This is a genomic window from Streptomyces sp. H27-C3, assembly GCF_030063415.1.
Lineage (GTDB): Bacteria > Actinomycetota > Actinomycetes > Streptomycetales > Streptomycetaceae > Streptomyces.
The window spans coordinates 1-43,461 of sequence record NZ_JASITA010000052.1 but is presented as its reverse complement, the minus strand read 5'-3'; the positions used below and the strand labels follow the sequence as shown (position 1 = coordinate 43,461).

Below are 43,461 nucleotides of genomic sequence, written 5' to 3'. Positions count from 1 at the left end.
GGGGCGTGCTCCGCGGAGCACGCCCCCCTCGTTTCCCCCGGCCGCGCCAGGACCTCCCCGGCTTCGGTGGCGAGTTCAGCTCCGGCGCGGCGTCGGCAGCCCCAGCAGCACCGGCCCGGACGCGGCATCCCCCTTGCGGCACGCGTCCCCGCACTCCGCGTCGAGCGAGCAGCACAGTGAGCAGATCGGGCCCGCCTGGACGGGGCAGTCCGCGATGTCCGGCAGTTCGTACGCCGTGTCGCAGACGGCGCAGCTGTGGGTGGCGGTGATGTCGTCCACCAGGACGTGCGGACCGTTCACCGGGTTCGGGCGGGCCAGGTAGTACTTGCCCTTGGTCAGCCAGGCGATCAGCGGGCACAGGACAAGCGCGAGGCCCGCCGCGATGAAGGTGGAGAAGGCCTGGGCGTACTCGCCGAACAGTCCGAAGAAGGCGAGGATCGAGACGGTCGACGCGACGACCATCGCGCCGAACCCGGCCGGGTTGACCGCGTACAGGTAGGCCCGCTTGAACTCGATGTACGGCGGGCTCAGCCCGATCCGCTTGTTGATCACCAGGTCGGCGGCGACCGCCGTGATCCACGCGATGCCCACGTTCGAGTAGAAGCCCAGCAGCTTGTTGAGGGCCGCGAACATGTTCATCTCCATCAGCGTCAGCGCGATGGCGAGGTTGAGGAAGATGTACCAGACCCGGCCGGGGTGCTTGTGCGTGAGGCGCGAGAAGAAGTTGGACCAGGACAGCGAGCCGCTGTACGCGTTGGTCACATTGATCTTGATCTGCGAGACGATCACGAAGAGCGCGGCGGCGGGCAGCGCGACCGAGCCGAGCCAGGGCTTGAGCGCCTCGATCTGTGGCGCGATCGGCTCCAAGGCGCGCGTCTTGCCCACGGCCTCCAGCGCGACGAAGGCCAGGAAGGCGCCGCCGAGCTGCTTGGCCGCGCCGATGATCACCCAGCCGGGCCCGGCGGCAAGTACGGCGATGTTCCAACGGTGCTTGTTGTGCTCGGTCTTGGCAGGCATGAAGCGCAGATAGTCGGCCTGCTCGCCGATCTGGGCGATGAGGGAGAGCGCGACGCCGGTCCCGAGCCCGAAGGCCAGCCAGGAGAAGCCAGGACCCGCCCCTTCCGTGCCGCCGAAGGACGTGAACTGGCCCCAGGCGTCCGGCGCCTCGAAGGCGAGCACGACGAACGGCAGCACCAGGCCGATCAGCCAGATGGGCTGCGTCCAGGCCTGCACCTTCGCGAGCGCGCCCATACCGCGGAAGACGATGGGGATGACGATCAGCGTGGTGATCAAGTACCCGAACTCCACCGGGAGTCCGATCGCCTGATGCATGGCCTGCGCCATGATCGAGCCTTCGAGCGCGAAGAAGATGAAGGTGAAGGACGCGTAGATGAGCGAGGTGAGGGTCGAGCCGAAGTACCCGAAGCCGGCGCCGCGCGTGATCAGGTCCATGTCCAGGCCGTACTTGGCGCAGGCGCGGGCGATCGGTATGCCGGTGAGGAAGATGATCGCGGCGGCGCACAGGATCGAGGCGAGCCCGCTGGTGAAACCGTAGGTGAAGACGATCGACGCACCGATCGCGAAGTCCGCGAGATAGGCGATCCCGCCGAGTGCGGTGCCCGCGACCATCGACGGCGACCAGCGGCGGAACGAGTGCGGCGCGTACCGCAGGGAGTAGTCCTCGCGGCTCTCGTCGGCCGCGAGCTTGGCGTAACTCCGCTTGGCGGGCCGCCCCTCGGGCGCACTGGTCACAGGCGTGGCGGTGTCCGTCATCGGCGGTTTCCCGTTCGTCGGTCCGGAGTGCGGGTACGAACGGGAACCTAGGAGCCGGACATGACAATGCGCCGCGGCCGTCGATTGCCCGGTTGTTACGGGAACGGTCCGCGTGTTAATTCGCGATCACGGCGGGCGGAGGGATGGGCGGATGGATGGCTGGGCGGCTGGACGACGCGTCCGCGTACCGGTCACTCGGCCGTCCGGTATACGCGATCCGGTGGGGTCACTCGGCCGACCACTCCAGCGGCAACTGGCACGCGACCGGCCACCGGCCACTCCACCCGCCACTCATCACTCCAGCGGTCACTTCACCGGCAAGTGGTACGCGACCCGGTAGCGGTCCGCGGGGACCACCACGTCGGCCGTCTCGACCGCCCGGCCCGACGCGTAGTACGTCCGCTCGATGACCAGCACCGCATGCCCCGGCACCCCGCCGAGCTGCAGCAGTTCCTCCGCGAGACCCGGCCGCGCGCCGACCTCCTCCACCACGTTGTCCACGACGATGCCGATCGCCGCCATCCGCTCCACGACGCCGCAGCCGCCCAGCGGACCTTCCTCGGGGAGCATCACCGGGGTGCGCCCCGTGATGGCAAGCGGCTCCCAGGAGGTCGAGAGCATCATCGACTCCCCCGCGTCCCTGAAGACGTACCGGGTCCGCATCACCCGATCGCCCTCCTCGACACCGAGCCGCTCCGCGATGGGCTGCGGCGCCATTTCCTGCTCGCTGCTCGACTCCCAGGTGCCACGCGCACCGCTCTCCGACTGCTCCTGCCGGAACGGCGTCGAAGGACCCTTGGTGCGATGGCCGGAGCGCGACACGCGGCGCGGGACGGGCTGTTCGCGCACATACGTACCGGACCCCGAGCGGCCCTCGACAAGACCCTCCGCCATCAGGACCTTGCGGGCCTCCAGCGCGACGGTGTCGGAGACCCCGTACTCCTCGCGGATGCGCGCCTGCGAGGGAAGTCGGGTGTGCGGTGGCAGGGAACCGTCGACGATCTTCTGTCGTAGATCGCCCGCGACGCGCAGATAGGCCGGCTGCTCACCGAATGTCACTGGCCACTCCCATCAGGTTGACACACAGCAACAGCCTGGCAACCGTGGGTTGTTGACCGCAAGTGAAGGCCAACGTTTCACTCGAAGTGATGACCTGCCTTTACGCAGGGCTTTGGCGCAGGTATGGGGGTCCGTGCGGCCCCCGCGTGGACCAGGAGACCGCGGACCCGACGCCGCTGCTCGAACCCCCGTCCGTGGGAGCGCCCGTGGGGGCGTCGGTCGGAGCCTCCGCGGGCCCGTCCGAGGATCCGCGCAGCGACCCCTCGATCGGCTCACCGGCCGTACCGAAGACACAGACGACACCTCGGTCACCCAGTCCCCAGCCCCGCTCCTCGGGCAGGTAGTAGTACATGTCCACCCCGTCGGGCGCCGCCCAGCCCGGCCCGGTGTACGCCGCCTGGAGGTCCGTGCAGCGCTCGTCGGCGATGTCGGTCACCACGTCGTCGCCGGGGAAGGCGCCGGACCTGTCGATGTCGAAGGTCGCGTACACCTCGCCCTGGTGGCCCTCCGCGCACGGCACGACCTCGACGTCGGTCGTCACGCCCTCCAGCGACCCCTTCGGCGAGTCGAAGCACTCGCCCTTGCCGAGCTTGAGGATGCTGCTCGACCGGGCCGCCTCTTCCATGCCGTCCTTGAAGCTGCCCCAGCCGTTGCCCAGGGCACCGGTGACGAGGGTGATCAGGACGAGCGCGGTGCTGATCGAGGAGAGTGCGATTCCGGTGATCGCCATGGCCTTGCCCGTCCCGCCCTTCCGCTTGATCTGGCCGAGGGCGAGAACGCCCAGGACCAGGCCGAGCGGTGGGACGCAGCACACGATGCCGGTGATGAGCGACGCGATGGACAGGCCGTTGGCGCCCTGGATCGGTGGGTATTGCTGCTGCGGCGGCGGGAAGGGGCCCTGCGGAAACTGCGGCTGCGAGAACTGCTGCTGCGGGTACTGCGCCGGCGGGCCCTGCTGCGGGGGCGGCTGCTGCGGGGGCGGCCACCCCGGCCCCTGGGAAGGCTGACCGGGCATGGGCGGCGGTATGTCCACAGGTACGGAGCTCCTCGTCGGGGGCGGGCGACTGCCGCGCGCATGTTACGCGAAGAGGGGGCGACCGCCGATGGCGGTCGCCCCCTCCCTCACGTACTCACGAAGCACTCACCAGCGGCTCAGCACTGGCCAGAACTGATCAGGACCGATCAGAACTGCAGCGCCCAGGAGTCGATCTTCCCGACGTCCTGCGCCGCGTTGTCGCTCACCCGCAGCTTCCAGATGCCGTTGGCCACCTCCGAGGAGGCGTTCACGGTGTACGTGGTGTTCAGGTTGTCGCTGCTGCCTCCGGTGCCGTAGCCCTTGAGGGTGTAGGCGGTGCCGTCGGGGGCGATCAGGTCGACCTTGAGGTCACCGACGTACGTGTGCTTGATGTCGACCGGCACGCTCAGGCTCGCCGGAGCGTTCCCGGCGACGCCGCTGACGGTGACCGGGGACTCGACGGTCGCGTTGTCGTTGATGGTGAAGTCGGTCAGGTTCTCGAACCGCTTGCCGGGCGGCGGGGTGTCACCGGTACCGACGTACAGCAGACGGTTGGGCGAGCCGGTGCCCGGACTGCCCACCACATTGGGCGTGGCGGCGGCGACCAGCGCGGCCGACACCTGCGCCGGCGTGGCGGTGGGGTTGCCGGCCAGGTACAGCGCCGCGGCGCCCGCTGCGTGCGGAGACGCCATCGAGGTGCCGGAGATGCTGTTCGTCGCGGTGTCGCTGGTGTTCCAGGACGACGTGATGCCCGAGCCGGGCGCGAACAGGTCCAGCACGTCACCGTAGTTCGAGTAGCTCGCCCTGGCGTCCGTGTTGGTGGTGGCGCCGACCGTGATCGCCTCGGTCACCCGGGCGGGAGACTTGGTGTTGGCGTTGGTCGACTCGTTGCCCGCGGCCACCGCGTAAGTGACGCCGGAGGCTATGGAGTTGCGTACGGCGGTGTCCAGCGCCGGGTCGGCGCCGCCGCCGAGGCTCATGTTGGCGACCGCGGGCTTGACCGCGTTGCGGGTCACCCAGTCGATGCCGGCGACGACCTGCGCCGTGGTGCCGGAGCCCTGGTTGTTGAGCACGCGGACGCCGACGATCTTGGCCTTCTTGGCGACGCCGTACGCGCCACCGCCGACCGTGCCCGCGACGTGTGTGCCGTGGCCGTGGCCGTCCTGCGCGGTGTTGTCGTTGTCGATGGCGTCGTAGCCGTAGGAGGCCCGGCCGCCGAAGTCGCTGTGGGTGATGCGCACACCGGTGTCGATGACGTACGCCGTGACGCCCTCGCCCGCCTTGTCGGGGTAGGTGTAGCTCTGGTTCAGCGGGAGGGCCCGCTGGTCGATGCGGTCCAGTCCCCAGGAGGGCGGGTTCGGCTGGGTCGCGGAGGCCGTGAAGGTCCGGTTCTGCACGACCGAGTCGACGGCCGGGTCCGCCGCGAACTTCTTGGCCTGCGCAGCGGACAGCTCGACGGCGTAGCCGTTCAGGGCCGCGCTGTACGTCTGCTTGATCTTGGCGCCGTACGCCTTGGCGAGCGCCTTGCCCTCCGCGGAGCCCGCGTCGGCGGCCGCTTCGTCAAGGGTGACGATGTAGCTGCCCGCGATCGTTCCGGGGGCTCCTGCGTTCAGAATCTGCCCCTCGGCGGCGGTGGCCGGGAGAGCGGTGACCGCGCCGAGCGCGAGGGCTGCGACGGCGGTGGCACTTGCTGCGGCGAGTCTTCGCCTGGAAATACGCATCACGGACATGTGAGGGGTCCTCCTCATAGCGGTGCGCTGGTGGGGGGTGGTACGGCATGGGCATGACAACCCACCGCTTCGATGTCCGCGGCGGGTTCCGTGCCCTGCTGCCAGCGATAGATTTGCGCATCCACAGAAAACCCACAAGAGTACCGACGCGCCCGCAATCCGCTCGCCACACTGCCGTCATCACCGTCTGTCATGACGATCCGTCAGGTTGTGTCATGCATACGCTTCCGGCATGACGACCACGACACCCACCACGACCTACCGCTGCCCCACGGACGGCGCCCGGGCGTCCATCGATTCCCTCGCCTGGCGGTGCCCGGCCTGCGGCGGACCCTGGGACCTCGAATTCACGGCCGCCCCCGTGGACCTCAAGTCCCTTGCCGGGAGAGTGAATTCACTGTGGCGTTACGAAGAAGCGCTCCCGTTGCCCGGCGGCGCGCCCACCGTCACGCTGGGCGAGGGCCGGACCCCGCTCGTGCCCCTCACCGACGCGGTATCGGCCAAACTCGACTTCCTGATGCCGACGCTCTCCTTCAAGGACCGCGGCGCGGTGCTCCTCGTCGAGCTCGCCCGGCGCCTGGGGCCCGACAGGGTGGCCCGGGTGATCGCCGACAGCAGCGGCAACGCGGGCACGGCGGTCGCGGCGTACAGCACGCGCGCCGGACTGCCCTGCACGGTCTACGCCCCCGAGGCCACCTCGCCCAAGAAGATCGAGCAGATCGGGGCGCACGGCGCGCACATCGAGCTCGTCCCCGGCGACCGCCAGGCCGCCGCGCGGGCGGCCCGCGAGGCGGCGGACACCCCCGGCACGTTCTACGCGAGCCATGTTCACAACCCGTACTTCCTGCACGGCACGAAGACCTATGTCTACGAGATCTGGGAGGAACTCGGCGGCCGGCTCCCGGACGCGATCGTCGTCCCGGTCGGCAACGGGACGTTGCTGCTCGGCGCGTCCCTCGCCATCGCCGAACTGCACGCCCACGGACTCATCGACCGGCGCCCCGAACTGATCGCCGTACAGGCCGAGGCGGTGTCACCGCTGGCTGCGGCGTTCCACGCGGGGGCCGACGACCTCATCGGCGCGGAGAGCGCCCGCCCCACCCTCGCCGAGGGCATCGCGATCCCGCAGCCGCCGCGCGCCCGGCAGATCCTGCGCGCGGTGCGGGACTCCGGCGGCACGTTCCTGACGGTGACCGAGGACCAGCTCCGCGCGGCCCAGCTCGACCTGGCGTCCCGCGGCCTCTTCGTCGAGTCGACGGGGGTCGCGTGCTGGGCGGCGGTGAGCGCGCACCCACTGGAGGGCCGCAGCGCGGTGGTCCCGCTGTGCGGCGCGGGGGCGAAGACGGGACTGGCGGCGCCGGAGGTGGTGGGCGGCTGAGCCGCCCCGCCGCGGGGCGGTGCCGGTCGACGCGGAGGTCGCCCGCGGCCTATGAATTCGCCGATTCGGCCGCACGGCGGTACTCGGCGTTGACGCGCTGGGCTTCTTCGAGCTGGTCTTCAAGGATGACGATGCGGCAAGCGTTTTCGATCTTGGTGCCCTGGTCGACGAGTTCGCGGGCGCGGCCCGCGATGCGTGGCTGGTAGCGGGAGTACCGGCGGTGGCCGCCTTCGGAGCGCAGTGGGGTGATCAGGCGCATCTCGCCGAGGGTGCGGAGGAAGGCGGGGGTGGTTCCGAGCATTTCGGCGGCCCGGCCCATGGTGTAGGCGGGGTAGTCGTCATCGTCAAGAGTGTCGGCGGGGCGGGTACTTCGAGGGGGCATAGCACCTCTTCTTTCGGGACGCGTCGAGGGGCCCGGGTGCCGTACGGCACCCGGGCCCCGAGCTTTCAACACCATCTACCGGCTGACTGCGCCGGCCTTCTTGTTCCGCGTATCCGCCTGGGAGGGCGGAGGTGCGGGGATCGCGTATGCGTGACCGGGGACCACCTTCCGTTCTGGGGCCTGCGGTACCCGAGCGGCGCTTCTTCTCGCCCGGGCAATCCTGATGGCGTCTGCTCCTTACCTCGTTCGGCATATCGGTCGTTACTGCGAATCCTGCGGCAATACTTGCGGCCCCTGGGGCCGCTCGGCCCGGCAGCCAGTGAGGGAACCCACCGTTTCCGGCTCCGCCACTCCACCGCCGTTCCGCATCCTGCTCTGACTCCTGCACGCACGGCAGTTCATGTCTGCCGTGCCCTCTTTGCTGTCCTGGCTACGAGGGAAACACTACTCACACCGCTAGCCAGATGTCTACTCTGACCAGGACAGGTTTTCTTCGAGGTGGAAGGCAGGGCTTCCTGCCGTACCCATGTGAGGGAAACTGCTCCACCGCGAGTGTGAGGACCGATGGGCCGGGCACAAGCACCCCTCAGCGGTACAACCGACACAGGTGGGGTGATCGCGCATGAACAGCACGACGACGACCAGCACGGCAGCGCCCGCGGCGCTCGTCATCGAGGACGACAGCCCGGCCGGCGTGCCTCGCGCCCGCGATGTCGCCCGCGCCTTCGCGCGCAGTCTTGACCCGGCCCTGGAAGCCGAAACGGCGGAGACTCTCGCCCTGGTGGTGTCCGAACTCGCCACCAACGCACTGCGCCACGGTGGCGGCCGTTACACCCTCCAGCTCGGCGCCACCACTGAAGCGGTGCACGTGGCTGTCAGCGACCCCAGCTCCTCAGCCCCGCGTGAACGGACCCCGGACCTGAACGGCGGCGCCGGGGGCTTCGGCTGGCACATGATCCGCCACCTCACCAGCGACGTGACCACCGTCCCGGGCCCCGGGCAGGGGAAAACCGTCCACGCCCGCCTCACGCGGTGCCCCGCCGAAATGGAGAGCACCGCCACCGCATCGCTGACAGCAACTGTGCGCAGCCACTGACATCTACTCTCTGCGCCCGACACCTGGCTCGGCGGCCCCCACCAGGACGGTGACGGTGACCGGCCCGGCTCTGGCACGTCAAGCGTGAACCGGTGACTGACGGTGGGGGCACGTGGCGTACAGGACTCGGCGGCGGAGGATGTCCAGCTTCGCGCGGCCGTACATCTGGCGTTTCAGCATCTTGACGCGGTCCACGGTGCCTTCCGTTGGACCGTTGCTCCACGGCACCGGGGTGGTTGCCTGCGGATCTTCCAGGGCACAGAGCTGCTGGATGTACTGGCTCACCGTGCGAACTGCCACGCCAGCCCCAAGGTGAACGCCGTGGCCGCCACCCTCAATGGACGCCCCCGCAAGACACTCGCCTGACGCACACCCGCCGAAGCCCTGAACGGTCATCTTCTCCGTTACGGAGAAGCGGTGTTGCCACGACTCCTTGAAGCCAAGGCGTACGCCTTGATCTCTACGCGGCCGCGCGGTCCGGCGCTGTCATTGAGCGCTGAGTTCGGCCCGTGCGGGCTCGGGTTCGTCCCCACCCCGAGGTGAGCACCTGCCGGCCGGCGATCTGTGCGTGTCTTGCCGTTGACCGAATTGCTTCCCATAATCGCGCGATCCGCTTTCCGCCCGTTCCGTCCCCATCGGAGGACTCCGTGCGCAAGAGAACATACGGCCCGCTGCTCGCCGCCGCCCTGCTTGTCCTCTCGGTCGCGGCCTCCGCCCCCGCCGCCGAGCCCGCCCTCGCGAGGGCCGCTGCCCAGGCCCCGGTCCAGGCGCCCGGGGCCCCGCATGGCAAGGACGGCCGCAAGGTCATCCTGGACGCCGACATGGGTGAGCTGAACGACGACGCGGTCACCATGTTCATGCTGGCCAAGGCCAAGAACGTGGACTTCCTCGGCGTCACGGTCGTCAGCGGCAACACCTGGGTCGAGGAGGGCACCGCGTACGCCCTGCGCCAGTTGGAGCTGATCGGCCACACCGACATCCCCGTCGTCGTGGGCGCGGGCGAGCCACTGATGCCCGGCCGGCAGGAGCGGCTCGCCGCCGAGGGTGCGCTGTACGGCAAGGCGCCGTGGGCCGGAGCCTTCGACTCGCCGCGCCCGCCGTCGTACGACAAGCTCGCCAAGCCCCCGTACGGCGGCTACTCGAGGACCAGGCCCAAGAAGGACACCACCGCGGCCGACTTCATCGTCGAGCAGGTCAAGCGCTACCCGAACCAGGTGACCGTCTTCGCCGACGGCCCGGCCACCAACCTCGCACTCGCCGTGCGTACCCACCCCGAGATCGTGCCGCTGATCAAGGAAGTGATCTACATGGGCGGCGCCTTCGACAAACCGGGGAACATCACCCCGGCCGCCGAGTTCAACTGGTGGTTCGACCCGGAGTCGGCGCGCATCGCGGTGCGAACCCCCTTCCGAAAGCAGACGATCGTGCCGGACGACGCCGCCCAGCACGTGGTCTACGGCAAGAAGGAGTACGACCGGATCGTCGCCGGGAAGCAGACCCCGATCAAGAAGATCTTCAAGGATCTGCAGGGCCCCGAGTTCGCGAAGAACCCCAAGGCCACCCACTTCCTCTGGGACGCGATCACCGCTGCGGTCTTCCTCGACCCGACTGTCGCCAGGCGGACCGACGTGCGCTACGTCGACGTGGACGCCACCTTCGGTGACAACTACGGGCGTTCCCTCGGCTACAACCTCGACGAGTTCGACGCGCCGAACAACCCGAAGGGCACCCGCAAGGCCGGGATCGTCCTCGACGTGGACGCCAAGCGGTTCTGGAACCTCTACACCGGGCTCCTGCGCAGCGAGTAACCGCCGCGAGCCCCTGGGCGAACGAGCGAACATCACCAGGCGCGCACCTCTTGCGGTTGCGCGGGTTGCTTCTCATAATCCTGCCGCAACACGAGTTGCCAACTCGTGTTGCGGCAGGCGGGGATTCCGTACTGCGGAAAGCGTGTGCATACGGAAGCTCCGGGGGTCGGCATGGCTACACGGCAGGACGTGGCGCAGCTCGCGGGTACCTCACCCTCGGTCGTCAGCTACGTGCTCAACAACGGCCCGCGCTCCGTCGCCCCGGCCACCCGCGAGCGCGTCCTGGCCGCGGTGCAGCAGCTCGGCTACCGGCCCAACGCTGTCGCCCGCTCACTGCGGATGAGTCAGACGATGACGCTGGGACTCGTGGTGCCGGACGCGGCGAACCCCTTCTTCGCCGAACTGGCCCGGTCGCTGGAGGACCACGCCTGGGCCGCCGGCTACACCCTGCTCGTCGGCAACAGCGTCGACGACCCGGACCGCGAGGCCGGCTACATCCGCACCTTCGTGGACCGCCAGGTCGACGGTCTGGTCCTGATCCCCTCCCGGAGCGACCTGCCCTGGCGGGCCGAACTCGCCCGCTCGGGCGTCCCCAGCCTGGTCTTCGACCGCGAACTCGACGGGGTGGCCACCAGCTACGTTCTGGTCGACAACGCGCGCGGTGCCCGCACCGCCACCGAACACCTCCTCGCGCACGGCCGCCGCCGGGTCGGCTGCATCGCGGGCCCGCTCGGCATCCACCCCACCGTCGACCGCGTCGTCGGCTGGCGCACCGCGCTGGAGCAGGCGGGGCTGCGGGCCGGCAGCGGGTCGGGCGGACGCACCGGCTGGGAGGCATGCCCCGACGCCGCACCCCTGCTGCACGGCTCCTTCGGACGGCTCGACGGCTACCGGTCCGGGCTCGCGCTGCTCTCCCGGGACCGCTCGGTCGACGCCCTGTTCGTCACCTCCGACGAGCAGGCGGCCGGAGTCCTGCGGGCGGCCACCGAGCTCGGCATCCGGGTGCCGGACGACCTCGCGCTGGTGTCCTTCGACGGCATCGCGGCCGGTGCTTACACGTGTCCGGCGCTGTCCACCATGCGCCAGCCCTACGACGACCTCGGACGCACGGCGGTAAGGCGGCTGCTCGACCGGATGACCGAGCCCGACCTGCCCCCGACCCGGGACATCCTGCCGGTGACCCTGCTGGCCCGGGGTTCCTGCGGCTGCCCCGACCCGGCGGGCGGCGAACACACAGACCCTCGTGCAGCACCTCGTGGAGAGAACGGTGATACCCAGTGAGCAGTGAGCGGCTGGTCGTGGTCGGCAGCCTCAACATGGACCTGTCGGTCACCGTGCCCAGACTGCCGCAGCCCGGCGAGACCGTCTCCGGGTCCGACGTCGTGCGCGGCGCGGGCGGCAAGGGCGCCAACCAGGCCGTCGCCGCCGCCCGGCTCGGCGCCGAGGTGCGGATGGTCGGCCTGCTCGGCGACGACACCCTCGGCAGCGAACTGCGCGAACGGCTCGCGGTGGAAGGCGTCGACGACGGGGGAGTGGCCCAGCTGCCCGGTGTGGCGAGCGGACTGGCGCTCATCGTCGTCCAGCAGGGCGGCGAGAACACCATCACCCTCTCCCCGGGGGCCAACCGGCACCTGGACGTGCCTGCCCTCGACACCCTCACCGGCGGCACCGTCGCCCACCACGGGGACACCCTCCTCCTCCAGCTCGAAGTGCCATTGCCCACCGTGCTCGCCGCCGCCCGTGCGGCGCGCGCGGCCGGTGCGCTCACCGTCCTGAACGCGGCGCCGCTGCCCGTCTCCCCGCACGAGGCGCTGGGCGAACTCCTTGGCGCGGTCGACGTGCTGGTGGTCAACGAGACCGAGGCGGCGGGACTGCTCCCGCACGCGCGCGCCGACTGGGCGGAGCACGCCGAGGCGCTGCGCGCGCTGGGGCCGGACACCGTCGTCATCACGCTCGGGGCGGAGGGCGCGGTCGCCGCCGGTCCTCCAGGAGCTTGCGCGGAGAGCGGGTTCAGCGTGCGAGCCGTTGACGCGGTCGGCGCGGGCGACGCCTTCTGCGCCCAACTCGCCCTCTCCCTCGGCTCCGGTACGCCGCTGCCGGAGGCGGTGCGCCGGGCCTGCGCGGCCGGGGCGCTGGCCACCACCCGACCCGGCGCGCAGAGCTCCCTGCCGACCACGGCGGAGGTGGACGCACTGCTGGGCGACGGGAGCGAGGGGCCCCGCGCGGCCGGCGTACCCCCGCAAGCGTCCGAGACGAACGAGGTGCACCATGCGTAACGACGGCCTCTGGCACCCCCGGCTGCTGGAGATCATCACCTCCCTCGGCCACGGCGACCTGCTCGTCGTCGCGGACCCCGGGCTGCCGGTGCCGCCCGGCGTGGAGGTAGTCGACCTGGTCTGGCGGCGCGGTGAACCGGCGTTCCCGCTCGTACTGGAAGCCGTCCTCGACGAACTCGTGGTGGAACAGGCCACCGTGGCCCACGAGGCCGCGGACCCCGGCCTGCTCGCAGTCTTCGACCACCAGTTCGCGGACACCACCCTGGAGCGGGTCCCGCACACACGGCTCAAGAAGCTGACCCGGCGGGCCCGGGCAATCGTGCGGACCGGTGAGATCACCCCGTACGCCAACGTCGTACTGCGCGCCGGCGTCCCCTTCTGACCCGCGGTCCCGCACACCCGCGCCGCAGTCCCGCGGCCCTCGCACACCCGAGAGCCGCGCCCGCCGAACGCCGGGCCCCCGGCCCGCCCCTCGCGCACGTTCCCAACCCACACTCATGGAAGGCAGTTCAACGATGAACCGCAAGCTTTCCCTCGCCACCGCGACCACCGCCTCCCTCCTCCTCGCCACCGCCCTCACCGGCTGCGGCCAGGAGGGCGGCTCCGACGGCGGCAGCACGGCCAAGTCCGAGGGCGGCAAGCCCACCGTCTGCCTGGTGATGAAGTCGCTCGGCAACGAGTTCTTCCAGACCATGCAGAAGGGCGCCGAGGAGCACGCCAAGAAGCTCGGCACCCTGGAGCTGAAGTCCAGCGGCATCCAGAACGAGACCGACATCGACGGCCAGGTCGCCGCCATCAACCGCTGCATCACCGAGCAGGCCGACGCCATCGTCCTGGCTCCCGCCGACTCCCGGGCGCTGGTCGCCCCGCTCGGCCGGGCCGCCAAGGCGGGCATAAAGCTCGTCAACATCGACGTCAAGCTGGACGACGGCGCGCTGAAGTCGGCCGGCCTGGAAGTGCCCTTCGTGGGCCCCGACAACGCCCAGGGCTCCCGGCTCTCCGGCGAAGTCCTCGCCAAGAAGCTCGGCAAGGGCGGCAAGGTCGTCATCCTGGAGGGCAACCCGGGCGCGGCCAACGCCACCCAGCGCAAGGAGGGCTTCCAGAAGGCCGCTGCCGACGGCGGGCTCAAGGTGCTGGAGTCCAGGACCGCGCACTGGGAGACCGACGAGGCATACACCGTTCTGTCCAACATGCTCACCGCGCACCCCGACATCCAGGGCGTCATGTCCTCCAACGACTCGATGACCCTGGGCGCCGTCAAGGCCATCAGCGCCGCCGGCAAGAAGGGCAAGGTGTCGATCGCGTCCTTCGACAACATCGAGGCCGTCAAGCCGTACCTGAAGGACGGCAGTGTCGTCGCGACTGTCGACCAGTTCGCCGCCAAGCAGGCCGCCGACGGCATCGACGTGGCGCTGAAGGCGGTCAAGGGGGAGAAGTCCGAGACCTGGGTGAAGACCGACGTCAAGGTCGTCACCGCGGCAGACGCGGGCTGATGACGATGGATGACCTGAACACCACGCGCCCCGCAGCGGACGAGTATGTCCTGAAGGCCGCCGGGATCAGCAAGGCCTTCCCCGGCGTCAAGGCACTGGACGACGTACAGCTCCAGCTGCGCCCGGGCGAAGTGCACGCACTGCTCGGCGAGAACGGCGCCGGCAAGTCCACGCTCGTACGCATCCTGGCCGGCATCCAGCCGCCCGACGCGGGGGAGATGACGCTCGGAGGCCAGGTGTACGCACCCAGAGACGCTTCCGCCGCGATGCGCGCCGGTGTCCAGGTCGTCCACCAGGAACTCAACCTGCTGCCCAATCTGACCGTCGCCGAGAACCTCTTCTTCCAGCACCTCCCGCGCCGCTTCGGCCTGGTCGACCGCCGCACCCTCAACCGGCGAGCGGCCGAACTGCTCGCCGAGGTCGGCCTTGAGGTCCACCCCGGCACCAAGGTCGAGGGGCTCGGAATCGCCCAGATGCAACTCCTGGAGATCGCCAGGACGCTGTGGCAGGACTGCCGGGTCCTGGTGATGGACGAGCCGACCGCGACCCTCACCGCCCGGGAGACCGAGCGGCTCTTCGAGGTGATGCGCCGGCTCACCGCGCGCGGTACCGCCATTCTCTACATCTCGCACCACCTGGCGGAGGTGTTCGAGATCGGCGACCGCATGACCGTCTTCCGCAACGGCGGCCATGTCGTCACCAAGGACCTCGCCGACACCGACACCGCCGAGGTGATCCGCCTGATGGTCGGCCGGGACCTCTCCCAGGAGTACCCGCCGCACGTCGAGCGGCCCATCGGACCCGAACTCATCCGCGCGCGGCAGCTCCACCCGCGTGGGGGCAGCCCGGTCTCCTTCACGCTGCACGGGGGTGAGGTCGTCGGCGTCGCGGGACTGGTCGGCTCCGGTCGCACCGAGACCGTCCGCGCGCTGTTCGGCGCGGACCACCACGACGGCGGGCAGGTGTACGTCAAGGGGAAGCCGGTCCGTATCCGCACCCCCAGGGACGCGGTGCGCCACGGCATCAGCCTGCTCACCGAGGACCGCAAGGGGCAGGGGCTCGTCCTCGACATGCCCGTGGCCGCGAACATCACCCTCGCCGCCACTCGCAAGATCTCGCGCGGCGGACTGCTCAGGCGCGCCGAGGAGGACCGGCACGCCCACGAGGCGGTGAAGGGCCTCGGAGTACGAACTCCCGGTATCCGTACGGCGGTCCGTACCCTCTCCGGCGGAAACCAGCAGAAGGTCGTGCTCGGTCGCTGGCTGCTCGCGGGGACCGACGTTCTGGTCGTCGACGAACCCACCCGGGGCATCGATGTCGGCGCCCGCTACGAGATCCACCAGCAGCTGACCGACCTCGCCGGCGACGGCAAGGCACTCCTCGTCGTCTCCTCCGACCTGCCCGAGCTCATGGGCATCTGCGACCGGATCCTGGTCTTCTCGCGCGGCCGGATAGCCGGAGAAGTGGCCCGGGACGGCTTCGACAGCTCGCGGATCCTCGCCCTGGCCTACTCGGGGTACGTCACCGACGCACCCGTCACGAAGAACGGTGAGACCACCTCATGACCACGCCCATTGCGGCCAAGAGTCCCGCCGCCGAAATCTCCGCACCACGCCGCACCGCACGCTCGCTCACCCGGCAGGTGATGGGCGAGGCGGGCATCGGCATCGCGCTGCTGGCCCTCGTGCTGATCTTCACGCTGGCCGCGCCCAAGTTCGCGACCTCCGACAACCTCACCAACATCGCGACCGAGATCACCCTCAACACGATGCTCGCGGTGGGCATGACCTTCGTCATTCTGGTCGGCGGCATCGACCTCTCCGTCGGCTCGGTGATGGCGCTCTCGGCGGTCGTCTCCGGCGAGATCCTCACCACCACCAATCTCTCCACCCCCGTCGCGGTGCTGGTCGCGGTCGTCGTCGCCACTCTGGTCGGTATGGCCTGCGGCTTCGTCAACGGCTTCGTGTCGGAGAAGTGGCGGGTGCCGTCCTTCATCATCACCCTCGGCATGCTGAACGTGGCGCGCGGCGCGGCCCTGGAATACACCAACGCCCAGACGCTGTACGACTTCCCGCCCGGCTTCAGCCGCTTCGGCACCTCCACCCTCCTGGGCATCCCCTCGCTCTTCTGGATCGCCCTGATCATGGTGGTCGTGGGCCACTTGGTGCTCACCCGTACGGTCTTCGGCCGACTCGTCTTCGCGATCGGTTCCAACGAGGAGGCGGTACGGCTCTCCGGGCACCGTACGGGCATCGTCAAGGTCGCGGTGTTCGTGATCGCCGGGTTCGCGGTCGGCATCGCCGCCGTCACCTACATGGCCCGCCTGAACATCGCCAGCCCGATCCTCGGCAGCGGCTATGAGCTGTCCGCCATCGCGGCCGTGGTCATCGGCGGCGCCTCGCTCTCCGGCGGGAAGGGCTCGATGATCGGCACCCTGCTCGGCGCCTGTCTGCTCGGCGTCCTCACCAACGGGCTTCTGCTGCTCGGAGTTTCCGACTTCCAGCGGCAGATGATCACCGGCGCGGTCATCATGATCGCGGTCGTCATCGACCACTACCGCGGCAAGCTGGCGGCCCGGATGCCGCAGAAGGCAGTGGCCGGCTGAGCAGGGCGTCCGCAGCCACACGATTGCGGCCGCGGGTTCGCAGAGCGGATCCGCGGCCCGGTCCTGACGCGACCGGTTGAACCGTTCCGGGTGTGATGGAGGCTCGACGTTTCGGAAGGATCGAGTCCGTTACGGCGAAGCAATATCCGAGGGAGCTCAAGGAGCGGGCTGCGCGCCTGGTCCTGGTGACGCGTGATCAGTACAAGAAACCTGGCGCGCCTCGGCCGAGCAACGGGCGACGGGGCCGCCTTGAGATCGTGCAGCAGCGCGGCCGTCGCCGCCGACGGCCCGTCATCGAAGGCCGGCGCAACACAGCGCGGGCATGCGCAGTCCGGTTCCGGGCGGGCAGCTGCGCTCGGACCCGCCGCGCCCGACGGCAGCGCCACACTCAGGCCGGCCGCCGGCCACCGCATCACCCTACGCATCCCGCACCGTAGACGGCGGCCGTCCGCGGCCCGGGGAGCGGCAGCCCTCAGGGCGTGGCGAAGCGGTAGCCGGCGGCGAGGAGCTGCGGCAGGAAGCGGTCGGCGGCCTGGACCGTCTGGGTCCGATCGGCCCGACCCTGGTGTGCCGGGACCGGCCCGTAGCTGAGGAAGCCGTCGTGCTGGAGGACGATCGCTCCGGTGGCGGCCTGCTCCAGGACCGTGGCGGCGATCCGGCCTGCGCCCGGGTTGGTCCAGTCCACGGTGTCCACGGACCAGCCGACCGCCCGCAGCCCCCGTTCGGCGCAGACGGCCAAGGCGGCGGGGGCGAAGTGGCCGCCGGGCGCGCGGAACAGGGTGGGCGGCCGGCCCGTCGTACGGGTGACGACTTCCTGCGTACGGAGGATCTGCTCACGGACCTGCGAGCCGGGCAGCCGATCCAGGCGGGGGTGGTCCCAGGTGTGGTTGCCCACCACGTGCCCGTGCGCGGCGATCAGCCGTATGACGCCGGGGTAGCGGGCGGCATTGGCCCCGAGGACGAAGAAGGTCGCGGTGATGCCGTGGCGGGCGAGGACGGCCAGGAGCTGGGGGGTGTAGAGCGGGCTGGGACCGTCGTCGAAGGTCAGGGCAATCGTCCTCGGCGGGGCGTTGACAAGCCGCTCCTCCACCGGCACCGGTTCCCGTCCCGGCGCGGCAGCAGCCGAGGGCCCGGTGAGCAGTGTCGCCGCTCCCGTGGCAGCCGCCAGCAGCAGGAGCCGTCGGCGGGGCAGGAGCCGGGGCAGGGCGCTGCTGTCGGAGTTCATCCCGGCAGCATCCGCTTCCCTCCGCGCGTCACCGGGCTCGGCACGCCGGGACCGGGCTAGGTTCTCGGGCCATGATCCCTTCCGTGCGCGTCGCCACGCTGCTGTCCGCCCTGGCCACCGGGGCCGCTCTGCTCACCGCGGCCGCCGCACCCGCGACCGGGGACCCGCGACCCGCGCACGCTGCCACAGCCGCTCCGGCTCCGGTGGAGAAGCTGTACGGGTCCGCGATCCGCGCGCTGCCGGGGCAGGCGAAGGTCGTGGCGCTGACCTTCAACGCCGCCTGGGACGTAGAGGGCCTCGCCACCGTCCTGAAGGTGCTGCGGGAGCAGAAGGCCCCGGCCACCTTCTTCCTGACCGGTCACTTCGCCGAACGCCACCCGGAAGCGGTCCGCACGATCGCGGCGGCCGGGCACGGGATCGGCAACCACTCCCACACGCACGCGCCGTTCGGCGAACTCACCCGAGAGGAACGGGCCGAGGAGGTCACCCTGGCCGACCGGGCCATCCGGCAGGCCGGCGGGTCCGCGCCGCTGCCTTTCTTCCGCTTCCCGTACGGCGCCACCACCGCGCGGCAGATCGCCGAGGTCAACGCCCTGGGGTACGCCGACATCGAGTGGACCACCGACACCACCGGCTACAAGGGCACCGCGGCCGGGATGACCGTGCAGAAGGCCGTCAAGAAGGCCCTCGACGCACTCACCCCGGGCGAGATCATCCAGATGCATATCGGTTCGCTCGACGGGCAGGGCCCGGTACTCGACGCCCAGGCCCTGCCTCAGATCATCGACGCGATCCGGTCACGGGGTTACCGGATCACAGACCTGCGGACCCTGCTGGACGGTCCCATCTCCCCGGAGGCCCTGACCACTCCCCCCGGTGAGCAGCGGCCGTAGGTCGGTGAAGGTGCACCCGTCCTGGCGCAGGGCCGCGATGACGGCCGGCGACGCGTGGGCATCGGGTGTTGAGGGGGCACCTCAGCTCCCGCTCCAGAACAGGCTGCCCGGCCCGGCGTCGGCGAGGCCGGCGTGATGGAGAAGGAGAAGCGGCAGCTGCGGGCACGGGTGAAGGAACTCGAGCTCGAGCGGGAGATCCCGCGGAGGGCCGCGAAGTACTTTGCGGCCGAGACCAGCTGGTGAGCAGCCGCTTCCGAACTTCCGCTTCGATCGCTCCCCAGCATCATTCCGGCACGAGAGCAGCACCCCAACACGGACAGCCCGGCGGTCAGTAATGACAGCGGGCTGCGAGGATGACGACCTCCTTGTCCGTGACCAGATAGACAGGGCGGTGCTCGTCGTCGATCCGCCTCGACCACGCCCCGGGCAAGTGGTACTTCAGCGGCTCGGGCTTGCCGATCCCCGTGACGGGGTCACGCTTGACGTCCTCGATGAGCTTGTTGATCCGCACGAGCGTCTTGCGGTCGTTCTTGAGCCAGGACGTGTAGTCCTCCGAGCCCTGATCCTCGAAGACAAGCCTCACACGGCACCCGCAGCAGGATCCACAGCATCCGGATCGATCAGCTCGCGCTCCGACACGTTGATGTCGCCCAGGGCGTTCTCGTACGCCTTGAGGAGTCGTCGTGCGTTCGCAGGCGAGCGCAGCAGGTACGAGCCCTCGCGCAGCGCCGCGTAGTTCTCGGCCGAGACGAGCACGGCATTGCCGTGCTTGGAGACAATCTCGATGGTCTCGTGATCGTCGTTGACCTTCTTGATCAGCGGAAAGAGAGCCTTGCGGGCTTCGCTCGCAATTATGGACATGGGCTGACCCCCCACATCAAGCGGTACCGAATAACGCACCACTCACAGTGGGCTCGAGCGGTACCAAATAGGTGACGACCTCTCGGAAAATCAGCACCATCCCAGCACGGGAAACAGCAAGGGGCCGGCTCCCGGAAGAGCCGACCCCTCTGAGCTGCGCATGTGCCAGGCTGCCAACGTGGTGTTGTTCCATCCGCTCGCACGTCGAAGCGGCACATTCAGGGCACCGCTCCGACCTGCGAAAACGGGTTTCCGTGCGGCCGCATCCAGCACTGATCCAGCACAGCCGGAGTCCATCCAGCACACCCATCACCGACCGCGACAGCAAAACCCCTCGTCGCATTGTGTACACATGAGACACTTGGTACACTTGAGAGCATGACGCACCCACTGCCCATAGAGTCCATCCGCGACGTGCGCGCACACCTGGCCGAGGTCGTGGAGCGTGCTGATCGCGACGACGTGCCCACGGTGATCACGCGTCGAGGCAAGGAAGTCGCCGCAGTGGTGTCCATCGAGACCCTGCGGAAGTACCAGGAATGGGAAGAGCGCGAGATCAATCAGATCATCGACGAGAGAATGGCGAACCCCGCGGTCGGCATTCCCCTTGAGGACATCATGAGGGAGACCCTGGCGCGCAGTGAGTGAGTACCGCACCGCCTTTCAACCTGAGGCCCAAGCGGAGCTGCGAAAGATTCCCCGCGATGTGGCACTCCGTATTCTGGCAAAGCTGACCGAGCTGGAAAACGACCCACTCGGCTTCAACACCACCGCACTCGTCTCTCAGCCCGACCGCCGGCGCCTACGCGTGGGTGACTGCCGCGTCATCTACACCATCGACAACGGAGAGCTGGTGGTGTGGGTCGTGCATGTCGGGCACCGCTCAACGGTCTACGACACCTGATCCCGCACCGGGAACACCCGGCCGGTCGGAATGCGCTGGAGGTGGCGCGCCACTGGCCGGGTCGACCGTGCCAGGTTGTCAGTGGTGGCTGCTTCCGTGACGCCATGAGCACTGTGCACAAGAGCGTCGCCCACCTCCCCGACCCCGCTGAGCTCCGCTCCCACCTGCGCGCGTTGGCCGTTCTGGATGCCGCGATCGGCGGCGATCCGCAGTTCTGCTGCTACGGCTTCGACACCGCCTGGGGCCCCGGTGAGGAGGCAGCCTTGATGGACAACGGCTCGGGGGACGACTTCTCCGTTCTCTTCACCCCGGCCGGCATGCTCATACGCGGCTTCGGCCACGAGTCGGAGATGAGCCCGTACGGCACGGACGACGAGCAGGTATGGCCCGGCGTCGTCGACGAAGTGCCCGCCGCGCTGAGCCCGCTCCTGGACGAACCCGCCTTCCACGACGAGGACATCGACGCCCCTCGCGTCACCGCCTGCCTGTGGCGGGAGACCGGCGACACGGCCTGGCGCACCGGCTCGGCCATCGCCTTCCCGCCCGGCAGCGAGGACCCGGACGGCTCCGGCTTCCTCTTCCGCCTCCTCGCCGACCGCTCCCCCGAAACCGTCCAGGCCCACTTCGAGGACTACTACGAGCGCCCCGTCCCCCTCGACGCCGTCCGCCACGTCCTCGCCGGACATCCCCTCACCCCTGCGATCACCGCAGCCCTCAACCCCGCAGCCCTCTCGGACGACGCACTGCTCCGCAGGATCGCCGCGCATCCCGAGGCCGCTTCCTACCTGGCCTGCGACGGAGAGTTCGACCTCGCCCGCACCGACCCGATCGAACCGATCGCCCTGCCCAACGGCCTCCGGGTGGAGCCCGTCGCCGGCTGCAACGCGGGCGGCACCCACTACCTCTGCGGCCCGGTCGTCCCCGGCGGACCTCGTCCCGTCCTCTACGCCGACTCCGAGGGCCGGGCCTCCCTGCTCGCCGAGGCCATGACCCTCACTATCGTCCTCCCGTACTGGCACGACGCCCTGACCGGCTTCCGCCCCCCGGCCCTCAGCGCCGACTACCTCGACGTCAACCCGGACCACCCCGCGGTGCGCGATCGCCTCCTCGCCCCCCCCAGCCAACGAACAGGAGGTTCTGCGCCGCCTCCTCGCCACCGCCGCCCGCACCGCCCCGACGGCTTCCTCCCGCATACCCCCGACGAGGAGGACTCCTCCTTCCAGCCGATGCTCGAACCGATGGTCGACTAGAGTCCTGCGACGTTTTCAACGCCCAGGTGACGGCACGTCAGGAAATCCGGCGCTCATCCAGCACGGGAACCGGCAAGGAGCCGACTCCCGAAGAAGTCGACCCCTTGCCGCCTGCGAACTTGACGGAGATTCAAACTTGGAGTGAATAAACGCTCACACGTTGAAGCGGAACTCCACCACGTCGCCGTCCTGCATGACGTACTCCTTGCCCTCCATGCGGGCCTTGCCCTTCGCGCGGGCCTCGGCGACCGAGCCGGTCTCGACCAGGTCGGCGAAGGAGATGACCTCGGCCTTGATGAAGCCCTTCTGGAAGTCGGTGTGGATCACACCGGCCGCCTCGGGGGCCGTGGCACCCTTCTTGATGGTCCAGGCGCGGGTCTCCTTGGGGCCTGCCGTCAGGTAGGTCTGGAGGCCCAGGATGTCGAAGCCGACGCGGCCGAGGGTGGCCAGGCCGGGCTCTTCCTGCCCCATCGACTGAAGGAGTTCGAGGGCCTCCTCGTCGTCGAGCTCGATGAGCTCGGACTCGATCTTCGCGTTGAGGAAGATCGCCTCGGCCGGGGCGACGAGCGCGCGCTGCTCGTTCTTGAAGTCCTCGTCGACCAGCTCGTCCTCGTCGACGTTGAACGCGTAGAGGAACGGCTTCGTCGTGAGCAGGTGCAGCTCGTGGAGGAGGCGGCCCTTCTCCGTGTCGGCCGTGATGCCCGCCGCGAAGAGCGTGGTGCCCGTCTCCAGGATCTTCTGCGCCTCGTCGACCGCGGCGAGGACCGCGATCTTCTCCTTCTGGAGGCGCGACTCCTTCGTCAGGCGCGGGACAGCCTTCTCGACGGACTGGAGGTCGGCGAGGATCAGCTCGGTGTTGATCGTCTCGATGTCGTCCTTGGGCGAGACCTTGCCGTCGACGTGTACGACGTTCTCGTCCTTGAAGGCACGAATGACCTGGCAGATCGCGTCGGACTCACGGATGGTCGCCAGGAACTTGTTGCCCAGGCCCTCACCCTCCGACGCGCCGCGCACGATGCCCGCGATGTCGACGAAGTCGACGGTCGCCGGGAGGATCTTCTGCGAGCCGAAGATCTTCGCGAGCACGGCCAGCCGCGGGTCGGGGACACCGACGACGCCGACGTTCGGCTCGATCGTGGCGAACGGGTAGTTGGCCGCCAGCACGTCGTTCTTGGTCAGGGCGTTGAACAGGGTCGACTTGCCGACATTCGGCAGACCGACGATTCCGATCGTGAGCGACACGTTGGCGACTTCCTGAAGTGAGGATGAGGAGCGAGGAGTGGGGTGCGGCTTGTGCGGTGCCGGTCCGCCGCCGGGTCCGTGCGGACCCGGGCGGACCGATCCCCCAGTTTACGGGCGGGCCCGACGGGCCCGCGCCGGGAGCCCCGATGAGGCCGGCCGGGCACGCGGCCCGGCGTCGAACTCAGAGCCAAGGTCACCCAAAGGGCGTGTCCTGCGCCTGATTCCTGCCGCCTTGCGACCTACGTTGTCCACGTGGAGCAACCCAGGACACGTACCCCTCGTCACCAGCAGCGGCCGCAGACGCCCCTGCTCCCGTCGGTCGGTCCCGCCGAGGCCTCGGCCGCCTCCGGTTCCGCACGTGTCTACCGGGCGGCATCCCGGCCGGGCCGGGCCGTCCCGCCCGTGGTCCTCGCGCTGCGGCGGCTGCCGAATCCGCGACTGACCGGGCTCGGCAGCGGGCTGTTCGCCGCGACGACGATGCTGGTGCTCGGCGGCCTGGACTGGCTGCTGCTCGACGGCTCGCCGCTCGTGTACGGGCTGCTGTTCCTGCCGGTCAGCGCCCTGACCGCGCTGTGGGTGCGGCCCGCCGACCTGGTGAGCGCGCCGATCGTGGTGCCGATCGCCTTCGCCGTCGGGATGGTGCCGATCGCGGGCGGCGCGAGCGGGCTCGGCAGCCGCATCATGGCCGTCGTCACCGCGCTCGCCGTGCACGCGGGCTGGCTGTACGGCGGCACCCTCGTCGCCGGGCTCATCGCAACCGTACGCAAAGTGCGGCTGATGGGGCGGCGCCGACAGGCACTGGCGGCGGGCGCCACCCGTGGCCGCCGACCCGGCAAGCAGGACGCCCTGTAGGGCTGAGTGCCCGTTCCTGGAATCCCGACTCCAGGCCGGAGAACCCGCTCCAAGCCGGAGCGCCCGGCTCAAGGCCGGAATCCCAACTCCATGCAGGACTACCGGCTCTGGGCAGGACTACCGGCTCCAGCCCGGCGTCCCCGTCTTCGGCGCCGCCATCGCCGCGCCCACGATCCCCGCGTTGTTCTGCAGCTGCGCGGGGACGATCTCGGCGCGGATGTCCTCGATCAGCGGGACGAACCGGTCGGCCTTGCGGCTGACTCCGCCGCCGATGATGAACAGCTCCGGCGAGAACAGCATCTCGACGTGCGCCAGGTACTTTTGCACCCGGTGCGCCCAGTGCTGCCAGCTCAGGTCCTCGTCCTCCTTGGCCTTCGTCGACGCGTGCTTCTCCGCGTCGTGCCCGTGCAGCTCCAGATGTCCCAGCTCCGTGTTGGGCACCAGGACGCCGTCGCGGAAGAGCGCGCTGCCGATGCCGGTGCCGAACGTGAGCAGGAAGACCGTGCCCTTGCGGTCCTTGCCCGCGCCGAAGGTCATCTCCGCGACCCCGGCGGCGTCCGCGTCGTTGAGGACTGTGACGGGCAAGCCGATGCGCTCACCGAGGAGCGCGCCCGCGTCCAGGTCCACCCAGCCCTTGTCGACGTTGGCCGCGGTCCGGGTGACGCCGTCGGTGACCACGCCGGGGAAGGTGACGCCGACGGGGCCCGACCAGGCGAAGTGATCGACGACCTCTCTCACGCAGTCCGCCACGCCGTCGGGCGTGGCCGGGTGCGGGGTCAGCACTTTGTGCCGCGGTTCGGCCAGGTCGCCCCGCTCCAGGTCCACGGGAGCACCCTTGATGCCCGAACCGCCGATGTCCACACCGAAGACGTTCATGAAGCCAACGTTACGGTGTGGCGCCGACAGTGACGCGACGGACAGCCACATCCCGGTGGAGTCCGCGGTCACCAACGACTACTTCTCCGAAAGGCCCGCCGCCTCCGCGCGCAGGTCGCGGCGGAGCTCCTTGGGGAGCGAGAAGGTGATCGACTCGTCGGCGGTCTTGACCGTCTCCACGTCGCCGTAGCCGCGCTCGGCCAGCCACTCCAGCACACCGTCGACCAGTACGTCGGGCACCGAGGCGCCGGAGGTGAGGCCGACCGTGGTGACACCCTCCAGCCAGGCCTCGTCGATCTCGTCGGCGAAGTCGACCAGGTGCGCGGCGGCGGCGCCCGCATCGAGGGCGACCTCGACCATGCGGATGGAGTTCGATGAGTTCTTGGAGCCGACGACGATGACCAACTCGGCGTCCTCGCTCAGCTTCTTCACCGCGATCTGGCGGTTCTGGGTGGCGTAGCAGATGTCGTCGCTCGGCGGTGAGAGCAGGTTCGGGAACTTACTCTTGATCGCGTCGACCGTCTCCATCGTCTCGTCCACGGAGAGCGTGGTCTGGGAGAGCCAGACAACCTTCGACTCGTCGCGGACGGTGATGTTGGCGACGTCGTCGGGGCCGTCGACCAGCGTGATGTGGTCCGGGGCCTCACCCGAGGTGCCGATGACTTCCTCGTGGCCCTCGTGGCCGATGAGGAGGATGTCGTAGTCCTCCTGGGCGAAGCGGACGGCTTCCTTGTGGACCTTGGTGACCAGCGGGCAGGTCGCGTCGATGGTCGCGAGCTTGCGCTCGGCGGCCTCCGCGTGGACGGTCGGCGCGACGCCGTGCGCGGAGAACATCACGATCGATCCCTCGGGGACCTCGTCCGTCCGCTCGACGAAGATCGCGCCCTTCCGCTCCAGGGTCTGCACGACGTACTTGTTGTGAACGATCTCGTGACGCACATAAATCGGGGCTCCGTACTGCTCCAGAGCTTTCTCCACGGCGATCACGGCGCGGTCCACGCCCGCGCAATAGCCACGGGGAGCGGCGAGCAGGACACGACGGGCTCGGGCGGCAGTAGCAGTCATGTTTCCCATCGTAAGGCCGTGCCTGCCAAGCCAAAGATCGCCTCTGTGCTCAAGATGGTGAGCCGGCTCCACGGTCCGGCCCCATGCACGTCCCATGCACGTCCCCATACACGTCCCTATGCACGTCCCTATGCACGTCTCCCATGCACGTCCCCATGCACGTCCCTATGTACGGAGGCTCGATGTCCACATCCCAAGGTGAGGCGGCGGGGACGACGGGACTGCGACGCAGTCTGGGCTTTCGTGATCTCGTCGTCTACGGGCTGCTCTTCATCGCTCCGATGGCCCCCGTCGGAGTATTCGGGACCCTCGACGCGAAGTCGCACGGTGCGGTGGCCCTGGTCTATCTGGTCGCCACGGTCGCGATGGCTTTCACCGCGTTCAGTTACGCGCAGATGGTCCGGGTGGTCCCCCAGGCGGGTTCGGTCTTCGCGTACGCCCGGAAAGCTCTCGGAGAGGGGCCCGGTTTCATCGCGGGCTGGATGGCGATGCTCGACTATCTGCTGATCCCCGCCGTCGCGTATCTCTTCTCCGGAATCGCGATGCACGCGCTCGTGCCGTCCGTTTCGCAGTGGGTGTGGACGGCGATCGCGGTCCTGGTGACGACCGCGCTGAACATGTGGGGTGTACGGGCCGCGGCCCGGGTCGGCTTCGCGGTGCTGGCGCTGGAGATCGTCGTGCTGGTGATCTTTGTGGTCGCCGCGGTCGTGGTGCTCGTTCAGGACGGCGCGCGGCGCGGCTGGCTCTCGCCGCTGACCGGCGACGGCTCGATGGGGTCCTTCTCGATGGCGGCGGTCCTCGGGGCGGTGTCGGTGGCGGTGCTTTCGTACCTCGGCTTCGACGCGATCGCGTCGTTCGCGGAGGAAGTGACGGGCGGCTCGGAGCGGGTGGCGCGGGCGGTGCTGTTCTGTTTGGTGCTCGCGGGTGTGCTGTTCGTGGCGCAGACGTATCTGGCCTCGCTCCTGGCGCCGATGACGGCGGCCGAGCTGGCCGCCGATCCCGGGCTCCAGGGCACGGCGTTCTACGACACGGTGGACTCGGCGGCCGGGAGCTGGCTGCACGACCTGGTGGCGGTCAGCAAGGCGATCGGTGCGGCCTTCGCGGCGCTGGCCGGACAGGCGGCGGCCGGGCGGCTGCTGTTCGCGATGGCGCGGGAGCGGCGGCTGCCGAGCATGCTGGCGAAGATCGACGCGAAGTCGCGCGTACCGCGCCTCGCGCTGCTGCTCGCGGCCGTGGTGACGCTGGTCGCCGCGGTGTGGGCTGCCCGGCGCGACGACGGCATGGACCACCTGGTGTCGGTGGTCGACATCGGGGCGCTGACGGCGTTCGTACTGCTGCACGCGTCGGTGGTGAGCTGGTTCGCGGTGCGCAAGCTGGACGGGCCGCCGGTGTGGTGGCGGCATGTGCTACTGCCGGTGCTGGGCGCGGTGGTGGCGATCGCGGTGATCGTGGAGGCGTCGCGTACGGCGCAACTGGTCGGCGCGGCATGGCTGCTGGCGGGGCTTGTGGTGCTCGCCGTCCAGCGCGGTCGCCGGGCCGGTCGCGGAGACGGCGGCAAGGACGGGCGCAGCGAAGGCCTCGGTGTCAGTACCGGCAGCTAGCCTGCGTACATGGCTCTCAATACGTCTGCGGAAGCGCCGCTGCCCGTCGGTGAGGTCTCGCGCCTCATCGGCGGGTGGATCGACCGGCTCGGAGCCGTGTGGGTCGAGGGGCAGATCACGCAGCTGTCGCGCAGGCCCGGCGCCGGGGTCGTCTTTCTGACCCTGCGGGACCCTTCCCACGACATCTCGGTGGCCGTGACGTGCTATCGCCAGGTCTTCGACGCGATCGCGGATGTCGTGTCGGAGGGCGCGCGTGTCATCGTGCACGCCAAGCCCGAGTGGTACGCGCCGCGCGGTCAGCTCTCGCTGCGGGCCACCGAAATAAAGCCGGTGGGCATCGGCGAGCTGCTCGCCCGGCTGGAGCAGCTGAAGAAGTCCCTCGCCGGCGAGGGGCTGTTCGCCCTGGACCGCAAGCGACCACTGCCCTTCCTTCCGCAGCGCATCGGTCTGGTGACCGGACGCGCGTCGGCGGCCGAGCGGGACGTCCTGGAGAACGCGCGCCGCCGCTGGCCGGCCGTGCGCTTCGAGGTGCGCAATGTGGCGGTGCAGGGGGTGCACGCGGTGGCCCAGGTCGTTCAGGCGGTCAAGGAGCTGGACGAGCTGGCGGACGTCGACGTGATCATCGTGGCGCGGGGCGGCGGCAGCGTCGAGGACCTGCTGCCGTTCTCCGACGAGCAGCTCGTACGGACCGTGGCCGGATGTCGTACGCCGGTGGTGTCCGCGATCGGGCACGAGCCGGACTCGCCGCTGCTCGACCTGGTGGCTGACCTGCGGGCGTCGACACCGACGGACGCGGCGAAGAAGGTCGTGCCGGACGTCGGGGAGGAGCTGGACCGCGTCCAGCAGCTGCGGGACCGGGCCCTGCGGACCGTGCAGGGGCTGATCGACCGCGAGGAGCGGGGCCTGGCGCACGCGCTGGCCAGGCCGGTGATGGAGCGCCCGCAGCGGATGGTGGAGGAGCGCGAGGACGAGATCGAGGCGTTGCTCGCACGCAGCCGCCGCACGCTCGGGCATCTCCTGGACCGCGCCGACTCCGAGCTTTCGCACACCCGGGCGCGGGTGGTGGCGCTGTCGCCGGCCGCGACGCTGGAGCGCGGGTACGCCGTACTGCAGACGGCGGACGGAGCGGTGGTGCGCTCGGCGGACGACATGGCCCCGGAGCAGGAGCTGCGGGCCCGGGTCGCGGAGGGCGAGTTCATGGTGCGGGTGGCGGACACAGCCACCGGGTGAGAGCCGCGCGCGGGGCTCCCGGGTCGCGCGGCGGGCATGGGACGGACGAGCGAGCCCTCCTGGGGAGGGACAGCCGATGCGTAGGGTGGATGACATGGCGAAGACGGACGAGGCAGCGGCGACGGCGACCGCGGCACTGGGCTATGAGCAGGCCAGGGACGAGCTGATCGATGTCGTACGCCGCCTGGAGGCGGGCGGCACGACGCTGGAGGACTCGCTGGCCCTGTGGGAGCGGGGCGAGGAGCTGGCGAAGGTCTGCCGCCACTGGCTGGAGGGTGCCCGCGCTCGCCTGGACGCGGCACTGGCGGACCCGGCGGAGCCGTCGAAGGCCTGAGCGGGACACCCGGGCAGCGGGGCGACCGGACGACCGGACAGCTGGGGGGCAGCAAAGAGGCCCGATCCGCCCGGAAAGTCCTTACGACCTCACCCACGATTGGCAGCGGCGTCGCGGCGCCTGGGACCTCCGCCTCCGGCGTTGTCGTCAGTCGCGATGGCTCCGGCATCACTCCCTCCTCCGCCTTGGATTCGAAGGCCCCAGACGTCGCTCCTTCTCCCACTGTCAATCGCGGGTGAGGTCGTTAGGCGTGTGAATCAGATCACGAAGATCCAATTTTAGTTGAAACTTAATCTAAAACGTCCTACCGTGAGTGCATCGCTTGAACCCCTTGCACGTCCGGAAGGTAAGTCGCATGTCTCTCGTTCTTGACCCCGCCGCCCAGGACCTCCTTTTCCGTGAGGCCCGCACCGCCAACACGTTCGCCGACGAGCCGGTGACCGAGGAGCAGGTCCAGGCGATCTACGACCTGGTCAAGTACGGGCCGACCGCGTTCAACCAGTCGCCGCTGCGCGTCGTCCTGGTCCGCTCGGCCGAAGCGCGTGAGCGCCTGGTCTCGCACATGGCCGAGGGCAACCGGCCCAAGACCGCCACCGCCCCGCTGGTCGCGATCCTCGCCGCGGACAACGAGTTCCACCAGGAGCTCCCGGCGCTGTTCCCGCACTTCCCGCAGGCCAAGGACGTGTTCTTCACCGAGCGCCCGGCCCGCGAGCAGGCCGCAGGCCTCAACGCCGCCCTGCAGGCCGCGTACTTCATCGTCGGCGTCCGCGCCGCCGGCCTGTCCGCCGGCCCGATGACCGGCTTCGATTTCGCCGGCGTCCAGAAGGAGTTCTTGGACGACGACCACACCCCGCTGATGGTCGTCAGCATCGGCAAGCCGGGCGAGGACGCCTGGTTCCCGCGCTCCCCGCGTCTGGCCTACGACGAGGTCATCACGACCGTCTGAGCCCCGTACGTACGAACCCCGTGCGTCAGAGCCCTGTACGTCAGGGCCTTGCACGCACGACGATGCCGCCGCACCCGAAAGGTGCGGCGGCATCGTCGTATGGACGTCGGGTCAGGACTTCTTCTCCTCCAGCGCGGCAGCCATCTTCACCAGCTGCTCGTGCGGGGCGGTGCCCGTGACCACCGTCGTCACGCCCTTTTCGGCGCGCACCAGCGCGTCGTACTTCGGGCCCTCCCAACGCTGCCAGCTCTCCGAGCCGACCTGCTGGGTCCGGTCCGTCTTCGTCGCCTGCTGGCTGACCGTCCGCACGAAGCGCTCAACGGGACCGCTCGACTGCTCGACCGCGACGTACTCGTCGTCCGGGTCCAGGAAGCCCAGGTGCCAGGCGTCCTCGTCCTGCCCCCGGTACGACACGGACGTCGGCCGCCAGGTCTCGGGCAGGCCCACCGGGGCCGCCACGGGGTACCGTGCGGCGCGCCTCGCCGTGATGAGTTCGACCCGGTAGTCGACCGTGCGGGTCGGGTCCTTCTTCTCGTCGTGCGGGATGAAGACGTAGATACTCGCGACGACGGCTCCGATCACCGCCATCGAAAGCACCATGTCCCGGACCGTCTGCTTGCCCTTCGTACCTGCCACCCCTCCATCGTCCCCCATGCCGGGCGGACGCCTGCTCCAGGGGTCCCGGATCACAGCGCGGATCACAGTACGGCGCTCATACGTGACCCGCTCTGCTCATTTTATCGACGTACCGATAGAGTCGTAGCACCCTCTTTTCCGGCCGTCGCCGTACAGAAAGGTGCGCTCCGATGACCGAGCACCATCTTCCGTCTCAGCTCGAAGTCTCGCCCGAGGCTCCCGACCGCAACCTGGCCCTGGAGCTCGTCCGGGTCACCGAGGCCGCTGCCATGGCCGCCGGGCGGTGGGTCGGCCGCGGTGACAAGATCGGCGCGGACGGCGCTGCGGTGAAGGCCATGCGGACCCTTGTCTCGACCGTCTCGATGAACGGCATCGTCGTCATCGGTGAAGGCGAGAAGGACGAAGCCCCGATGCTCTTCAACGGAGAGCGGGTCGGCGACGGCACCGGCGCGGAGGTCGACATCGCCGTCGACCCGATCGACGGTACGACGCTGAACGCCAAGGGCATGCCGAACGCCATCGCCGTACTCGCCGCCGCCGACCGCGGCACCATGTTCGACCCGTCCGCGGTCTTCTACATGGACAAGCTCGTCACCGGGCCCGAGGCAGCCGACTTCGTCGACATCAACGCCCCGGTCTCGGTCAACATCCGCCGGGTGGCCAAGGCCAAGCACTCCACCCCCGAAGACGTCACCGTGATGATCCTCGACCGCCCCCGTCACGAGGGCATCGTCAAGGAGATCCGCGAGACGGGCGCCCGCATCAAGTTCATCTCCGACGGCGATGTCGCGGGCTCTGTCATGGCGGTGCGCGAAGGCACCGGTGTCGACCTGCTGATGGGCATCGGCGGCACACCGGAGGGCATCATCTCGGCCTGCGCGATCAAGTGCCTCGGTGGCACGATCCAGGGCAAGCTGTGGCCCAAGGACGCGGCGGAGCGCCAGCGTGCGCTCGACGCGGGGCACGACCTCGACCGTGTGCTGCACACGAACGACCTGGTCAGCGGCGATAACGTGTTCTTCGTCGCCACCGGCATCACGGACGGCGAGCTGCTGCGCGGCGTCCGCTACCGCGCCGAGACCGCCACCACCCAGTCCCTGGTGATGCGCTCCAAGTCGGGCACGATCCGCCAGATCGACTCCACGCACCGGCTGTCGAAGCTGCGCGCCTACAGCGCCATCGACTTCGACCGCGGGAAGTAGCGGCCAAGCGGAGCGAGCGGTACCAGTACGGCGTACGAGAAAGGGGCGGCCCCGTTGTGCAGCGGGGGCGCCCCTTTCTCGTACGCGATACGAGACTGGGCGCGACACGGACATGTACGCGGCACAAAGCCGGGCACGAGCCTGGAACAGCAGGCGTGAACGCAGGCGTGAACGCAGGCCGGAACAACGGCCTGAACAGCGATCCGGAAACAGCAGGCCTGATCAGCCCGCGGCGGCGATCCGCTCTTCGGCCGGGGCCGTGCCGCCGAGGTTGCTGAGCTCTATTTCGCGCCGCCTGCGCCGGGCCAGCACCACCCTGCGCTCGGCCGCGGTCAATCCACCCCACACGCCGTACGGCTCGGGCTGGAGCAGTGCGTGCTCCCGGCACTCGACCATCACCGGGCATCGTGCGCAGACCCTCTTCGCAGCTTCCTCCCGCGCCAGCCTCGCGGCTGTCGGCTCCTTGGAGGGGGCGAAGAACAGCCCGGCTTCGTCCCGGCGGCACACCGCCTCCGAGTGCCAGGGGCCAGCCTGATCCCGCGCCGGCGCACGCTGTGACGGAAGGGCGGCGACCTGCAGGGACTGATGCGGCGGATGCAGCACGGTCTACTCCTGACGACGACTTCGGGAGCGAGCGACGATGAAGCAGTCCCTACCCGCTGTGCGCGAGCCTATGCACTGAGTTTCGAAGGACGTCAGGCCCCAAAGTGTTTGCGCATGCGATCGTGAAGATCCGCAATGCGCTTACCGCGCTTGGGTTTCGCCTCGATACTGCCCAGCACGGAGAACCCGTTGATCGTCACGACGGGCGCCTGCGGGTCGTGTGCTTCGAGCGTTTCGACCTCGAAGTTTCCGAGGATGCCGGTGCCGCTGCCGCGCAGCGAGATGTTCTCCGGGACCCGCACCTCGATGCTGCCGAAAATCGCGGTCGCGTTGATCACGGTCGTCCGCTGTCCGAAGAGCGCCTCGGTGAGATCGATCTCGACGCTGCCGAAGAGCGCGAAGGCGTTGGTCTTGCGGCCGATGCGCCAACGGCCCTTGCGAGTCGAGCTGCTGAAGATCGCGACCAGGTTCTCGGCGGTGACCGGGCCCGGCGAATCGTCCGGGGCGTACGGCGCCGATGAGGACCCGGCGCGGCCGTCCGGCACCGGAAGGTCCCGCACCAGCGGTTCGAGCTCGGCGACGGTCTTGGCGCGGTACACGGCGTCGATGCGGTCGGCGTGCTCGTCGGCCGTCAGCCTGCCCACGGCCATCGCCTCGCGCAGGATGTCCGCGATCCGGTCGCGGTCCTCGTCGGACGCGCGGATGGCGGGCTCGGCGGGCATCGCGGGGGCGGCCGGCTGCTGGGGGCGCTTCTCAAGGTCCACCCACCCAGACTACCCAGACGCGATAGATCGCGACTAGCCCCTGCTTCGGGGTATCGGCCGGCAGTCGGGGACAACTGAGCCTTACCTCACCGGCTCGCTGTCCGAGGGGCGTCTTACGCTGGTGGACGCGCTGCGCCAATGGAGGCCAGTTGCCGTCGCCGAGTAAGGAATGGCCGCAATGCCAGAGTTTGCATACTCCGATCTGCTCCCCCTGGGAGAGGACACCACGCCGTACCGGCTGGTGACCGCAGAGGGCGTCTCCACCTTCGAGGCCGAAGGCCGGACGTTCCTCAAGGTCGATCCCGAGGCGCTGCGCACGCTCGCCGCCGAGGCGATGCACGACATCTCGCACTATCTGCGGCCGGCCCACCTCGCGCAGCTGCGCCGGATCATCGACGACCCGCAGGCCTCCTCCAACGACAAGTTCGTCGCGCTCGACCTGCTGAAGAACGCGAACATCGCGGCGGCGGGCGTGCTGCCGATGTGCCAGGACACCGGCACGGCGATCGTCATGGGCAAGCGCGGCCAGAACGTCCTCACCGAGGGCGGCGACGAGGAAGCCCTCTCGCACGGCGTCTTCGACGCGTACACCAAGCTCAATCTGCGGTACTCCCAGATGGCCCCGCTGACCATGTGGGACGAGAAGAACACCGGCTCGAACCTGCCGGCCCAGATCGAGCTGTACGCGACGGACGGCGGCGCGTACAAGTTCCTCTTCATGGCCAAGGGCGGCGGCTCGGCAAACAAGTCGTTCCTCTACCAGGAGACGAAGGCCGTCCTGAACGAGGCCTCCATGATGAAGTTCCTGGAGGAGAAGATCCGCTCGCTGGGCACGGCCGCGTGCCCGCCGTACCACCTGGCGATCGTCGTCGGCGGTACGTCGGCCGAGTTCGCGCTCAAGACCGCCAAGTACGCATCGGCGCACTACCTCGACGAGCTGCCCGCCGAGGGCTCGCCGACCGGCCACGGCTTCCGCGACAAGGAGCTGGAGGAGAAGGTCTTCGAGCTGACGCAGAAGATCGGCATCGGCGCGCAGTTCGGCGGCAAGTACTTCTGCCACGACGTGCGGGTGGTGCGCCTGCCGCGGCACGGCGCCTCGCTGCCCGTCGCCATCGCCGTGTCCTGCTCGGCGGACCGTCAGGCCGTCGCGAAGATCACCGCCGAGGGTGTTTTCCTGGAGCAGTTGGAGAGGGACCCGGCCCGCTTCCTGCCGGACACCACCGAGGAGCACCTGGACGAGGGCGACGTCGTACGCGTCGACCTGCGCCGGCCGATGGACGACATCCTCGCCGAGCTCACCAAGTACCCGGTGAAGACCCGGCTCTCGCTGACCGGGCCGCTGGTCGTGGCGCGCGACCTCGCGCACGCCAAGATCAAGGAGCGGCTCGACGCGGGCGAGGAGATGCCGCAGTACCTGAAGGACCACCCGGTGTACTACGCGGGACCGGCCAAGACGCCCGAGGGGTACGCCTCCGGGTCCTTCGGCCCGACGACCGCCGGGCGTATGGACTCCTACGTCGAGCAGTTCCAGGCGGCGGGCGGCTCGAAGGTCATGCTGGCCAAGGGCAACCGCTCGCAGCAGGTCACGGACGCGTGCGACAGCCACGGCGGCTTCTACCTGGGCTCGATCGGCGGCCCCGCTGCGCGCCTCGCGCTGGACTGCATCAAGAAGGTCGAGGTCGTCGAGTACGAGGAGCTCGGCATGGAGGCGGTCTGGCGGATCGAGGTCGAGGACTTCCCCGCGTTCATCGTGGTGGACGACAAGGGCAACGACTTCTTCACGGAACCGGCCCCGGCCCCCACGTTCACATCGATTCCGGTCCGCGGGCCGGGCCTGGCGTAACGACGCCGGGGGGCACGGGCAACGACGTCTGCACCCCATGGGCACCCGCCCCGACGTTCACCTCCATCCCGGTCCGTAAGCTCTGACTTCTTTGACTCGCCGAGGGCCGATCGGGCCCTGGGCGAGCACTCATCGAGGCGGGGGCTACCACGTGCGCGGTACAGGGCGGCATTCGACAGCGGGCATGGTCGCGGCGGCGCTGGCGGTCGGCGTACTCGCGGGCTGTTCGTCGGGGGCGGAGTCGGGGGCCGGCGCAGCGACCGCGACGCCTGCGGCAAAGAAGTCAGCGGCGAAGAAGTCCGGGGTGAAGAAGTCCGGGGTGAAGAAGTCGGAGGCCAAGGCCGCCCCGAAGGGCCGTTCGCTGGGCGGCTCGGGCACGGCGTGCGTGATGCCCGTGTCCTTCGACCTGGCGCCCGACTGGAAGCCGAAGGCCATCACCGTGAGCGGCCCCGACGACCCGCTGGCCGACCTGACCGAGCAGGGCACCGTGAAGACGGTCTGCGAGATCGACGCGAAGCCCACGGGGTACGTCGGGTTCATGCGGGTCTGGACCGGGGAGCCGGGGGCGACGCCGCGCAAGACCCTCGAAGCGTTCGTCGCGGAGGAGCGCAAGGCCTCGAAGATCACCTACAGCGAGATCAAGGCGGGCGCTCTTCCAGCCGTCGAAGTCCGCTACACGACCGAAAGCGCGCTCTGGGACGAACCGCAGCAGGAGCAGGCGTTCGCCGTCGCCGCACCGGACGGGGTCGTCATCGTGCAGCTCGGCGGGCTGGACAACCAGGAGAGCGCCGGGATGCTCCCCGGGTACGAGCTGGCCCGCAAGACCGTCCGCGCCTCCTGACCCGGGCACTCGTACGAAGCGGATCTGCCCCCGCCCGGCACACGAGCGGGGGCAGATCCCGTCACAGGGTCACCATGGGTCGGTGGACGCTCAGACGAAGCGCTGGTTCGCCGCCCCTGTGCAGGGCTGGAGCCTCAGCTGGTCCTTCGCACCCGCGAGGGTCACGCACAGCCCGGAGGCCGCCGCGGGGCGCAGCGTGTCCTGCTGCTGCACGAACTGCTGGTTGGCAGCGCCCGAGCAGTTCCAGAGGATCAGCCCGGCCCCCGCCTGATACGTCGCGCCGGGGACGTCCAGGCAGCGGTCGTGGGTCAGTTCGGTGCGCAGCGACTTCTGGGCGCTGTCGTACCACCAGCCCTGGTTGCGCCCGTCGTGGCAGTCCCAGCCGCCGACGGCCGTGCCGTTGCGGGTCGTCGAAGCGGGTACGTCGACGCAGCTGCCGGTGCCGGTGTTCTTCAGTGGCTTGTACGCGTCGTCCCAGGCGCCCGCGAACAGGGCAGGCTTTCCCGTGCTCGCCGGATCCGCGCAACCCGCTTCACGCAGACCCGAGTTGTACACCTGAGTGAGGCAGGACGCGAAGGCCTCGTGGCCTCGCGTGTTCGGATGGAAGGACTGGCGGAGCGAGTTGGAGTCCGGCGGGAAGGGGTTGGTGATGTCGACGTACAGGCCGCGCGCCCAGGAGTCCTCCATGCACACCTCATGTCCGTGGAAGAGGCGCGAGTTGTCGAGATAGACGGAGCCGGTGTTCGCGGCGGCCGTGCGCATGCCGCGCTCGAAGGCCGGGACGGCGCTGTCGCGTCCCCACGCGGCGTCGGAGTCGTACCCCGTACAGCCGCCGATGATCTTGCCGGGGAACTTCGGGTTGTCCTTGAAGTCGGGGCCGATGGGGCTGGGGTAGCCCATCGTGACCAGCTTGTAGTCGCCGTCGGCGTAGCCCGCGTCGCGCATGACGGTCCGCAGGTCGCGCAGGGTCTGCTCGACCTTGGGGACGAGCGCGTCGACGCGCGCCTGCCAGCCCGGCTGGTACTTGGGCTCGCAGGTGCCCTGGATGAGCAGCCAGCGGGTGACGCAGTCCGTCATGACGGGCCCGAACTGGAGGTCGTCATTGGCCCCCGCGACGAGCAGCACCATCTTGATCTTCGTGTTGCGGGCCTTGACCGCGAGGTTGTCGCTCTGGACGAGCTCGTCGGTGTACTGCTTGGAGCCGCCGATCTTGATGTTTCCGGAGTACGCGCCCGAGCAGGAGACGTTGTAGGTGACATCGGCGGCGATGCCGGTGCGGTGGATGGCGGCGTCGGGCGAGCGGTGGCACCAGTTGTCGGGGCCGTTGGTGCCCGGCTCGTAGGTGCCGACGCCCTCGCCGGAGATCTCGCTGTCGCCCAGCGAGATCAGCCCGGACTTGCGGTCGCCGAGCGGGCGCTCGGCCGGGTCGCCGTAGAGCTTGGTGGCCTCGGCCGCGCGGATCTTCTCCAGCTCGGGCGGCAGGGGTACGGATGCCGCGGCACGCTCGGCCGTCGCCTCGGCGGCGGTGGCGGGGGTGGTGGTGGTGAACGCCATCCCGCCGAGCGCCGCCGTCAGCGCGACGGCGGCCGCGAACGTGCTGCGAACTCTGTGTCTGTTGCGCGTCATTGCGCCTCCCCGGTTTCTTGTTACCCCCGGTATTTACTGGTCAGTAGGCGACTTGGGAATACGTAGAACAAGACAAGTGCTCAACTTTTGCAGGAGGTACCACTGATGACGACCGACGACCACGATCACGACGGCTACCGCGTCGAGCACGATTCGATGGGCGAGGTGCGGGTGCCCGCGCACGCCAAGTGGCGGGCCCAGACCCAGCGCGCCGTGCGGAACTTCCCGATCTCCGGGCAGCGCCTGGAGCGGGCCCACATCGAGGCACTGGCCCGGATCAAGGCCGCCGCCGCCCAGGTCAACGCGGAGCTCGGGGTGATCGACAAGGACATCGCCGCGGCCGTCGCCGCCGCCGCGGGCGAGGTCGCCGACGGCCGCTGGGACGAGCACTTCCCGGTCGACGTCTTCCAGACCGGCTCCGGCACGTCCTCCAACATGAACATGAACGAGGTCGTCGCCACGCTCGCCACCGAGCGGCTCGGCAGCCCCGTCCACCCCAACGACCATGTGAACGCGTCGCAGTCGTCGAACGACGTCTTCCCGTCCTCCATCCACATCGCGGCGACCGCCGCCGTGACGGGCGACCTGATCCCCGCGCTGGGGCATCTCGCGGAGGCGCTGGAGCGCAAGTCCGCCGAGTTCGCGCAGGTCGTCAAGTCCGGCCGTACACACCTGATGGACGCCACCCCGGTCACGCTGGGCCAGGAGTTCGGCGGTTACGCCGCGCAGATCAGGTACGGCGTGGAGCGCCTGGAGGCGTCCCTGCCCCGGCTGGCCGAACTGCCCCTCGGCGGCACCGCGGTCGGCACCGGCATCAACACCCCGCCGGGCTTCTCCGCGGCCGTGATCGCCGAGGTCGCCCGCGCCACCGGGCTGCCGCTCACCGAGGCCCGCGACCACTTCGAGGCGCAGGGCGCGCGCGACGGTCTCGTCGAGACGTCCGGGCAGCTCCGCACCGTCGCGGTCTCCCTCACCAAGATCTGCAACGACCTGCGCTGGATGGCCAGCGGCCCGCGCACAGGATTGGCCGAGATCAGTCTTCCCGACCTCCAGCCGGGCTCGTCGATCATGCCCGGCAAGGTCAATCCGGTCATTCCGGAGGCCGTGCTGATGGTCGCGGCCCAGGTGACCGGTAATGATGTGACCGTCGCGACAGCCGGCGCCGCGGGCAACTTCGAGCTCAATGTGATGCTCCCGGTGATGGCCAAGAACGTCCTGGAGTCGGTGCGGCTGCTCACCAACGCGTCCCGGCTGCTCGCGGACCGCACGGTCGACGGCATCACCGCCAACGTCGAACGGGCCCGTGAGTACGCGGAGTCGTCCCCGTCCGTCGTCACCCCGCTCAACAAGTACATCGGGTACGAGGAGGCGGCGAAGGTCGTCAAGAAGTCCCTCGCCGAGCGCAGGACGATCCGCGAAGTCGTCCTGGAATCGGGATACGTCGAGCGGGGCGACCTGACGGTGGAGCAGTTGGACGAGGCGTTGGACGTACTGCGCATGACGCATCCGTAACAGCGGACGTAACAGCGGGCGGGACATCGGGCGGAGAAGCCGATGTGACGGAGGCGGGGGCGATCACCGGCCGACCCGGGTAGCAGCGGCTCCGTACACGTACTCCTAAGATCTGCTCATGAGAGATACGGCAGGCAGGGTGCGTTGGGCGCCGGGGGACCACATCCTCTGGCGCTACCGCGGCAATGCCACCGAGCAGATCCACATCTGCCGTCCCGTCACCGTCGTCCAGGACACCGACGAGCTTCTCGCGGTGTGGATGGCCCCCGGCACGCAGTGTGTGAAACCGGTGCTCGCCAACGGAACACCGGTGCACGAGGAACCGCTCGCGACCCGGTACACCGCCCCACGCACCACGGTCACCTCGCGCTGGTTCGGCACGGGCGTGCTCAAACTGGCGCGGCCCGGCGACCCCTGGTCGGTGTGGCTGTTCTGGGAGCAGGACTGGCGCTTCAAATCCTGGTACGTGAATCTTGAGGAACCCAGGACCCGCTGGTCGGGCGGGGTCGATTCACAGGACCACTTCCTGGACATCTCCGTGTACCCCGACCGCGGCTGGCACTGGCTGGACGAGGACGAGTTCACCGAGGCCCGACGGGCCGGACTGCTGAACACGGAGCAGGTGCGGCGCGTACGGGAGGCGGGGCGCGCGGCGGCCGAGGTCATCTCCGCGTGGGGAACACCGTTTCGGGACGGCTGGGAGGACTGGCGCCCTGATCCGAGGTGGACTGTCCCCAAATTGCCTGATGACTGGGACCGCACTCCGGCGCACATGGCGTCGTGAGACCCTTGATGCGCCCCCACGGTTCAAACGTAGGATCGTCCTCCGCAAGGCTGCGCCCCCGGCAAACCGATGGCGTGGAGCAAGACTTGACCGTATGTCACCACAGGGGGGTGGAGCCGTGCCCGGCAGTGAGACTGTGACGTTCGCGGCCCGCCGTCCTGTCGACGCCGCCCGCAGAGCGGGTATATCGCCACACAAAGCGATTGCATCGCACAAGCTCCCTGGACGGACGGAACCCCACGCGTGACGGAGCACCAGTCCACCTCGCACGAAGGCCGGCAGCCTCTGGCCGCCGGTCAGCACGAGCGCACCCGGCCGCGACAGGAGGAGATGTCCGCCCAGGCCCAGGGAGCGGTCCCAGGACCTGCCGCCTCCCCCGTTCCCGTCCCCCCGCAGAAACCCGTGCCGGCCGCAGAGCTCTCCGATCCCGCAGCGACGCCCGATCCCGCGGGCGCGGCGAGGAGTGAGGGCGACCGGCTGCGGTTCGTGGGCGCGGCCACCCGACGCATCGCCCGCGGCATAGATCTCGACGAGATCGTGCTCGGCCTGTGCCGGGCATCGGTTCCGACCTTCTCCGACGCGATCCTCGTGTACCTGCGGGATCCGCTGCCGGTCGGCGATGAGCGGCCCGCCGTACCGTTCATGCTGCGCCTGCGCCGCACCGACCGGCTGCGGCTGGCCGACGACGGAGCGGCGGAGCTGGACGTCCAGGCCGAACCACTGCCCGCGCCGCAGCTGTGCGAGGTGCGCAGCGGCGGCGCGCTCGCCGAGGTGCTGCGGGGCGTACGGCCGGTGTTCGGCGACTCCTCCGCGGCGCTGGCGGCGCTGCCCGAGCTCCTCGGCGACGCCATCGCCCTACCGGACGGGCGGCGCGCGATCCTCGCCCCGCTGCGCGGCCGGCGCCGGGTGATCGGCGCCGCGGTCTTCCTGCGGCGCCCCGAGCGGCCCGCCTTCGAGGCCAATGACCTCCTGGTGGCCGCCCAGCTGGCGACCCACACGGCGCTCGGCATCGACAAGGCCGTGCTGTACGGGCGCGAGGCGTACATCGCCGACGAGCTGCAGCGCACCATGCTGCCCGACTCACTCCCCCAGCCGACCGGCGTCAGGCTCGCCTCGCGCTATCTGCCGGCCGCCGAGACGGCCCGGGTGGGTGGTGACTGGTACGACGCGATCCCGCTGCCCGGCAGCCGGGTCGCACTGGTCGTCGGCGATGTCATGGGCCACTCCATGACCTCGGCGGCGATCATGGGACAGCTGCGCACCACGGCCCAGACGCTGGCCGGTCTCGACCTGCCGCCGCAGGAGGTGCTGCACCACCTCGACGAGCAGGCGCAGCGCCTGGGCACCGACCGCATGGCGACCTGCCTGTACGCCGTGTACGACCCGGTGTCGCACCGGATCACCATCGCCAACGCCGGGCATCCGCCGCCCGTCCTGCTGCACCTGGGTGGCCGCGCCGAGGTGCTGCGGGTGCCGCCCGGCGCGCCCATCGGGGTCGGCGGCGTCGACTTCGAGGCCGTCGAGCTGGACGCCCCGGCCGGTGCCACGCTGCTGCTGTACACCGACGGCCTGGTCGAGTCCCGGCTGCGCGACGTATGGACCGGCATCGAGCAGCTGCGCGAGCGGCTGGCCGCGACCGCTCAGCTGACCGGCCCGGACCACCCGCCGCCCCTGGAGGCCCTGTGCGACGAGGTGCTCGACATGCTCGGGCCCGGCGACCGGGACGACGACATCGCGCTGCTCGCCGCCCGCTTCGACGGGATCGCGCCGAGCGATGTCGCGTACTGGTTCCTGGAGCCGGAGGAGCAGGCTCCGGGCCGGGCCCGCAGGCTGGCCCGCAGGGCGCTCACCCGATGGGGCATGGAGGAGCTGTCGGACTCGATGGAACTGCTGGTCAGCGAGGTGGTGACCAATGCCGTGCGGTACGCGGAGCGTCCGGTGACGCTGCGGCTGCTGCGCACGGACGTGCTGCGCTGCGAGGTCGGCGACGATTCTCCGCAGCTGCCGAGGCAGCGCAAGGCACGCGACACCGATGAGGGCGGACGTGGGCTTTTCCTGGTGAACCGGCTGGCCAAACGGTGGGGAGCGACCCGGCTGTCGTCCGGCAAGGTGGTCTGGTTCGAACTGGCCACTCATACATAAACCAGAATTGGACTGTGTCCAAGTGTTGCCGACATCGCGTCGGCGGAGTTGACTGCTGTGGTGGACGAAGCGACCTGATTCCCTCATCCCTCACCACGGGAGGACGCTCGTGACCGAGGCACCCAAGGCCCCGTACACGACCAACAACGCCGGGATCCCGGTGGAGAGCGACGAGCACTCGCTCACCATCGGGCCCGACGGACCGATTCTGCTGCAGGACCACTACCTCATCGAGAAGATGGCCCAGTTCAACCGCGAACGGGTGCCCGAGCGAGTGGTCCATGCCAAGGGGTCGGGCGCGTACGGCTTCTTCGAAGTCACCAACGATGTCAGCCAGTTCACCAAGGCGGACCTGTTCCAGCCGGGCAAACGCACGGACATGCTGGCCCGCTTCTCGACGGTCGCGGGCGAGCAGGGTTCGCCCGACACCTGGCGCGACCCACGCGGCTTCGCGCTGAAGTTCTACACGGAGCACGGCAACTACGACCTCGTCGGGAACAACACTCCCGTCTTCTTCGTACGTGACCCGATGAAGTTCCAGGACTTCATCCGCTCCCAGAAGCGCCGCCCGGACAACGGGGTGCGCGACCACGACATGCAGTGGGACTTCTGGACGCTGTCCCCCGAGTCCGCGCACCAGGTGACGTTGCTGATGGGCGACCGCGGCATCCCCAAGACGTACCGCCACATGAACGGCTACGGCTCCCACACCTATCTGTGGGTCAACGCCGGCGGTGAGCGGTTCTGGGTGAAGTACCACTTCAAGACCGACCAGGGCATCGAGTTCCTCACCCAGGACGAGGGCGACGCCCTCGCGGGCAGCGACGGCGACTACCACCGCCGCGACCTGTTCGACTCGATCAAGTCGGGCAACGCGCCGAGCTGGACCCTGAAGGTCCAGATCATGCCGTTCGACGACGCCCCGGACTACCGCTTCAACCCCTTCGACCTCACCAAGGTGTGGCCGCAGGGCGACTACCCGCTGATCGATGTCGGGCGGATGACCCTCGACGAGAACCCGGAGGACTTCTTCGTCCACATCGAACAGGCCTCCTTCGAACCGTCGAACCTGGTGCCGGGCATCGGCCCGTCCCCGGACAAGATGCTGCTCGGCCGGCTCTTCTCGTACCCGGACACCCACCGGTACCGGATCGGCCCGAACTATCAGCAGCTGCCGCCGAACCGGCCGCGTTCGCCGATCAACTCGTACGCGAAGGACGGGCCGATGCGGTACGAACCGTCCCGCACGGGAGCGGTGTACGCGCCGAACTCCTACGGCGGCCCCGCGGCCGACACCGAGCGCTTCGGTGAGCCGGCCGGCTGGGCGACGTCGGGCGAGATGGTGCACCACGCGTACACGCTGCGCAGCGAGGACGACGACTGGGGCCAGCCGGGCACCTTGGTGCGCGAGGTCCTGGACGACGCCGCGCGCGACCGGCTGGTGTCCAATATTTCCGGGCACCTGCTGGACGGCGTGAGCCGGACGGTGCTCGACCGCGCGCTGCAGTACTGGCGCAACGTCGACAAGGGGCTCGGTGACCGTATCGCCACCCAGGTGAACGGGACCGTCTGATCCCTGACGCGGCTGTGCGGCGGACACCCGAGGGTGTCCGC

At 69.6% G+C, this 43,461-nt stretch carries 41 protein-coding genes; 25 read left to right on the top strand and 16 right to left on the bottom strand.

The features are described from left to right. Positions 1–75: 75 nt before the first annotated feature. The 4 genes from QMK30_RS34095 to QMK30_RS34080 form a co-directional block, all read right to left on the bottom strand. Positions 76–1,773 (bottom strand): purine-cytosine permease family protein, encoded by a 1,698-nt coding sequence (locus tag QMK30_RS34095; RefSeq protein WP_283522218.1) that lies wholly within the window; start codon positions 1,771–1,773, stop codon positions 76–78. Positions 1,774–2,079: 306 nt separating this feature from the next. Next, entirely contained in the window at positions 2,080–2,832 is a 753-nt protein-coding gene (locus tag QMK30_RS34090) for a GntR family transcriptional regulator (protein WP_283522217.1), read from the bottom strand. Between the two features lie 100 nt (positions 2,833–2,932). Next, a complete protein-coding gene (locus QMK30_RS34085; RefSeq protein ID WP_283522216.1) occupies positions 2,933–3,847 on the bottom strand; it encodes a DUF4190 domain-containing protein in 915 nt (304 codons plus the stop codon). Positions 3,848–4,014: 167 nt separating this feature from the next. Then, positions 4,015–5,577, bottom strand: coding sequence for a S8 family peptidase (locus QMK30_RS34080; protein WP_283522215.1), 1,563 nt, complete (start codon positions 5,575–5,577; stop codon positions 4,015–4,017). Between the two features lie 232 nt (positions 5,578–5,809). Here QMK30_RS34080 and QMK30_RS34075 point away from each other — a divergent pair, with 232 nt between their 5' ends. After that, on the top strand, positions 5,810–6,955 hold the full coding sequence (locus QMK30_RS34075) for a threonine synthase (protein WP_283522214.1): 1,146 nt from the start codon (positions 5,810–5,812) through the stop codon (positions 6,953–6,955). A gap of 49 nt (positions 6,956–7,004) precedes the next feature. Here the strand turns inward: QMK30_RS34075 and QMK30_RS34070 are convergent, their stop codons facing one another. Then, entirely contained in the window at positions 7,005–7,337 is a 333-nt protein-coding gene (locus QMK30_RS34070; RefSeq protein WP_283522213.1) for a MerR family transcriptional regulator, read from the bottom strand. Between the two features lie 622 nt (positions 7,338–7,959). Between QMK30_RS34070 and QMK30_RS34065 the strand changes: the two genes are divergently transcribed. Continuing rightward, complete coding sequence (locus QMK30_RS34065) at positions 7,960–8,433, top strand: ATP-binding protein (RefSeq protein ID WP_283522212.1); 474 nt, start codon at positions 7,960–7,962, stop codon at positions 8,431–8,433. Between the two features lie 78 nt (positions 8,434–8,511). On the opposite strand, the gene QMK30_RS34060 is transcribed toward QMK30_RS34065, so the two are convergent. After that, positions 8,512–8,718, bottom strand: a complete 207-nt coding sequence (locus QMK30_RS34060) for a hypothetical protein (protein WP_283522219.1) — start codon at positions 8,716–8,718, stop codon at positions 8,512–8,514. Positions 8,719–9,080: 362 nt separating this feature from the next. On the opposite strand from QMK30_RS34060, the gene QMK30_RS34055 reads away from it, so the two are divergent. The 7 genes from QMK30_RS34055 to QMK30_RS34025 all read left to right on the top strand — a co-directional run bounded on the left by QMK30_RS34055 (position 9,081) and on the right by QMK30_RS34025 (position 16,615). Then, the gene (locus QMK30_RS34055; RefSeq protein ID WP_283522211.1) at positions 9,081–10,241 is read left to right on the top strand and encodes a nucleoside hydrolase; all 1,161 of its coding nucleotides are present in this window, start codon (positions 9,081–9,083) and stop codon (positions 10,239–10,241) included. A 171-nt stretch (positions 10,242–10,412) separates the two neighbouring features. After that, positions 10,413–11,522, top strand: coding sequence for a LacI family DNA-binding transcriptional regulator (locus QMK30_RS34050; RefSeq protein WP_283522210.1), 1,110 nt, complete (start codon positions 10,413–10,415; stop codon positions 11,520–11,522). Beyond that, positions 11,519–12,517, top strand: coding sequence for a ribokinase (locus QMK30_RS34045; protein WP_283522209.1), 999 nt, complete (start codon positions 11,519–11,521; stop codon positions 12,515–12,517). Before QMK30_RS34050 ends, QMK30_RS34045 begins: the two co-directional genes overlap by 4 nt. After that, entirely contained in the window at positions 12,510–12,899 is a 390-nt protein-coding gene (gene rbsD / locus QMK30_RS34040; protein WP_283522208.1) for a D-ribose pyranase, read from the top strand. The genes QMK30_RS34045 and rbsD overlap by 8 nt, the downstream gene beginning before the upstream one ends. A 133-nt stretch (positions 12,900–13,032) precedes the next feature. Next, on the top strand, positions 13,033–14,010 hold the full coding sequence (locus QMK30_RS34035; protein ID WP_283522207.1) for a sugar ABC transporter substrate-binding protein: 978 nt from the start codon (positions 13,033–13,035) through the stop codon (positions 14,008–14,010). After that, positions 14,010–15,575, top strand: a complete 1,566-nt coding sequence (locus QMK30_RS34030) for a sugar ABC transporter ATP-binding protein (RefSeq protein ID WP_283522206.1) — start codon at positions 14,010–14,012, stop codon at positions 15,573–15,575. The genes QMK30_RS34035 and QMK30_RS34030 overlap by 1 nt, the downstream gene beginning before the upstream one ends. Then, positions 15,572–16,615, top strand: a complete 1,044-nt coding sequence (locus tag QMK30_RS34025; protein ID WP_283522205.1) for an ABC transporter permease — start codon at positions 15,572–15,574, stop codon at positions 16,613–16,615. Before QMK30_RS34030 ends, QMK30_RS34025 begins: the two co-directional genes overlap by 4 nt. Before the next feature lie 472 nt (positions 16,616–17,087). Here QMK30_RS34025 and QMK30_RS34020 read toward each other — a convergent pair whose 3' ends face one another. Then, positions 17,088–17,840, bottom strand: a complete 753-nt coding sequence (locus QMK30_RS34020; protein WP_283522204.1) for a polysaccharide deacetylase family protein — start codon at positions 17,838–17,840, stop codon at positions 17,088–17,090. A gap of 83 nt (positions 17,841–17,923) precedes the next feature. Between QMK30_RS34020 and QMK30_RS34015 the strand changes: the two genes are divergently transcribed. After that, positions 17,924–18,733, top strand: coding sequence for a polysaccharide deacetylase family protein (locus QMK30_RS34015; RefSeq protein ID WP_283522203.1), 810 nt, complete (start codon positions 17,924–17,926; stop codon positions 18,731–18,733). Between the two features lie 328 nt (positions 18,734–19,061). On the opposite strand, the gene QMK30_RS34010 is transcribed toward QMK30_RS34015, so the two are convergent. Beyond that, the gene (locus tag QMK30_RS34010; RefSeq protein WP_283522202.1) at positions 19,062–19,316 is read right to left on the bottom strand and encodes a Txe/YoeB family addiction module toxin; all 255 of its coding nucleotides are present in this window, start codon (positions 19,314–19,316) and stop codon (positions 19,062–19,064) included. Beyond that, the gene (locus QMK30_RS34005) at positions 19,313–19,594 is read right to left on the bottom strand and encodes a type II toxin-antitoxin system Phd/YefM family antitoxin (protein ID WP_283522201.1); all 282 of its coding nucleotides are present in this window, start codon (positions 19,592–19,594) and stop codon (positions 19,313–19,315) included. The genes QMK30_RS34010 and QMK30_RS34005 overlap by 4 nt, the downstream gene beginning before the upstream one ends. A gap of 378 nt (positions 19,595–19,972) precedes the next feature. Between QMK30_RS34005 and QMK30_RS34000 the strand changes: the two genes are divergently transcribed. The 3 genes from QMK30_RS34000 (at position 19,973) to QMK30_RS33990 (ending at position 21,748) form a co-directional block, all read left to right on the top strand. Beyond that, positions 19,973–20,242: a type II toxin-antitoxin system Phd/YefM family antitoxin gene (locus QMK30_RS34000; protein ID WP_189273658.1), complete on the top strand. Its 270-nt coding sequence runs from the start codon at positions 19,973–19,975 to the stop codon at positions 20,240–20,242. Next, positions 20,235–20,498 (top strand): type II toxin-antitoxin system RelE family toxin, encoded by a 264-nt coding sequence (locus QMK30_RS33995; protein WP_283522200.1) that lies wholly within the window; start codon positions 20,235–20,237, stop codon positions 20,496–20,498. Before QMK30_RS34000 ends, QMK30_RS33995 begins: the two co-directional genes overlap by 8 nt. 104 nt (positions 20,499–20,602) lie before the next feature. After that, positions 20,603–21,748, top strand: a complete 1,146-nt coding sequence (locus QMK30_RS33990; protein WP_283522199.1) for a hypothetical protein — start codon at positions 20,603–20,605, stop codon at positions 21,746–21,748. A gap of 153 nt (positions 21,749–21,901) precedes the next feature. Here the strand turns inward: QMK30_RS33990 and ychF are convergent, their stop codons facing one another. Next, a complete protein-coding gene (gene ychF / locus QMK30_RS33985) occupies positions 21,902–22,990 on the bottom strand; it encodes a redox-regulated ATPase YchF (RefSeq protein ID WP_283522198.1) in 1,089 nt (362 codons plus the stop codon). A gap of 252 nt (positions 22,991–23,242) precedes the next feature. On the opposite strand from ychF, the gene QMK30_RS33980 reads away from it, so the two are divergent. After that, the gene (locus tag QMK30_RS33980) at positions 23,243–23,842 is read left to right on the top strand and encodes a DUF6542 domain-containing protein (protein ID WP_283522197.1); all 600 of its coding nucleotides are present in this window, start codon (positions 23,243–23,245) and stop codon (positions 23,840–23,842) included. 117 nt (positions 23,843–23,959) lie between these two features. On the opposite strand, the gene ppgK is transcribed toward QMK30_RS33980, so the two are convergent. After that, complete coding sequence (gene ppgK / locus QMK30_RS33975; RefSeq protein WP_283522196.1) at positions 23,960–24,718, bottom strand: polyphosphate--glucose phosphotransferase; 759 nt, start codon at positions 24,716–24,718, stop codon at positions 23,960–23,962. A 78-nt stretch (positions 24,719–24,796) separates the two neighbouring features. Further along, the gene (locus QMK30_RS33970; protein WP_283522195.1) at positions 24,797–25,792 is read right to left on the bottom strand and encodes a 4-hydroxy-3-methylbut-2-enyl diphosphate reductase; all 996 of its coding nucleotides are present in this window, start codon (positions 25,790–25,792) and stop codon (positions 24,797–24,799) included. A 173-nt stretch (positions 25,793–25,965) separates the two neighbouring features. Here QMK30_RS33970 and QMK30_RS33965 point away from each other — a divergent pair, with 173 nt between their 5' ends. The 4 genes from QMK30_RS33965 (at position 25,966) to QMK30_RS33950 (ending at position 29,894) form a co-directional block, all read left to right on the top strand. Further along, positions 25,966–27,384, top strand: a complete 1,419-nt coding sequence (locus tag QMK30_RS33965) for an APC family permease (RefSeq protein WP_283522194.1) — start codon at positions 25,966–25,968, stop codon at positions 27,382–27,384. Between the two features lie 9 nt (positions 27,385–27,393). After that, positions 27,394–28,614, top strand: a complete 1,221-nt coding sequence (xseA, locus tag QMK30_RS33960) for an exodeoxyribonuclease VII large subunit (protein ID WP_283522193.1) — start codon at positions 27,394–27,396, stop codon at positions 28,612–28,614. Between the two features lie 94 nt (positions 28,615–28,708). Continuing rightward, positions 28,709–28,948, top strand: coding sequence for an exodeoxyribonuclease VII small subunit (locus QMK30_RS33955; protein ID WP_283522192.1), 240 nt, complete (start codon positions 28,709–28,711; stop codon positions 28,946–28,948). 355 nt (positions 28,949–29,303) lie between these two features. After that, positions 29,304–29,894 carry a malonic semialdehyde reductase gene (locus QMK30_RS33950; RefSeq protein WP_283522191.1) on the top strand — a complete coding sequence of 197 codons (591 nt, stop codon included), beginning with the start codon at positions 29,304–29,306 and terminating at the stop codon, positions 29,892–29,894. Positions 29,895–30,005: 111 nt separating this feature from the next. Here the strand turns inward: QMK30_RS33950 and QMK30_RS33945 are convergent, their stop codons facing one another. Beyond that, positions 30,006–30,530 (bottom strand): DUF4245 domain-containing protein, encoded by a 525-nt coding sequence (locus tag QMK30_RS33945; RefSeq protein ID WP_283522190.1) that lies wholly within the window; start codon positions 30,528–30,530, stop codon positions 30,006–30,008. Between the two features lie 170 nt (positions 30,531–30,700). Between QMK30_RS33945 and glpX the strand changes: the two genes are divergently transcribed. After that, complete coding sequence (glpX, locus tag QMK30_RS33940) at positions 30,701–31,732, top strand: class II fructose-bisphosphatase (RefSeq protein WP_283522189.1); 1,032 nt, start codon at positions 30,701–30,703, stop codon at positions 31,730–31,732. Positions 31,733–31,954: 222 nt separating this feature from the next. On the opposite strand, the gene QMK30_RS33935 is transcribed toward glpX, so the two are convergent. Together QMK30_RS33935 and QMK30_RS33930 are read right to left on the bottom strand one after the other, a co-directional pair. Next, positions 31,955–32,335 (bottom strand): WhiB family transcriptional regulator, encoded by a 381-nt coding sequence (locus QMK30_RS33935; RefSeq protein WP_283522188.1) that lies wholly within the window; start codon positions 32,333–32,335, stop codon positions 31,955–31,957. Positions 32,336–32,427: 92 nt separating this feature from the next. Next, positions 32,428–33,099, bottom strand: a complete 672-nt coding sequence (locus QMK30_RS33930; RefSeq protein WP_283522187.1) for a DUF1707 SHOCT-like domain-containing protein — start codon at positions 33,097–33,099, stop codon at positions 32,428–32,430. 178 nt (positions 33,100–33,277) lie between these two features. Here QMK30_RS33930 and QMK30_RS33925 point away from each other — a divergent pair, with 178 nt between their 5' ends. After that, entirely contained in the window at positions 33,278–34,942 is a 1,665-nt protein-coding gene (locus QMK30_RS33925) for a fumarate hydratase (RefSeq protein ID WP_283522186.1), read from the top strand. Positions 34,943–35,093: 151 nt separating this feature from the next. Beyond that, the gene (locus QMK30_RS33920; protein ID WP_283522185.1) at positions 35,094–35,783 is read left to right on the top strand and encodes a lipoprotein; all 690 of its coding nucleotides are present in this window, start codon (positions 35,094–35,096) and stop codon (positions 35,781–35,783) included. A 90-nt stretch (positions 35,784–35,873) separates the two neighbouring features. Here QMK30_RS33920 and QMK30_RS33915 read toward each other — a convergent pair whose 3' ends face one another. Next, on the bottom strand, positions 35,874–37,409 hold the full coding sequence (locus tag QMK30_RS33915; RefSeq protein WP_283522184.1) for a ricin-type beta-trefoil lectin domain protein: 1,536 nt from the start codon (positions 37,407–37,409) through the stop codon (positions 35,874–35,876). A 105-nt stretch (positions 37,410–37,514) separates the two neighbouring features. Here QMK30_RS33915 and QMK30_RS33910 point away from each other — a divergent pair, with 105 nt between their 5' ends. The 4 genes from QMK30_RS33910 (at position 37,515) to QMK30_RS33895 (ending at position 43,420) form a co-directional block, all read left to right on the top strand. Then, on the top strand, positions 37,515–38,921 hold the full coding sequence (locus tag QMK30_RS33910; RefSeq protein ID WP_283522183.1) for a class II fumarate hydratase: 1,407 nt from the start codon (positions 37,515–37,517) through the stop codon (positions 38,919–38,921). A 118-nt stretch (positions 38,922–39,039) separates the two neighbouring features. Next, positions 39,040–39,705 (top strand): cytidylyl-2-hydroxypropylphosphonate hydrolase, encoded by a 666-nt coding sequence (fomD, locus tag QMK30_RS33905; protein ID WP_283522182.1) that lies wholly within the window; start codon positions 39,040–39,042, stop codon positions 39,703–39,705. A gap of 243 nt (positions 39,706–39,948) precedes the next feature. Further along, positions 39,949–41,847, top strand: coding sequence for a SpoIIE family protein phosphatase (locus tag QMK30_RS33900; RefSeq protein ID WP_283522181.1), 1,899 nt, complete (start codon positions 39,949–39,951; stop codon positions 41,845–41,847). Positions 41,848–41,956: 109 nt separating this feature from the next. After that, the gene (locus tag QMK30_RS33895; RefSeq protein ID WP_283522180.1) at positions 41,957–43,420 is read left to right on the top strand and encodes a catalase; all 1,464 of its coding nucleotides are present in this window, start codon (positions 41,957–41,959) and stop codon (positions 43,418–43,420) included. Positions 43,421–43,461: the final 41 nt, after the last annotated feature.

What these genes read in the sequence shown, in the direction of transcription:
- QMK30_RS34095 (WP_283522218.1), bottom strand. Translation starts at nt 1,773, where the DNA reads ATGACGGACACCGCCACGCCTGTGACCAGTGCGCCCGAGGGGCGGCCC.
- QMK30_RS34085 (WP_283522216.1), bottom strand. Translation starts at nt 3,847, where the DNA reads ATGCCCGGTCAGCCTTCCCAGGGGCCGGGGTGGCCGCCCCCGCAGCAG.
- QMK30_RS34080 (WP_283522215.1), bottom strand. Translation starts at nt 5,577, where the DNA reads ATGTCCGTGATGCGTATTTCCAGGCGAAGACTCGCCGCAGCAAGTGCC.
- QMK30_RS34075 (WP_283522214.1), top strand. Translation starts at nt 5,810, where the DNA reads ATGACGACCACGACACCCACCACGACCTACCGCTGCCCCACGGACGGC.
- QMK30_RS34070 (WP_283522213.1), bottom strand. Translation starts at nt 7,337, where the DNA reads ATGCCCCCTCGAAGTACCCGCCCCGCCGACACTCTTGACGATGACGAC.
- QMK30_RS34065 (WP_283522212.1), top strand. Translation starts at nt 7,960, where the DNA reads ATGAACAGCACGACGACGACCAGCACGGCAGCGCCCGCGGCGCTCGTC.
- QMK30_RS34050 (WP_283522210.1), top strand. Translation starts at nt 10,413, where the DNA reads ATGGCTACACGGCAGGACGTGGCGCAGCTCGCGGGTACCTCACCCTCG.
- rbsD (WP_283522208.1), top strand. Translation starts at nt 12,510, where the DNA reads ATGCGTAACGACGGCCTCTGGCACCCCCGGCTGCTGGAGATCATCACC.
- QMK30_RS34035 (WP_283522207.1), top strand. Translation starts at nt 13,033, where the DNA reads ATGAACCGCAAGCTTTCCCTCGCCACCGCGACCACCGCCTCCCTCCTC.
- QMK30_RS34030 (WP_283522206.1), top strand. Translation starts at nt 14,010, where the DNA reads ATGACGATGGATGACCTGAACACCACGCGCCCCGCAGCGGACGAGTAT.
- QMK30_RS34025 (WP_283522205.1), top strand. Translation starts at nt 15,572, where the DNA reads ATGACCACGCCCATTGCGGCCAAGAGTCCCGCCGCCGAAATCTCCGCA.
- QMK30_RS34020 (WP_283522204.1), bottom strand. Translation starts at nt 17,840, where the DNA reads ATGAACTCCGACAGCAGCGCCCTGCCCCGGCTCCTGCCCCGCCGACGG.
- QMK30_RS34005 (WP_283522201.1), bottom strand. Translation starts at nt 19,594, where the DNA reads ATGTCCATAATTGCGAGCGAAGCCCGCAAGGCTCTCTTTCCGCTGATC.
- QMK30_RS34000 (WP_189273658.1), top strand. Translation starts at nt 19,973, where the DNA reads ATGACGCACCCACTGCCCATAGAGTCCATCCGCGACGTGCGCGCACAC.
- QMK30_RS33990 (WP_283522199.1), top strand. Translation starts at nt 20,603, where the DNA reads ATGAGCACTGTGCACAAGAGCGTCGCCCACCTCCCCGACCCCGCTGAG.
- ppgK (WP_283522196.1), bottom strand. Translation starts at nt 24,718, where the DNA reads ATGAACGTCTTCGGTGTGGACATCGGCGGTTCGGGCATCAAGGGTGCT.
- QMK30_RS33970 (WP_283522195.1), bottom strand. Translation starts at nt 25,792, where the DNA reads ATGGGAAACATGACTGCTACTGCCGCCCGAGCCCGTCGTGTCCTGCTC.
- QMK30_RS33965 (WP_283522194.1), top strand. Translation starts at nt 25,966, where the DNA reads ATGTCCACATCCCAAGGTGAGGCGGCGGGGACGACGGGACTGCGACGC.
- xseA (WP_283522193.1), top strand. Translation starts at nt 27,394, where the DNA reads ATGGCTCTCAATACGTCTGCGGAAGCGCCGCTGCCCGTCGGTGAGGTC.
- QMK30_RS33955 (WP_283522192.1), top strand. Translation starts at nt 28,709, where the DNA reads ATGGCGAAGACGGACGAGGCAGCGGCGACGGCGACCGCGGCACTGGGC.
- QMK30_RS33950 (WP_283522191.1), top strand. Translation starts at nt 29,304, where the DNA reads ATGTCTCTCGTTCTTGACCCCGCCGCCCAGGACCTCCTTTTCCGTGAG.
- glpX (WP_283522189.1), top strand. Translation starts at nt 30,701, where the DNA reads ATGACCGAGCACCATCTTCCGTCTCAGCTCGAAGTCTCGCCCGAGGCT.
- QMK30_RS33925 (WP_283522186.1), top strand. Translation starts at nt 33,278, where the DNA reads ATGCCAGAGTTTGCATACTCCGATCTGCTCCCCCTGGGAGAGGACACC.
- QMK30_RS33915 (WP_283522184.1), bottom strand. Translation starts at nt 37,409, where the DNA reads ATGACGCGCAACAGACACAGAGTTCGCAGCACGTTCGCGGCCGCCGTC.
- QMK30_RS33910 (WP_283522183.1), top strand. Translation starts at nt 37,515, where the DNA reads ATGACGACCGACGACCACGATCACGACGGCTACCGCGTCGAGCACGAT.
- fomD (WP_283522182.1), top strand. Translation starts at nt 39,040, where the DNA reads ATGAGAGATACGGCAGGCAGGGTGCGTTGGGCGCCGGGGGACCACATC.